Genomic DNA, 56,338 nt, shown 5'->3' on the forward strand with positions numbered 1-56,338 from the left:
CGCGGCGCTCGGCGCGCTCCTGGTGTTCGTGTTCTTCTCCCTGGTCACCGACCGGTTCCTGAGCCCGCTCGGCGTCGCGACCTGGCTGGACGACGCGTCCACGCTGGGCATCATGGCGGTGGCCGTGGCGCTGCTGATGATCGGCGGCGAGTTCGACCTGTCGGCGGGCGTGATGACCGCCTCCACGGCACTGGTCACCGCGCTGCTCGCGGTGCACGCCGGGTGGAACGTGTGGTTCGCGCTGCTGGCCTCGCTGGTATTCGCCCTGGTCGTCGGCGCGTTCAACGGCTGGGTGGTGATGCGCACCGGCCTGCCCAGCTTCATCGTGACGCTGGGGACCTTCCTGGCCCTGCAAGGTCTGAACCTCGGCGTGACGCGGCTGGTCACCGATACGGTGCAGGTCTCGGGGGTGCGCGGCGCGGATGGCTACCAGTCGGCGGGCTGGGTGTTCGCCTCGACGCTCGACATCGGCGAAGCGCACATCCAGGCGTCGGTGGTCTGGTGGATCGTGCTGACCGCGCTCGCCGCGGTCATCCTGGTCCGCACCAGGTTCGGCAACTGGATCTTCGCCGTCGGCGGCGCGCTGCCGAGCGCCCGCGCGGTCGGCGTCCCCGCCGACCGCACCAAGATCCTGCTGTTCATGGGCACCGCGTTCGCGGCCTGGGTGGTGGGCTCGTGCAACATCCTGCGGTTCGCCAGCGTGCAGGCAAACCAGGGCGTGGGGCTCGAACTGCACTACATCATCGCCGCCGTGGTGGGCGGGTGCCTGCTCACCGGGGGCTTCGGCTCGGCGATCGGCGCCGCGATCGGCGCGCTGATCTTCGGCATGGCGCGCCAGGGCATCGTGTTCGCCCGCTGGGACAGCGACTGGTTCATGCTGTTCCTCGGCGTGCTGCTGCTGGCGGCGGTCCTGGTCAACAACAGATTCCAGAAACGAGCCGAAAGGGTACGCCGATGACTCCCCTCATCGAGGCCGTGGCGCTCGGCAAGAGTTACGGTGGCGTCGTCGCCCTGCGTGAGGTGTCCACGGTGGTGAACGCGGGCGAGGTGACCTGCGTGCTCGGCGACAACGGCGCGGGCAAGTCGACGCTGATCAAGATCCTCGCGGGGGTGCACCGGCACGATCGCGGCGAACTGCGCGTCGAGGGCGAACCTGTCCGGTTCGCCTCCCCGCGCGAGGCGTTGGATCGCGGGATCGCCACGGTCTACCAGGATCTCGCGGTGGTGCCGCTGATGAGCGTGTGGCGCAACTTCGTGCTCGGCTCGGAGCCGACTTTCGGATACGGCCCGTTCCGGCTGCTGGACCGCAAGAAAGGCTGCGAGATCGCGCGAACCGCGCTGGCCGACATGGGCATCGAGATCCGCGATCTGGAACAGCCGGTCGGCACGTTGTCCGGCGGGCAGCGGCAGTGCGTCGCGATCGCGCGGGCGGTGCATTACGGCGCGAAGGTGTTGATCCTCGACGAGCCGACCGCCGCGCTGGGCGTCAAACAGGCCGGGGTAGTGCTGAGGTACGTCGTGCAGGCGCGCGAACGCGGGCTCGGCGTCGTGCTGATCACGCACAACCCGCACCACGCCTATCCGGTCGGCGACCGATTCCTGCTGCTGAAGCGGGGCGCGATGCTCGGTTCCTACGAGAAGTCGGAGATCGATCTGCCCGAGCTGACCCGTCAGATGGCGGGCGGGGCGGAACTGGAGGCGTTGCAGCACGAACTGCGGCGCGTGGTGACGCCGTGAAGACTCCGGGAAGCGAGCTGGAGGCGTTGACCATCGGCCGCGTCGGGGTGGACCTGTATCCCGAACAGAGCGGGGTCGCCCTGGCTCAGGTGCGTAGTTTCGCCAAGTTCCTGGGCGGCACCGCGACCAACGTCGCCGTGGCCGCCGCCCGGCTCGGTCGTCGCTCGGCGGTGCTGACCAAGGTGGGTCCCGACGGCTTCGGCGATTTCGTGCGCACGGCGCTGGAAGACTTCGGTGTGTCGTCCCGTTACGTCACGACCGCGCCGGAGCTGCGGACGCCCGTCGTCTTCTGCGAGCTCGCCCCGCCGTCCGATCCGCCGCTGCTGTTCTATCGGGCGCCGATCGCGCCGGATCTCACCCTCACCACGGACGAAGTGCCGTGGGACCTGGTGGATTCCGTGCCACTGTTGTGGGTCACCGGCACCGGCGTCAGCGCCGAACCGGGCCGCGGCACGCAGCGCGAGATCCTGCTGCGGCGCGCCCGCCGCGGGCACACGGTGCTCGACTTGGACTACCGGCCGATGTTCTGGCCCGACGTGGAAACCGCGCGGACCGAGATCGGATGGATGGTCGATCACGTGAACGTGGTGGTCGGCAACCGTACCGAGGCCGAGGTGGCGGTGGGCACCGCCGACCCCGACACGGCGGCCGATCGGCTGCTCGCCCGTGGAGTGCGGCTCGCGGTGATCAAGCAGGGTGGCGACGGCGTGCTGGTGGCCACCGCCGAGGAACGCTGGACGGTGCCGCCGTGCCGCGTGGAGGTGGTGTGCGGGCTCGGCGCGGGCGACGGATTCGGCGGCGCACTGATCCACGGCCTGCTCGCGGACTGGGACCCACGCCGCATCGCGACCTACGCCAACGCCGCGGGCGCGCTGGTGGCCTCGCGTCTCGCCTGCGCCGACGCGATGCCGACGGCCGCGGAGATCGAGGAGCTGCTGTGCGGCTGAATGGCCGAGCGCGGAATGAAGGAGCTGCCATGCACGTGACCGACGAACGCTGGCGCGAATTGCTGCACGTGCGCGCCACCGACCCCGCCGCGATCGAACGGGCCTACGCGAAACGGGTGCGCCGCGCCGACCTGCTGGCGGGCAAGCAGACCTTGTTCCTGGTCGCCGCGGACCATCCCGCCCGCGGCGCGCTCGGCGTCGGCGCGGACCGCACGGCCATGGCGGATCGGCGCACGCTGCTGGAACGGCTGCTGATCGCGTTGGCCAACCCGGACGTCGACGGCGTGCTCGGCTCGCCGGACGTGGTCGAGGAACTGCTGCTGCTGGACGCGCTGGACGGCAAGGTCGTGATCGGATCGATGAACCGCGGCGGGCTGGCCGGCGCGGAATGGGAGATCGATGACCGATTCACCGGATACGACGCCGAAGCGCTGGCGCGGTTCCGGCTCGACGGCGGCAAGATGCTGCTGCGCCTGGTCGATTCCGACGCGGGCACCGTGCCGACGCTGCAAGCCTGCGCGCAGGCGGTCTCGGAACTGGCGGCGCACGAGCTGATGGCGATGGTCGAACCCTTGTCGTATCACCGGGACGACAGCGGTGCGCTGGTGATGAGCAAGGACGCGCTGTCGCTGTCGCGGGCGATCACGGTGGCCTCCGGCCTGGGCGTCACCTCGGCCTACACCTGGCTGAAGATTCCCGCGCCGCCGGATATCTCGGTACTGGACGCGACCACCTTGCCGGTGCTCGTGCTGGGCGGCGCGCCTTCCGGTGACTCGGCGGTGGATCGCGCGCTGTGGGGCGGGGCGCTCGGCCACGACGTGGTGCGCGGTCTCGTCGTCGGACGCACTCTGCTGTACCCGCCGGACGGTGACGTCGCCCGTGCGGTGGACACCGCCGCTCGCCTGCTGCGGGAAACCCGGCACGACCGGATCGCCGATGTCCACCGACTGCGTACCGAGGAGGCGCGATGACACTGCATCGGCCGGACGGGACGCTTCGCCGTGACGGCCATCCGATTCACCTCATGCCCGAGGACGCCGGATGGACCTATGCCGGGCTGCGGGTGCTGCGGATCGGCGCGGGTGCCTCGGACGTCGTGCGGACGGGCGAGTGTGAGGCTTTCGTCCTCCCGCTGGCCGGAGCGTGCACGGTGCGCGTCGACGGCGCGAGCTTCACCCTGGCCGGTCGCGAATCGGTCTTCACCCGCGTGACGGACTTCGCGTATGTCCCGCGCGACGCCGAGGTGGAATTGGTGGCCGAGGGCGGCGACCTGGAGGTGGCGTTGCCGATGGCCCGCTGCGGGAGCCGGCTCGAGCCGAGATACGGCCCCGCCGAACAGGTTCCGGTCGAAGTTCGCGGCGCGGGCAGCGCTACGCGCCAGGTCACGAACTTCGGGATACCCGGTGTGTGGGAGCACGCGGACAAGCTCAATGCCTGCGAGCTGATCACCCCGGACGGCAACTGGTCGTCCTACCCGCCGCACAAGCACGACCAGGCGAGCGAATGCGAAGTCGTCAACGAGGAGATCTACTACTTCCGCATCGCCGGACGCGACGGGATCACGCCCTCGCGCGAGGGATTCGGCATGCACCGCACTTACACGGCCGATGGCACGATCGACGAGAACGTGGCGGTCCGTGATGGTGACGTCTTCCTGATCCCGCACGGCTATCACGGGCCGTGCGTCGCGGCCCCCGGCTATCCCATGTATTACCTCAATGTGCTGGCCGGTCCGGCCCCCGAGCGATCGATGGCGTTCTGCGACGACCCCGCCCACAGCTGGGTGCGGGGGCGCTGGGACGCCGAGCCGCTCGATCCCCGCTGCCCGGTCACCTCCCATGAAGGACGGATCGGATGAGATCGACCACGGCGCAGGCGCTGGTGGCCTGGCTGATCGCCCAGCGCTCCGAGACGCTCGACGGCCGCGAGGTGCCGTTGTTCCCCGCCGTCTTCGCGATCTTCGGCCACGGCAACGTGCTCGGCCTCGGCACCGCGCTGCACGAGCGGCGCGACGAATTGCCGGTCTGGCGCGGGCACACCGAAGAGGGGATGGCGCTGGCCGCGGTCGGTTATGCCAAGGCTGCCCACCGGCGTCAGGTCGGTGTCGCCACGTCATCGATCGGTCCCGGCGCGCTGAACATGGTCACTGCGGCGGGCGTTGCGCACGCCGACCGTCTTCCGCTGCTGCTGCTTCCGGGCGACACCTTCACCGGACGTGCGCCCGACCCGGTCCTGCAGCAGGTCGAGCACTTCGGCGACCCGACCGTCACGGTGAACGACGCGTTCCGGGCGGTGAGCCGGTATTTCGACCGCATCACCCGTCCGGAACAGCTGATCGCCACCCTGCCCCAGGCGGTCGGGGTGCTGACGGATCCGGCCGATGCCGGTCCGGTCGTGCTGGCGCTCCCGCAGGACGTCCAGGCCGAGAGCTACGACTTCCCCGACGCGCTTTTCCAGCCGGTGGTGCACCGTCTGCCGCGGCCGCGCCCCGATCGGCGGGCGCTCGCCGACGCCGTCGCCGCACTCCGCGCCGCGCGACGCCCGCTGCTGATCCTCGGCGGCGGTGTCCGCTATTCGGGCGCGGGGCGCACCGTGCTGGAACTCGCCGAGCGGTACGGCCTTCCGGTCGTGGAGACCACCGCGGGCCGCACCCTCGTGCCGCACGACCATCCGCTGTACGCGGGACCGCTGGGCATCACCGGTTCGGCGTCGGCGAACGCGATGGCGGCCGAAGCCGATCTCGTCCTCGCGGTCGGGACCCGGTTGCAGGACTTCACCACCGCGTCCTGGACGGTCTTCGCGCCGGACGTCCGGCTGGTCACGATCAACGTGGCCCGGTTCGACGCGGTCAAGCACGGCGCCCTCGCGGTGGTCGGTGACGCCGACGCCACCGTGTCCGAGCTTGCCGGGCAGCTGGGGCAGTGGCGCATCGATCCGGAGTGGACGGCGCGAGCGGCCGAACTGCGCGGCACCTGGGACACGCACATCGATGAACTGCGCGCACCGACCCCGGGCACGCCGAGCTATGCCCAAGTGGTCGGCGCGGTGAACGACCTGAGCGGGCCGAGCGACTACGTGATGACGGCTTCCGGCGGCCTGCCCGGGGAACTCGTCGGCGGTTGGCGGGCGACCGGCGGCACACCGACCATGGACGTGGAGTACGGCTTCTCCTGCATGGGCTACGAGCTCGCGGGCGCGTGGGGTGCGGCCATGGCGCACACCGACGGTGTGGTGACCACACTGCTCGGGGACGGCTCATATCTGATGCTGAACTCGGAATTGTTCTCGGCGGCGTTCGCCGGCCATCCCTTCGTCGCGGTGGTCTGCGACAACGACGGATACGCCGTGATCGCCCGGCTGCAGGAGGGGCAAGGCGGCGAGCCGTTCAACAACTTCTACGCCGATTGCCGTACCGGGCACGAACGTCCACCACGGGTCGATTTCGCCGCCCATGCCGCCGCCTTGGGGTGCTCGGTGTTCACGGCCTCCGACCTGGAGGCGTTTCGTGACGCCTACGCGCGCGCCCGGGCGGCGGCGAAGGCCGAGCGCCGCCCGGCCGTTCTGGTCGTGCGGACGCAGCCGGCGGCGTGGACGGAGGCGGGCGCGTGGTGGGAGGTCGGTGTACCGGATCATCTGACGGGCCGCGCCGCCTACGACCAGACGAAACCGCGTCAGGTGCGCTATCTCCGCCCGTGAACAGAACTTAACGAACGCTGCGCACGGCGACCCCCGGACGTACGCTGAAGTGGTCGGATTCTGCGTGCGGTACACTGAAACCAGTTGGGGCACAAGGAAAGTGGTAGCAAATAAGTATCGCTGCCGAGCCGCGTCGAAGAAGGAGTCCATGATGCCGGGCGCGGTGGGCCCCTGCGAGCGCAGCGTGCTCATCAGGGGAGGGCGGCGAGCGTTATTTCGGGCGGCGTGCGGGTATCCGCCCGATGGGCCCCGACGTCGCACGGATCGGGACCGTACCGATTGTGGGAGGTGACAGACCCAGCCCGCCCTGAGCGAGCGTCGCGAGTGAACCGAGCGTGCACTCGCGCACGACGGAGCCGAGCCTCGTCGTGAGCGTTAGCTCACAGTTGGTGGTGCGGAACGTGAGGAATTCGTCGGATCATGGCATCGTTGATCTACGAGACCAGGGCATCTCATAACACCTACCTGGCTCGTCTACAGAAAGTATGAAATGGCTCAAGGCATTGTGAAGTGGTTCAACAGCGAGAAGGGCTTCGGCTTTATCGCACAGGACGGCGGGGGGCCCGACGTCTTCGTGCATTACTCGGCTGTGAGCGGCTCGGGTTTCCGGTCCCTCGATGAGGGGCAGCGCGTGGAGTTCGAGATCGGCCAGGGACAGAAGGGTCCGCAGGCCCAGGACGTCCGCGTTCTCTGATCGCGACTTAGCTTCCGAAAGGCCCCGCACCGGGATGGTGCGGGGCCTTTCTCCTATTCGGGGCATCGATGAGCAGAGCGGGTGAGGTCGCACGGGGAGTGCGCCACCGGGGCGCCGCGGGGGCGTCTGGTTGTATATTGCAAGCAGTACATGTCGAGGGGACAGGAGTGCCGGATGCGCGAGGACGGTCGTTCCGGGTGCCCGATCAACGCGACGATCGAGGTGATCGGCGATCGGTGGACGCTGCTCGTGCTGCGCGACGTGATGTTCGGCGACCGGCGCCACTTCCGCGAGCTGCTGGCCGGCTCGGAGGAGGGCATCGCCTCCAACATCCTGTCCGATCGGCTCAAGCGCCTGGTGGCGGCGGGGCTGCTCAGCCGGGAGGACACCAGACCCGGGCAGAAGGCGGAATACCGGCTCACCGAACCCGCGATCCAATTGGTGCCGGTCATGGCGCAGCTCGGCGCGTGGGGTCTGCGGCACCGCCCGACCACCAAGCGTCTGCGCGTGCGGGCCGAATTGCTCGAGGCGGGCGGTCCGCGACTGTGGGCGGAGTTCATGGACGAACTACGCGAGAGCCACCTCGGCATCCCGCGCCCGAACCCGGACCGCCCGTCCGCCACCCAACAGCTCGCCCAGGCCTACGCCGACGTGGTCGCCGAGTCCGACGACGCGGACGAGCGAACGGCCGCGGCGGTTCCCGGGTCGTAGGGATCAGCCCGCCAGCGCCTCGGAGCGGAAGAACTCCGCGGTGATCGCACGGGCACGCGTGAGATCGCGGTGGCCGGACTTCCGGAACGACTCGGCGGCGCAGGCGAATTCGGCGGTGATGAACGTGGTGATCGGCGCGGGCACCGACCCGCTGCCCATCTCGCGGGTCCGTGACTTCAGGTCGGTCAGCTCGCGCACCGCGTCCGGCAACCCGTCGGGCAGATCGCACTGCCGCAGCAGCGTCGGCAGATGCATCGGCGCCACCGCCGCCGCGGGATGCTCGCGCAGCCACCGCAGCGCCATCGCCGGACGCAACGCGTAGAACACCTTCTTCAGCGACCCGCTGCGCTCGAACAAGCCCCACTGCTTGGCGCCCAGGTGCAGATAGTGCCGAGCGACCTTGTCGCGGTCGGCGACCTCGTCGGCCACCGTGCGCAGCCGCTCCCGGAATGCCGGGTCGCCGCGGTAGACGATCGGCGACATCAGCCATTCGATGAGCACGGCGTTGCCCTGCACCAGCAGCCGCAGCGCCTTGGCCAGGTCCCAGCCGTTCACGTCGAGCAAGCCCGCGAGCGGCGTCTCCACCACGTCCCGGGTGCGCCACGGGGACAGGTAGGTCTCCAGCGCCGCGACGTACACGAACCGGCAGTCGTAGTCCGAATCGGGAGACGGGAACCCCCACGCACGGCTGCCGCTTTCGATCGCGAGCCGGATCGACACCCGGTGCTCCCGCTCGACCCGGTCCAGCTCACGATCGATCGACCCGACCACCGCCGGGTCCATCGAAGCCGGTATCGCGCGCAGAGACATGAACGCGATGGTAGGTGCCGAAAAGGGGTGCCGCGAACGCTTTTCGGCGTCACTCACCGACGATGGCCGACTGTTCCGCACGCGGCTGCGAGCACGGCGACGACGGCCAGCGCGCCGCCGAGCCACAGGGCGGCGGCGAGACCCACCCTGTCCACGGCCAGCCCGCCGGTCAGGGACCCGAGTGCGATGGCGGCATTGAAAACCCCGGCGAACAGGGCGGACGCGCCTTCCTTCGCCCCGGGCGACGCGGCGAAGACCCAGTTCTGCGTGCTCACCGAGACGCCGCCGTAGGACAGGCCCCATACGACCATCAGCACGATGGCCTGCGGCAGCGCGACGCCGAGCACGGGCAAGGCGATCGCGGCGGCGGCGAGGATCGAGCCGATCGCGATCAGGGTCGTGCGCGGTGTCCGTGCCGCCGCCGCGCCCGCGCCGAAATTGCCCGCGACACCGGCGATCCCGTACACCAGCAGCAGAGTGCCGATCGTCCCCGCGCCGACGCCGGTCACCTCCTCGAGCACCGGCCGCACATAGGTGTAGGCGGCGAAGTGGCCGGTGACCAGGAACGCGACCACGAGCAGGGCGACGCGCAAGCCCGGCTGCCGCGTCAGCCGCAGCACGTCGCCCAGCGCCGCGGCCTCCGTCGCGGGCAGGCGCGGCAGCGCGGCCGCCATCGCCGTGAGGACCAGCAGCGCCAGGCCCGTGGCGGCGGCGAACACGATCCGCCACCCGGCGAGCGCGCCCAGTACGGTTCCCGCGGGGATGCCGAGCACCGAGGCGACCGCGACGCCGGAGAAGACCAGCGACGTCGCGGCGGTCACCGACCGTGCGGGCACCAGCCGCGCCGCCAGGCTCGCGGCGAGCGCCCACACACCGCCCATGCCCACGCCGACCAGCACCCGCGCCCCCATGAGCACCCCGAAGGTGGGCGCCCATGCGGTGCCGAGGTTGCCCAGTGCGAGCACCGCCATCAACCCGCACAGCACCACCCTGCGCTCGATCCGGCCCAGCGCCGCGGTGAGCAAGGGCGCCGACACCGCGGCCACCAGGCCCGTCACCGTCAACGCGAGACCGGCGCTGCCTTCGCTCACCCGCAGCGCCGCGCCTATCGGAGTGAGCAGGCCGACCGGCAGCATCTCGGAGGTGACCACCGTGAACGTGCCCGCGGTCACGGCGGCGACGCCGAGCCAGCCGCGAATCGCCGAAACCGGCGGCGGCGCAACGAGTTCGGGAACCTTTGTCATGTCCTCCAGCCAACGGCTCGCGGCAGGGGGAAACAACGGCGAAGCTCTCATAGTTCTATGAGCTGGACTCATCGACCGTGGAAGGGAGCCTGATGGGCGGGCTGGAGATCCGTGAGCTGGAGGCGTTTCTCGCGCTCGCCGAGGAACTGCACTTCGGGCGGGCCGGTGAGCGGCTGTACGTGTCGCAGAGCAGGGTGAGCCAGCTATTGCGCGCGCTGGAGCGGCGCGTCGGCGGCCGGCTCGTGGAACGCACGAGCCGCACCGTCCGGTTGACTCCGCTCGGTACGGATTTCCTCGCCGAACTGCGGCCCGCCTATGCCGCGTTGCGCGCGACGGTCGACGATGCCCGCGCCGCCGCCCGAGGCGTGGACGGAATCTTGCGCATCGGTTTCCAGGGCGCGGGCGACGATCACCTGATGGCGGCTGTGGAGCTGTTTCAGCGGCGTCACCCGGAATGCTCGGCGGAACTGGTCGAGATTCCGCTGGCCGATCCGTTCGGTGCGCTACGTCGCGCCGAGGTCGACGCCGCGGTCGTGCTGCTGCCGATGGGTGAGCGTGATCTGGTGCTCGGGTCGGTGTTCGCGGGGCAGCCCCAGACGCTCGCGGTGGCCAGCACCCACCCGCTCGCGGGGCGTGCCGCGCTGTCGGTGGAGGAACTCGCGGAGGTCCCGTTGGTCGGCGTGCGCGCTCCGGCTCCGGAGTACTGGCGCAGGGCGCAGGCGCTGGATGTGACGCCCGAGGGCCGCACGGTGCGACCCGGCCCTGAGGTCGGCACGCTGGAGGAGGGCCTCGCCGCGGTGGCGGCCGGCCGCGGCGCGATGCTGCTGTGCCATCCGACCGCGGAATCACACCGCAGGCGGCCGGTGGTGTTCGTGCCGGTGACGGGGATAGCCGAGTCCCGGCTCGGGCTGGTGTGGCACCGCTACCGCGAGACTCCGCGGGTACGCGCGTTCGCCCGCGCGGTGGCCGTCACGAAGGGGGCCGGGGATGTGCGGTTGGTCACCACCGAGGCATCCTGAGCACCCGCTGCCCTCGCCCGCTTCGGTCGCCGAATATCGGTGCGGACCGGGCGTCACAATTCTCCATGGGCCGCCGGACGGGTAATCACGAGTTATTCGTATGCCCTATTGTTCAAATTGGGGCCAGTTTTTCGGCAGCGCCTATTTCCTGGGATGTGACTCTCGGCGACTTTCTTTCGGGTCGTCTCTCTGTGCTCGTCGGCTCGAGAAATCAGTGCAGCACGGGGGACGCCCCTGACCTGGACGTTTGACTAGATTCGCAGCTCAAACATGGGATCGAAGGTGTCGTGCGCCACAATGATGTGCTGAATGTGGCCTGCATCTCCATATTATCGGATTCCGTAACCGCCACCCTATGGCCGCCGATGTGCCTCGTGTCAGCCAGTTCGACTGGATTATGTTTCGAGGAAGAGGTATTTCCATGATCCCCGTTATCATCGACACCGGTAGCGCTGCCCTGAACGGTCTTTTCAATACGCTCGGCGCCGCTCTGCACGGCTTGGTCGACACCTTGTGGACGGGTTCCTTCGGCGGCCGCTGACCGACGTACGGTCGAGAAGATCGACCGGGTCCCGCGCCGACCGAGGGCGTGACCGAGCGGGCCCCCGCACCGAAAGGTGCGGGGGCCCGCCGCTGTGCGAGGCCGTCGTCACGGGAGCGGCGGCGGGATCAGCCGAGCGCCCCGACGGCGGGGATCCGGGCGAGTTCCGCCGCGACCCGGGCGGGATGGGTCAACTGCGGGTAATGGCCGGTGCCCTCGATCGACATCGTGTCCCGAGCGGTCCTGACGGTGAGTGGATCACCGGAACCGGTGATGATCCGCACCGGCACCTCGATCCGTTCGAGCAGTGCGCGCAACTCCGCACGCCGAGCGGGAGCGCTCGCGCGGCGCAGCGCGGCGACGGTGCGGGCGGCGACGCCCGGCCTGCGCAGGTTCGCCGCGGCGCTCGCGATCGCGGCGCTGTCGGGTACGCCGAGCTGTTTCGCCAAGTCGGCCGACGACATTCGGCGCATCGCCGCCGCCGTCAACGGTGAGCGCAGCAGCAAGCCGGACCGCGGCTGCAAGAACGCGGGCGCCACCAGCGCCACGCCGGAGATCCGCTCGGGATGCTCCGCCGCGTACCGCAGCACCGGACCGCAGCCGAGTGAGTGACCGACCAGCACGGGGCGGGTGTGGACGGAGGCGAGCAGCCTTGGGAGCACCGCATCGGGATCGCCGGGCGCCGAGCGCCCGAGGCCGGGCAGGTCGACGACCAGGCTCGGCTCGTCCAACTCCGCGCGCACCGCGTTCCACGACTCGCCGTCCAGCGGAAGGCCGTGCACCAGAACGTGAGCCGGGCGCTCGCGCTCGCCGCTCACCCAGACGCCGTCGGTGAAACCGGCGGTCGGATCGTCGGCCGCCGCGCCGAACCGGCTGGCCACGAGATGGTCCGCCCACGCCAGCAGGGTCGCCTCGGCCGGCGGCATGGTGAGCCCGGCGCGGCGGGCCACCTCCTGCGCCGCCGAGGTGTCGTAGCGGTCGTCGGCGATGAAGGTCAGCGACTCCGGATCGGCGCCGGTCAGTGCGCGCGGAAGTTTCGAGATGACCCCGACCGGAATGGAGAAGCGCGGCGCGCGGACACCCAGGTGCCCGGCCAGCAGCCGAATCAACTTCGGTAGCACCGGAGTTCGGTCGTCGAGAACCGTGTACGACCGGCCCGCGGTATCGGGCAGGGCGGGCAGGCTGATCAGGAAATCGGTGAAGTAGTCCAGGTCGACGATCGGCACGAAGGTCTCCGCGCCACCGGGAACCGCGGCGAGCCTGCCGTTCCAGAGTTGCTCGACCACGTCGGCGAGTCCCACGTATTGGCCGGGGCCGATCACGCTGCTCGGGTTCGCGATGGTCAGCGCGACGCCCAGTTCGGCGGCCCGTCGGCGCAGCAGCGGATCGGACTCGAACTTCGACGCGCCGTAGGCGCCCTTCTCGTAATGCTGTTCCTCGGATTCCTCCACGGTGATCCGGTATCCGGTGATGTGCACGACGCGGCGCAGGCCGGGCAGGGCGGCGGCCCACTCCAGTACGCGAACCGCGCCGGTGACGTTGACCGCGTACGCGTCCTCGCGCGCGAGCCCGAAGGCGAAGCGCGCCGCGCAGTTGTACACGTCGCGGATGCCGGACGGATCGAACCCGGCGGGCAGGCCGAGGTCCGGTGCGGTGACATCACACGCCACGATCTCCAGCCCGCTCGCGTCCACCTCGCGTCTGCGCAGCCAACTGGTGAGCCGCTCCTCGGTGCCCGGCCGCAGGGCGGCGGTGACGGAATGTCCCTGCGCGAGTAAACGGGCGACCGCGTTGCGACCGAGAAACCCGGCGGCTCCGAACACGATGCTGTCGGACATGACAAACTCCTTACTAGACCGGTCTACATATTTTAAGGACATGGGAAAACGCGGACCGGCGGGATCGCCGGCCCTCAGATCAGGGCGCGCAGGGTGCGTTCGACTCGTTCCAGGGGTTCGCGGCTGCGCTGGGCGCGGGCCAGCAGCAGCGCGCCTTCGACCATCGCGAGTACCGAGGCGGCCAGGTCGTCGGCGTTCTCGTGGCCGTCCGCGCGCAGTCGCAGTCGCAACGCTCGCTCCCACGTGGCATAGGCGGCGGCGCACTCGGCTTGAATCGGGTCGTTGGCGGCCGCTACGTCCAGGGCCACCGTGGCGACCGGGCAGCCCTGTTGCCAGCCGGACGCTTCCAGTCGATCGCCGAACGCGCGCAGCAACATGCTCGCGGCCGCGGCGGTGTCGCCGGGCTCGATCGTGTCGATCAGCGCCGCGATCTCCTTGCCCGCCTGGGTGATCGCCGCCGCGACCAATTCGTCCTTGCCGCCGGGGAAGTGGAAGTACAGCGAGCCGCGCGGCGCACCGCTGGTCGCCAGGATCTGGTTGAGCCCGGCGCCGTAGTAGCCGTGCCGCTCCATCAGCGTGCGCGTCGCGTCGACGAGTTTGCCGCGAGTCTCGGTGCCTTTGACGCCCATGCTGCAAATGTAGACCGGTCTTCATATTTTTGCCAATGCCAGGACTGAGGACGGCCGCCTACCAGGTGGTAGCCGAGACGGAATCCGCGCGCACTAAGCTTGTCGGCGGTAATTGCCGACCCCATTCCCCAGGAGTACTCCACGTGAGCCAAGCAGGCCGTCCTGTAGTTCTGATCGCCGACAAGCTCGCCCAGTCGACCGTCGACGCGCTCGGTGACGGTGTCGAGGTCCGGTGGGTCGACGGACCCGACCGCCCGGCGCTGCTGGCCGCGGTACCCGAGGCCGACGCGCTGCTGGTGCGGTCGGCGACCACGGTCGACGCCGAGGTCCTGGAAGCCGGGAAGAACCTCAAGATCGTCGCGCGCGCGGGTGTCGGCCTGGACAACGTCGACGTGCCCGCCGCCACCGAGCGCGGTGTCATGGTCGTGAACGCGCCCACCTCGAACATCCACACCGCCGCCGAGCACGCGGTCACCCTGCTGCTGTCGGCCGCCCGTCAGGTTCCCGCCGCGGACGCCACCCTGCGCGAGCGCACCTGGCAGCGCAGCAAGTTCAACGGCGTGGAGATCTTCGGCAAGACCGTCGGCGTCGTCGGCCTCGGCCGCATCGGCCAGCTGTTCGCCGCGCGCCTGGCCGCCTTCGAGACCAAGATCGTCGCCTACGACCCCTACGTGTCGCCCGCCCGCGCCGCGCAGCTGGGCATCGAGCTGCTCACCCTCGACGAGCTGCTCGAGCGCGCCGACCTGATCTCGATCCACCTCCCGAAGACCCCGGAGACCAAGGGGCTCATCGGCAAGGAGGCCATCGCCAAGACCAAGCCGGGCGTGATCATCGTCAACGCCGCCCGCGGCGGTCTGGTCGACGAGGCCGCCCTGGCCGACGCCATCAAGTCCGGCCATGTGCGCGCCGCCGGTCTGGACGTGTTCGAGACCGAGCCGTGCACCGACAGCCCGCTGTTCGACCTGCCGCAGGTCGTGGTGACCCCGCACCTGGGCGCTTCCACCTCCGAGGCGCAGGATCGCGCGGGCACCGACGTCGCGAAGTCGGTCCTGCTGGCCCTGGCCGGTGAGTTCGTGCCCGGCGCGGTGAACGTCACCGGCGGCACGGTCGGCGAAGAGGTCGCCCCCTGGCTGGACATCGTCCGCAAGCAGGGCGCGTTGCTCGGCGCGCTGTCCAACGAGCTGCCGGTCAGCGTGGAGATCCAGGTGCGCGGCGAGCTGGCCGCGCAGGAGGTCGGGGTGCTGGAGCTGTCCGCGCTGCGCGGCATCTTCTCCGCGCTGGTGGAGGACCAGGTCACCTTCGTCAACGCGCCCGCGCTGGCGAAGGACCGCGGCATCACCGCCCAGGTCACCACGGCGTCGGAGAGCCCCAGCCACCGCAGCGTGGTCGACCTGCGCGCCGTGTTCGGCGACGGCAGCACCCTGAACGTCGCGGGCACGCTGACCGAGCCGCAGCTGGTGGAGAAGATCGTCAACATCAACGGCCGCAACTACGACATGCGCGCCGAGGGCCTCAACCTGGCCATCCTGAACTACGAGGACCGGCCGGGCGCGCTGGGCAGGATCGGCACCAAGCTCGGCGAGGCCGAGGTCGACATCCTGGCCGCGCAGCTGACCCAGGACGTCGACAAGGAAGGCGCCACCGTCGTGCTGCGCGTGGCCCGCGAAGTGCCCGCGGACGTGCAGGACGCGATCGCCGAGTCGGTCGGCGCGGCCAAGGTCGTCCAGGTCGACCTGACCTGATCGGACCGGCGCCGCCGCCCCGGCACACGCGGAATCGGCGCCGCGCACGAAGCACTCGTGCGCGGCGCCGGTCACTCTGCCGGCGCGCGGACCCGCCGCGTCATCGCGCCCGGTGCTCGGCGATCCGGCCGCGCCGAGTACCGTGACGATGCTGCGGTCACCCCGGCCGGACTGTCGTGCGCGCCCCGGCGGTCATCTCCGGGCCGCACGTCGTGTCGGCCGTTACCGGCAACATCGAACGGAGCATTTGTCATGAAGCTTGCTGTCATCCCGGGCGACGGGATCGGGCCCGAGGTCATCGCCGAGGCGCTCAAGGTGCTCGACGTGGTCGTGCCCGGTGTCGAGAAGACCGAGTACGACCTCGGCGCGCGCCGCTACCACGCGACCGGCGAGATCCTGCCGGATTCGGTGCTGCCCGAGCTGAAGCAGCACGACGCGATCCTGCTCGGCGCGATCGGCGACCCGTCGGTGCCCAGCGGCGTGCTCGAACGCGGCCTGTTGCTGCGCACCCGGTTCGCGCTGGACCACCACGTGAACCTGCGGCCGTCCAAGTTGTTCCCCGGCGTGACCAGCCCGCTGGCGGGCAATCCCGACATCGACTTCGTCGTGGTGCGTGAGGGTACCGAGGGCCCCTACACCGGCACCGGCGGCGCGATTCGCGTCGACACCCCGCACGAGGTGGCCACCGAGGTCAGCACCAACACCCGCTTCGGCATCGAGCGCGTCGTGCGCTACGCCTTCGCCAAGGCGCAGGCGCGGCGCAAGCACCTGACGCTGGTGCACAAGAACAACGTGCTCACCTTCGCCGGCTCGCTCTGGCAGCGCACCGTGGACGAGGTCGCGGCCGAGTTCCCCGAGATCACCACGGCTTACCAGCACATCGATGCCGCGACCATCCACATGGTCAACGATCCGGGCCGGTTCGACGTGATCGTCACCGACAACCTCTTCGGCGACATCATCACCGACCTCGCCGCCGCCGTGAGCGGCGGCATCGGGCTGGCCGCCAGCGGCAACATCGACGCCTCCGGGACGAACCCCAGCATGTTCGAGCCGGTCCACGGCAGCGCCCCCGACATCGCCGGTCAGTCCAAGGCCGATCCCACCGCGGCGATCCTCTCGGTCTCCCTCCTGCTCAACCACCTCGGCGACACCGAGGCGGCCACGCGCATCGAGTCGGCCGTCGCGAAGGACCTCGAGTCCCGCTCGGGCGCCGCGTCGACCGTGGAGATCGGCGACCGGATCGCCGCCACCCTCTGATCCTCGCCCCCGACGGTCCCGTTCCCACCTGGGCGACGGGACCTTCGCGCATCCTCACGAAAGGTCCTCGGCCACTCCGCGCTTCGTGTCCGAGATGGGACGGCGCGCGCCGCCTCGGAGACCGGATCCACGCCGTGCGGGCGTGCGCTGCCGCAGTTGTTGTGCGTGGGCACGTATCAGCGGCGGGTCGGTGTACCCGCTGCTCGCCGGGTGCGGACGTGGCGAACATCCGGGTGCGGTTGGGTGATGATGCGTCCGGCTCACTGGTCGCGTCCGAGCCGATGAGCGCCGGGAACGGTGCACGGAAGTAGCGGCACCGGCTCGCGCGAAGACATCCCCGCCTGCCGTGCGGGGCGCACGAACAAGGCAGAGATGTGGCCTCGGCCAGGCTCATAAGAAGTCACTACAACCCCTGAGGCCGACAGATGTCGTCGATGCCCCGAGGCGGTCAGCGGGCGAACCCGGCGGGAAGTGCTCGCCCACATCCCCTCTCAGCCGGGGTCGCGGGGGACCAAGGGGACGGCCGCTACGGCGGTGGCCGCGGCCAGCAGGAAGGCGGCGGGAAAGCCGCTCGCGGTGATCAGGGCGCCGAACACCGGCGGGACGGCGGCCATGGCCAGATTCTGCCCGGTGTTCTGGATGCCGAGGCCACGGCCGCTCCAGTAGGGGCCCGCGATCTCGGCGACCGCGGTGAAGGCCAAACCATTGTCGGAGACGGTGATCACCGACGCGGCGATCAGCAGCGGGATGGCGGCCCACCACCAGTGGGTCCATGCGGCCAGCGCCAGCGCGGCCATCGAGAGTACGGCGGCGATCGCGACCGTCCGCAGCGGGCCCATCCGGCTGCCCGCGCGATCCGACCAGGCGCCCGCGCCGATGCGGCCCAGTGCGCCGAGGACCTGGGTGACGGTCACCAGCGCGCCCGCGGCGGCCAGCGACCAGCCGATGTCGCGGTGCAGCCACAGCAGCGCGAAGGTCCACACGGTGCCCTGCGGGACGACGAGCAGCACCGAGACGAGATGGATGCGCCACAGCGTGGCGTCATCGCGATAAGGATTGGCGCGCAACGCCGGATCGGCGGCGGAGGCAGGGGGGCGTGGCGGGTCGACGATGCCGGCCAGACAGCCCACGGCCGCCACACCCGCCATGAGGGCGGGCACGAGAACCGCCGCGGGCACGCCGTAGGTGGAGGCGACGGCCGGAATCGCCAACGCGCCGACGCCCACCCCCAACGGCTGGGCGGTCTGCCGGATGCCCATCGCCAACCCGCGCCGGTGCGGCGGGAACCAGCCGACGATCACGCGGCCGCTGGCGCCGTTGGTGCTCGCCGCCCCGACGCCGCCGAGGAACAGCAGCGCGCCCAACGCCAGGTCGTCGGTCGTAGCCGCCGCGGCGCATCCGGCCGCCAGCATCAGCAGGGGGCCGCCGATCAGCACCTTGCGCTCGCCGATCCGGTCGACCAGATAGCCCCACGCGATCAGGGTGCACACCAGGCCGACGGTGGGCATGGCGACCAGCAGGCCCGCGGTGGCCAGCGGCATACCGCGGTCGGTCAACGCGGGCAGCAGGAACGGGACGCCGTGGATGAAGACCGCGCTGGAGGCCTGGGCGAAGACGCCGAGGCCGAGCATGGACCAGCGCCGAGCCTCATCGATCTGCGTGACGGTCGCCATCGGCTTCACCCCGAAATCTCAATATTTGGGATACAATTCCCACCTTGTGAACTTTTCTGCTCACCGTACACCGGAACGGCGGTTCGGCTCGACGGTCGTGGCTGTCGAACTGCTCACAGCGCGCTCCGCCGCCGGATCCGCGCGGATTCCGTACCACCCGGTCGGGCGCGTTCGGCCAGGTGGCGACGGGTCGATAGACTCCGGGGCATGCGTCTAGGTCGAGTTGCCAGTCCCGATGGAGTCGCCTTCGTCAGCATCGAAGGCGACGGAAGCGACAGTGTGGCCAAGGAGATCGCGGAACACCCGTTCGGCACACCGACGTTCACCGGGCGGAGCTGGCCGCTGGCCGACGTGCGGTTGCTCGCGCCGATCCTGGCCAGCAAGGTGGTCTGCATCGGCAAGAACTACGCCGCCCATGCCGCCGAGATGGGCGGGCCCGCGCCCGACGACCCGGTGATCTTCCTCAAGCCGAACACCGCGATCGTGGGGCCGAACGCCCCGATCATCCTGCCGCCCAGTTCGTCTCAGGTCGATTACGAAGGGGAGCTGGCCGTCGTCATCGGCCGCCCCTGCAAGGACGTGCCCGCCGCCCGCGCGCTGGACGTGGTGCTCGGCTACACCGCCGCCAACGACGTGACCGCCCGCGACCAGCAGCGCCACGACGGCCAATGGACCAGGGGCAAGGGCTACGACACGTTCTGCCCGCTCGGTCCGTGGATCGAAACGTCCTTGGATCCTTCGGATCTGGAGATCGTCACCGAACTCGACGGTGAAGTGCGCCAGCGTAGCCGTACTTCGCTTCTGCTGCACGACATTCCGAAGCTCATCGAGTGGGTCACCACCGTGATGACGCTGCTGCCCGGTGACGTCATCCTCACCGGCACCCCTGAGGGCGTCGGCCCGGTGCGCGAGGGGCAGCAGGTGTCGGTGACCGTCGAGGGCATCGGCACCCTCACCAATCCCGTTGCCGCCAAACGCTGATCGAAAGAGAGCCATGACTGAAGTACGGGTCCGATTCTGCCCGTCACCGACCGGAACACCACACGTGGGCCTGATCCGGACGGCGCTGTTCAACTGGGCCTATGCCCGCCATCACGGTGGCACATTCGTCTTTCGTATCGAAGACACCGATGCCGCACGCGATTCCGAGGAGTCCTACCGCGCGATTATCGACGCGTTGCGCTGGCTCGGCCTCACCTGGGATGAGGGACCGGAGGTCGGCGGGCCCTATGAACCATATCGTCAGTCGCTGCGAAAAGATCTGCACCTGGACGTGGTTCGGCGTTTGCTGGAGGCCGGTGAGGCGTATGAATCGTTCTCCACGCCGGAGGAAGTCGAGGCCCGTCATCGCGCCGCGGGACGCGATCCGAAGCTCGGTTACGACAACTACGATCGCGACCTGACGCCCGAGTGGATCGAGGCATACCGGGCCGAGGGCCGCCCGGCAGTCGTCCGGCTGCGGATGCCCGACGAGGACCTGTCCTGGACCGATCTGGTGCGCGGCGAGACCACCTTCAAGGCAGGCAGCATCCCGGACTTCGCGCTCACCCGTGGCACCGGAGAGCCGCTGTATACGCTGGTCAACCCGGTCGACGACGCACTGATGCGGATCACCCACGTGCTGCGCGGCGAGGACCTGCTCTCCTCGACCCCCCGGCAGCTGGCGCTGTACGCCGCGCTGCGCCGCATCGGGGTCACCGATTTCACTCCGGAGTTCGGTCACCTGCCGTTCGTCATGGGTCAGGGCAACAAGAAGTTGTCCAAGCGTGATCCCGAGTCGAATCTGTTCGCCCACCGCGACCGCGGATTCATCCCTGAGGGTTTGCTGAATTATCTCGCGCTACTCGGCTGGGGCCTGTCCGAGGACCGCGACGTGTTCTCCATGGCGGAGATGGTCGAGGCCTTCGACATTTCGAAAGTAAATTCGAATCCGGCCCGTTTCGACCAGAAGAAGGCGGACGCGCTCAACGCTGAGCACATCCGATTGCTGGCCCCGGGTGATTTCGCCCACCGGCTGCGGGAGTATCTCACCGAGCACAACCGTATCGGCGCGGAAATCGATGAGAAGGTGTTCGCCGCGGCGGCGGAACTCGTGCAGACCAGGATTGTCGTGATGTCCGACGCTTGGGACCTGTTGCGTTTCTTGTTCGCACCCGCGGAGGAGTTCGCGATCGACCCCGCGGCGGGGGCGAAGAATCTCGGCCCCGCCGCGACCGAGGTATTGCAGTCGGCTATTACCGCGTTGGAGCCGCTGACCGAGTGGACCACCGAGGCGATCGAAGCGGCGCTGAAAAAGGCGCTGATCGATGATCTCGGGCTCAAACCGCGCAAAGCCTTCGCGCCGGTGCGGGTCGCGGTCACCGGATCGCATATCAGCCCGCCGCTGTACGAATCGCTGGAACTGCTCGGCCGCGGCGTCACCCTGGACCGGCTGCGCTCGGCCGGGACCTGGCAAGGGGCGGGGCAACCGGCGTCCCAACCGTAAAAATATGGCTTTGACCAGGCGATTTGTAGTTAACCCGTAGCCGTTTGGTACTCTTCTTCTCGGCCCGGAACACGGTCGCGAGTCACCCAGACGCGAGACTGAACTACCTGGTCATTGGGGTATGGTGTAATTGGCAACACAGCTGATTCTGGTTCAGCCATTCTAGGTTCGAGTCCTGGTACCCCAGCGGAGAGTGTTGGACGACTTCGGTTCGCGGCCGAAATCAATCAGCACCTGGCGATTTGGTCGCCGGGCCTCGGCCGGTTAAGCTAGCCGAGCCTCCTGATCGAAAGATCAACCACGGCGCTCCTCGCGAAAGCGAGAAGCAGTCCTGGCCCCGTCGTCTAGCGGCCTAGGACGCCGCCCTCTCAAGGCGGTAGCGCGGGTTCGAATCCCGTCGGGGCTACACGAGTGAAAGGCTCATGCTCATCGAGCATGGGCCTTTCTCGTTTCGCCATGCTCTATGGGGCGCACCCCACACCCCGCCCGGAGGCTTCGCTCCCGGAACCCGGGCGAGGGTTGGCCCCGCCGGGGCGGTTCGGTGTCGGCGTTGCGGACGGTCTTGTCCCGGCCGGTGAGGGTCTGGCGAAGCTGCTGATCTACGCGGGCTTGTGGAACCCGGTAGGCATCGACGGGCCGCCGTCGGCGAGATCACGGCTGGTCCCAGTGACGAAGGTCATGGTCCCCGCTCGTCGGCTACAGCGTGGCAGCAGCGAAGGATCCCCAAGGGGTGGATCGGACATCTCGAGTCCGCGTGGTGCGGATCGGTGGCTCCTCACCCGCCACGTCGCCGAGAGCCCGGCGCGCGGGCGTCCGCACGGCGCGGGCAGGTGATCCGGGACTGCGCATCTCGCCTGGTCCCGGCGCAAAAGAAAGGCCCTCCAGCGATCTTGCCGGAGGGCCTTGGCGTTCTGCGCGGACTAGCCGCTCTTGCGCCGGAATTCCCGCTTGTGGCCGACGGCGGAGTGCGCCGCGGACGCTTTCGACCGTCCGTCGAGGTGGTCGGCCGCGCGGGCGTTCTGCTGGTTCTTGCGCTCCAGTGCTTCCCGGAACTTGCGCTTCACCTCGTCGGCGCCGTTGGACTTACCCGAATCCGCCATCGCTGCTCCTCGTCGTCGCGGCCGCGCAGCGCGTCCTCGCGGGCGCCGGTGCCCGGCCGGTTGCTGTCGAACACCCCGACGCTAGTCCGTGCGAGGCGGTTGTGTCAGTTCGATTTCGGCGCGCCGCGCCGCCTGATCGCGCTGGAGGTCAGTCCAGTGCCTGCGCGGTGCTGCCCGCGAGCGGCATGGCGGGCAGGCCGAGTTTGCGGTGATCCCAGCTGCGCGTGCGCTCGGCCACGACACGGACGGCGACCCGCTTGTGCAGCATGGCCTCCACCATCGGCCGTATCTCCTCGCTGTAGGGGCCGTTGTAGCGTTCCCACACGCTCACCCCGACGGCGAAGAGTTTCTCGGCGTCCTCGACGATCTCGGCGCGGCCCTCGATGGCCACGCCTCTGAGCTGGTCGTAGGTCTGGCCCGCCTCGATCATGCAGGTGACTCGGGGATCGCGGCGCAGGTTCACCGCCTTCTGCGATTTGGCCTTGGTCTCGAACCAGATCTCGCCGTCGATGAGGGCGTACCACATCGCGGTCAGGTGCGGCGTGCCCTTCGGGCCGAGCGTCGCCAGCGTCGCGATCCGGCTGCGCTGCAAGAACTCGGTGATCTCGGTGTCGGACATCACGATCTGTGCCCGTTGTTTCACTCCCATGGGCCAACTCTAGAGAGTTCGGACTGCAACGCGTTACAGGCGCTTGTGCAGTGCCTCGGCCGCCGCGACCAGATCCGCCGCCCAGCGAGCGCCCGGCCTGCGGCCCATCCGATCGATCGGCCCGGACACCGAGACGGCCGCGACCACGGTGCCCCCCGCGTCGCGCACCGGCGCGGAAACGCTGGCCACGCCGGCCGCGCGCTCGGCCGCGCTCTGCGCCCACCCGCGCTTGCGCACCTCGGCCAGCGCGCGCTCGCCGAACACCGCGTCGGCCAGGATGGTGCGCTGCAGTTCCGGGTCGGCCCACGCCAGCAGCACTTTGGCCGCCGAGCCCGCGGTGAGCGGCAGCCGCGCCCCGATCGGCACGGTGTCGCGCAGTCCGACGGGGGGTTCCAGGGCCGCGACGCAGACGCGGGCGTTGCCGTCGCGGCAGTAGAGCTGCACGCTTTCGCCGGTGATCTCGCGCAGGCGGGGGAGAATGGCCGACGCCGCCTCCAGTAGCGGGTCATTGGCGCTGGTCGCGAGTTCGGCGAGGGCCGGGCCGGGCCGCCACGTGCCGTTGCTGTCGCGAGCGAGCAGGCGATGCACTTCCAAGCCGACGGCGAGGCGGTGCGCGGTGGCGCGGGGCAGGCCGGTGCGCGCGCACAGCTCGTTGAGACCCGAGGGATGCTCGGCTACGGCGTACAGGACCGCCACTGCTTTGTCGAGAACGCCGATGCCGCTATGCTGTCTCATAGAACGATATTAGCGTCTCGGATGCTGAGAAATCCACCGTCGCGGATTCTCGCTGTCAGCGTTCCGACCAGGCGCAGCTATCACAACCTGTGCAACCGTCGCCGCGTCGGAGTCCAGATCGCGGAACGGCTGCTTCGTCCGAAAGGTGATCGACAATGGCCGAACCGCGCACGCTGGCCGAGAAGGTATGGGACCAGCATGTCGTCGCTCGCGGGGAGGGCGAGGGTGCCTCGCGCGAACCGGACCTCATCTATATCGACCTGCATCTGGTCCACGAGGTGACCAGTCCGCAGGCCTTCGACGGGCTCCGTGCCGCGGGCAGGCCGGTGCGCAGGCCGGATCTCACGATCGCGACCGAGGACCACAACGTTCCGACGATCGATATCGACAAGCCGATCGCCGACCCGGTTTCGCGCACCCAGGTGGAGACGCTGCGGCGCAACTGCGCGGAATTCGGTGTGCGGCTGCACCCGATGGGCGACCTGGACCAGGGCATCGTGCACGTCGTCGGGCCGCAGCTGGGCCTGACCCAGCCCGGAATGACCGTGGTGTGCGGCGACAGCCACACTTCGACGCACGGCGCGTTCGGCGCGCTGGCGATGGGCATCGGCACCTCCGAGGTCGAACATGTGCTTGCCACCCAGACGCTCTCGCTGCGCCCGTTCAAGACGATGGCGATCACCGTGGACGGCGTCCTGTCCGCGGGCGTGACGAGCAAGGATCTGATCCTGGCGGTCATCGCGAAGATCGGCACCGGCGGTGGCCAGGGCTACGTCCTGGAGTACCGGGGCGAGGCCATTCGAGCCATGTCGATGGAGGCTCGAATGACGATCTGCAACATGTCCATCGAGGCGGGCGCGCGGGCGGGCATGATCGCGCCCGACGAGACGACCTATGAATTCCTCAAAGGACGGCCGCACGCCCCGCAGGGGGCCGACTGGGACGCGGCGGTGGCCGCCTGGGAGGCGCTGAAGACCGACGAGGGCGCCGTTTTCGACGCCGAGGTCCACATCGACGCCGCCGCGCTGACCCCGTTCGTCACCTGGGGCACCAATCCGGGCCAGGGCGCCCCGCTGGGCGAGGCGGTGCCCGACCCGGCCGCCATCGCCGACGAGGTGGCTCGTGAGTCCGCGGAGAAAGCTCTGCGTTACATGGACTTGGAGCCGGGTACTCCGCTTCGGGAAGTACCGATCGACACCGTATTCGTCGGTTCGTGCACCAACGGACGCATTGAGGATTTGCGTGCGGTGGCCGGGATTTTGAAGGGACGTCATGTCGCCGACGGCGTGCGAATGCTGGTTGTACCGGGGTCGATGCGGGTTCGCGCCCAGGCGGAAAAAGAAGGACTGGGTGAGATTTTCACCGCGGCGGGCGCCGAATGGCGGCAGGCGGGCTGCTCAATGTGCCTGGGAATGAATCCGGACCAGCTCGACCCCGGCCAGCGTTGCGCGTCCACCTCGAACCGCAACTTCGAGGGCAGGCAGGGCAAAGGCGGCCGTACGCACCTGGTTTCTCCCCTCGTAGCGGCCGCGACGGCGGTCCGCGGAACACTGTCCTCGCCTGCGGATCTGGCCTGACGGCCCCCGATTCCCGCAATCAAACCCAGGAGATTCGTAATGGAAGCCTTCACCGTGCACAAGGGCATCGGGGTGCCGCTGCGCCGCTCCAATGTCGATACCGATCAGATCATCCCGGCGGTCTACCTCAAGCGGGTGACCCGGACCGGATTCGAGGACGGGTTGTTCGCCGCATGGCGGGCCGATCCCGACTTCATTCTCAACGTAGCGCCTTACAACAGCGGTAGTGTGCTGGTGGCGGGTCCGGATTTCGGTACCGGATCGTCCCGTGAGCACGCTGTTTGGGCGCTGTCGGACTACGGCTTTCGGGTGGTCATCTCATCCCGGTTCGCCGACATCTTCCGCGGCAATGCGGGCAAGGGCGGTGTGCTGGCCGCTCAGATGTCACAGAACGATGTCGAAATGCTCTGGAAGTTGCTCGAGGAACAGCCCGGCTTGGAATTGGTTGTGGATCTCGAGGCGCGCACAGTGACGGCTGGAACCGTCGTGTTGCCGTTCGATATTGATGACTACACCAGGTGGCGTCTGCTGGAGGGATTGGATGACATCGGCCTGACTCTCCGCCGGGAGGACGCGATCTCCCGGTTCGAAAAGGCAAGGCCAACATGGAAACCCACCACCCTTCCAGCACATATTTCGCAGACGTAATCACCCTTGGCGGTTAGCTGAGCGACTGTAGTGGCGGTAGCTGGACGTGTGCTAAACCACATGAATTTTGGCGTGGCACATAGACTCTTGCCCAAAGTGGGTTTACCGTGGTACCTAGTCGGTCCGACGACGGGCCATTAGTCTGCGGAGGATTCAATGAACAAGGCGGAACTGATCGACGTTCTGACCGAAAAGTTGGGTACGGACAGGCGCACGGCCACCGCGGCAGTCGAGCATGTGGTCGACACCATCGTGCGCGCGGTGCACAAGGGTCAGAGCGTCACAATCACCGGATTCGGTGTGTTCGAACAGCGTAAGCGGGCGGCTCGCGTCGCACGGAACCCGCGTACCGGCGAAACCGTGAAGGTCAAGCCCACTTCGGTGCCCGCGTTCCGCCCCGGCGCTCAGTTCAAGGCGGTGATAGCGGGTAAGCAGAAACTGGCCGCGACCGGGCCCGCCGTCAAGCGCGGGGTGAATGCGCCGGTGGCCGCGAAGAAGGCGGCGGCGAAGAAGACGGCGGCCAAGAAGACCGCCGCCAAGAAGTCGACGCCGACCAAGGCGCCCGCCAAGAGCACGGCCCGTAAGGCCGCCGCCAAGGCCCCGGCGAAGACCACCGCTCGCAAGACGACCGCCACCAAGACCGCTGCGAAGAAGGCGCCCGCGAAGAAGACCGCGGTCGCGAAGAAGGCTCCGGCCAAGAAGACGGCCACCAAGGCCACGGCGGCCAAGTCCACCGCCGCCAAGAAGACCGCCGCCAAGAAGGCACCTGCGAAGAAGACCGCGGCCAAGAAGGCCCCGGCTCGCCGAGCTCGCTGATCTCGAGCCACCGCCGGATCGGCGCCGAATGCGCGGCCCCACGACTGGGCCCATTCGCCTCAACGTCGAGACGGCCCCGGGAGACACCCGGGGCCGTTTTCGCCTGCCCTCTCACCGTGGCCGCATGGCCGCGCTCGCCGTGGCCGATCGGCGCATGCGGCCGCCCGCCGACGCGCGGGGTGACAGCCCGGCTGCCTGCGTATCAGGACGGCACGACGTAGGCTGACAGCGATCGATCCAGATGGTCGGCGGCCACCAGGCGCGGGCCGGCGAACGACAGCACCCACACACTGCCCTTGCGATTGCGCGCCGACGGCAGCGCGAGGCCGTCGCGTTCGGCCAGCCCACTCAGCAGATCCGGGATCACTTTGCCCTGACTGCAGACGACGCGAACGGCACTGTCCGACACCAGGGCTCGAAGACGTTCCCCGGCCTCGCCGGGCTGTTCGGCGTACCCGGACTCGGAAAACAAAGGCTCGGTGTGGATTTCGACGCCGAGCTTCTCGGCCAGCGGCGCCACGGTCTGCACGCAGCGCAGCGGATCCGCCGAGTAGACCTCGGATGCGCCGAACGCCAACAGATTCGACACCAGCGCCCGCGCCTGCCCCTCGCCCTCGCGGTCGAGCGGGCGCAGTTCGTCGGGTCCGTGGTAGCGGTCCCTGCGACCGGCTTTGCCGTGCCGCACGAGCAGGAGAGTCTTCGTGCGCGCGGGCAGTCGGGTGAAGGCGCGCACCACCTGACGATCCATCGGATACGACAGCTGGTCCATCACCCGGTCCAGGGGATGCCAACTGAGCAGGTCGACCTCGGAGTTGGCGGTGAACTCCCCGCCCACCACTTCGGCGGCCCAGTAGTCGACCCGCTTCAGCTTGCGATGGCCCGGAATCGGGTAGGTCACGTGACCGAGATAGCGGCCGAGCCTGGACTCCAGACCGGTCTCCTCACGGACTTCGCGGACCGCGGCGAGTATCGGTGTCTCACCCGGGTCGAGCTTGCCCTTCGGCAGTGACCAATCCTCGTACTTGGGCCGGTGGACGAGCGCGATCTCGATCACGCCCCCCGCCGTGGTACGCCACAGCACTGCGCCCGCGGCGTGGATATTGGCAGTGATGCGGGGATCCCAGAACGGGCCCCCCTCCTGTTCGAACCCCGTCCTGGCGTTCACTGCTGCTCGGGCCTCCGCAGCCGCATCAAATGCTCCTGGTGGTCTCTGATCTTGTCCCCGTCCCCGGACGCACCCGGCGCTGCCCGCCAGGTGCCGTCGGGCTGCAAAACCCAGCAGCGCGTGGTCGGCGACAGCGCCGACTCGAATACCCCGCCGAGTTGCTCGGTCAACCGCGGATCCTTCACCTGTGCCATCACCTCCACCCGGCGATCCAGGTTGCGGTGCATCATGTCGGCGCTGCCGATCCAGTACTGGTCCTGCGCCTGGAAGTGCAGGACGCGGGAGTGCTCGAGGAATCGGCCGAGGATGGAGCGGACCTCGATGTTCTCGCTCATGCCCGGCACACCGGGGCGCAGCCCGCAGATGCCGCGCACCACGATCTGCACCGGCACGCCCGCCTGCGAGGCCCGGTACAGCGCGTCGATGATCTCCTCGTCGACGATCGCGTTGGCCTTCAGCCGGATTCGGGCGTCCTTCCCCTCGGCCGCCAGCTCGGTCTCGCGCTGGATGCGCTCGATGATGCCGGAGCGCACGCCGTGCGGGGCGACGAGCAGATTGCGGTAATTCTCTTTCCGCGAGTAACCGGTGAGCGAATTGAACAGGTCGGTCAGATCGGCGCCGATTTCCGGTGCGGCGGTGAGCAATCCGACGTCCTCGTAGAGGCGTGCGGTCTTCGGGTTGTAGTTGCCGGTCCCGATGTGGCAGTAGCGGCGGATGGTCGCGCCCTCGCGCCGCACCACCAGGCAGGTCTTGCAGTGGGTCTTCAGGCCGATGAGTCCGTACACCACGTGCACGCCGGCCTGCTCCAGCGCGCGAGCCCATTTGATGTTGGCCTGCTCGTCGAAGCGTGCCTTGATCTCGACCAGGGCGACCACCTGCTTGCCCGCCTCGGCGGCGTCGATGAGCGCGTTGACGATCGGGGAGTCGCCGGAGGTGCGGTAGAGCGTCTGCTTGATGGCGAGCACCTGCGGGTCGGCGGCGGCCTGTTCGATGAACCGCTGCACGCTGGTGGAGAACGAGTCGTACGGGTGGTGCACGAGCACGTCGCCCTCGCGCAGCGCGGCGAAGACGTTGCGCGGCGTCTCCCGCTCGCCGAACGCGGGCGGTGTCGCGGGAACGTACGGGGTGTCCTTCAGATTCGGCCGGTCCACGCCGTACACCTGCCAGAGGCAGGACAGGTCGAGCAGGCCGGGCACCTGGATCACGTCGCCGGGGTCGACGTCCAGCTCACGCAGGAGCAGATCGAGCATGTGCTCGGTCATGTCGTCGGACACCTCTAGTCGCACCGGTGAACCGAACCGGCGCCGGGCCAGCTCGCGTTCCAGCGCCTGCAGCAGATCCTCGTCGCGGTCCTCGTCGACCTCGAAGTCGGCGTTGCGGGTGATCCGGAACGAGTGGTGCTCGACCACCTCCATGCCAGGGAAGAGCAGATCGAGGTGCGCGGCGATGAGCGCTTCCATCGGAAGGAAAGCGGCGATCGGAGCGGCGGAGCCGGATTCGGTGCGGCGTACGCGGACGAACCGGTCGACGTTGTCGGGCACCTTGACGCGGGCGAAGTGCTCGCCGCCGGTGGAGTGGTCCTTCACCGTCACCGCGAGGTTGAGACTCAGTCCGCTGATGTAGGGGAAGGGGTGTGCCGGGTCCACCGCGAGCGGGGTGAGCACCGGGAACACCTGATCCTGGAAATAACCGGACAGGCGGCCGCGTTCGTCCTCGTCCAGGTCGCTCCAGTCGATGATCGCGATGCCCTCGGCGGTCAGCGCGGGCAGCACGCTGTCGAGGAAGACGCGGGCATGCCGCATCGCGATCTCCTGCGTACGCACGGCGATCAGTTCCAGCTGCTCGCCGGGCGAGCGGCCGTCGGCCGAACGCACCAGCAGACCGGTCTCGGCGCGGCGTTTCAGTCCCGCCACCCGCACCATGTAGAACTCGTCGAGATTCGACGCGAAGATCGCCAGGAACTTCGCACGCTCCAGCAACGGAAGCGACGCGTCCTCGGCGAGGGCGAGCACGCGGGCGTTGAAGTCGAGCCAGCTCAATTCACGATTGAGGTAGCGATCGCGTGGCAACCGTGGCGCCGACGAGTCGGCGGACAAGGGTGTCGCCGCCGGGGGTGGCGTGGGAAGCAACGGCTGCTGCTTGACGGTTTCCGTATCGCTCACGCCAACGATCATCCCTTACCGGACACCCGGTGTGCATCCTCCGATCGGGATTGATGTGTGTCTCACTGCACTATGGCGACCGGCTAGCACACGTGTGGAACGGGTTCGTGAACACCGCCCGGCCAGCCGATGTCGTGCAGGACAGCACGGGTCGCGTTTCCGGCTCCCAGCGCCACCGCGCGGTCCAGATCGTCGGCGGTGTCGACGTCCAGACGCAGCCCGGGCCAGTCTCCGCTGAGATCGACCGCGCCCGCATCGATGTGACTGCGCGCCGACCCGGGACCGAAACGGGGGTCGAGCGCGGCGACCGGGTCGCGGACCACGAGCGCGGCGGTGCCGCTGCCCTCATAGTCGACCACGATCGAGCGCAGCCCGCGCGGAGCGGCGGCGAGCATGTCCGACAGCTCTTCCGGCCGTAGCGCGGGCAGATCGGCTTGGAGAGCGAGCAGATCGATCGGCCCGTGCACACCGCGCAACGCGTCGGCGGTGGCGGCCAGGGCGGCGTTCAGCCCGTCGGCCTGTGACTGGCGCGGTTCCGGATGGACGTGCGCGCCCAGCGTGCGGGCCAGGTCCGCGACCGCGGGGTCGGGCGTGACCACGGTGATGGAGACAACCGCGCCGACCGCCGCCGTGGCGGTCACGGTATCGGCGAGCATGGCCAGCACGAGCCGGGCCCGGTGCTCCGGGCGCAGCCGGTCGGCCAGTCGGCTCTTGGCCCGATCGAGGCTCTTGACCGCGATCACGGCATGCACGGCGTGCGGGCGCATGCGAGCAATCCTTCCATGGCATATTGGGCTGATGACGAGGGCGGCAGTGCTGGGCGCGGGATCGTGGGGCACCGCGTTCGCGAAGGTGTTGGCGGACGCGGGAACCGAGGTCACGATCTGGGCCCGTCGGCCCGAGGTCGCCGCGACGCTGGCCTCCGAACATCGCAATCCCGATTACCTGTCGGATATTCCGCTGCCGCCGATCGCGGCGACCCATGACCCGGCGGTGGCGCTGGAACGAGCCGACATCGTGGTACTGGCGGTGCCGTCGCAGTCCCTGCGCGCGAACCTCGCGGAGTGGAAGGGATTGATCCCGGCCGATGCCACGCTGCTGAGCCTGGCCAAAGGGATCGAGACCGGCACGCTGCTGCGGATGAGTCAGGTGATCGGGGAGGTCACGGGGGCCGACGAGAGCCGGATCGCGGTGCTGTCCGGGCCGAACCTGGCGCGCGAGATCGCGGTGGGCCAGCCCGCCGCCACCGTGATCGCCTGCTCGGACGGCGCCCGCGCGGTCGCGGTGCAGCACGCTTGCGCGACCGGATACTTCCGCCCCTATACCAACACCGATGTGATCGGTTGCGAGATCGGCGGCGCGTGCAAGAACGTCATCGCGCTCGCCTGCGGCATCGCGTCCGGAATGGGCCTGGGCGACAATTCGATCGCCAGCCTGATCACTCGTGGACTCGCCGAGATCATCCGGCTCGGGGTGGCCCTGGGCGCGGAGCCGGTGACGCTGGCCGGTCTGGCCGGAGTCGGGGACCTGGTCGCCACCTGCACCTCTCCGCTGTCGCGCAACCGGTCCTTCGGGCACGTGCTCGGTGCGGGCGGGTCCATGGAAGCCGCCCAGTCGGCCACTCATGGCCAGGTGGCCGAGGGTGTGAAGTCCTGCACATCGGTGCGTGCGCTGGCCGAGCGGCACGGCGTCGAGATGCCGTTGACGACCTCGGTGCACCAGGTCTGCCACGAAGGGCTCTCCGTGCGCGAAGCCGTCGGCAACCTGCTCGGGCGGCGGATGAAGCCGGAGTGATCCGGCTCCGGCCCGGCGCGTGCGCGGGCCGGAGTGTCCGAGACGGTCAGCCGTGGGAGTGCGGACCGAAACGGGTACGGTTCGGAGCATGACGAACCGGATCAGGGTGGCTGTGGTGTTCGGCGGGCGCAGTAACGAGCACGCCGTGTCCTGCGTATCGGCCGGCAGCGTGCTGCGCCACCTGGATCAGGAGAAGTACGAGGTGGTGCCGATCGGCATCACCGCCGAGGGCAGCTGGGTGCTGGGCGGTTCGGACGTGGCCGCGCTCGGTATTCACGATCGAGCCCTGCCGTCGGTGGACGCCACCGGCACGGCTCTGACCCTGGCCGCGGACCCGAGCCGCTCGGGTGCCCTGATCGCCCTCGACGACCCGAGCGCCGCTCTCGGTTCGGTGGACGTGGTGTTCCCGATCCTGCACGGACCGTTCGGTGAGGACGGCACGCTGCAGGGGATGCTCGAGCTCGCCGGAATTCCCTATGTCGGGCCCGGGGTGCTGGCCAGCGCGGCGGGCATGGACAAGGAATTCACCAAGAAGCTGCTCGCGGCGGAAGGGCTGCCGATCGGCATGCAGGTGGTGCTGCGCCCCGGCACCGCCACGCTCGCCGAGGCGGATCGGGCGCGTCTGGGGCTGCCGGTGTTCGTCAAGCCGGCCCGGGGCGGATCGTCGATCGGCATCACCAGAGTGACCGACTGGAACGAGCTGGACGCGGCCATCGCGGCGGCGCGCGCACACGACCCGAAGGTGATCGTGGAAGCGGGCATCGTCGGACGCGAAGTGGAGTGCGGGGTGCTGGAATTCCCGGACGGCCGGGTCGAGGCGAGCGTGGTGGCGGAGATCCGGATGCCGGAGACCGGCACCACCGCCGCGAGCCCCGAGTTCTACGACTTCGATACCAAATACCTCGATGACGTCTGTGAATTCGACGTCCCCGCGAAGCTGGACGACGAGGTCTCCGACCGGATCCGGGAACTGGCCGTGCGCGCCTTCGGCGCTCTCGACTGCCAGGGCTTGGCCCGGGTCGATTTCTTCGTCACCGAGCAGGGACCGGTGATCAACGAGATCAACACCATGCCCGGCTTCACGGCGATCTCCATGTACCCGCGCATGTGGGAGGCCACCGGCATCGATTACGCCGCGCTGGTCTCCACTCTGATCGAAACCGCGCTCGCCCGGGGCACCGGCCTGCGTTGACGCCGCCCGGTCGGCCAGGACGGGTTGCCCCCTGACTTCTTCGCCGGGATCGCCCTACGCCCTCCGCGTCAGTTGGGCAGCGGTCCCGGGTCGATCGGCTGGGACGGGAGGTGCGCGGTGATGGTGTCGGAGACTTCTTGCAGCGGCGTGGGACCCGAGCCGTCGGGGACGGTGAGGGCCACGTAGGTCGCCCGGTCGACCGCGAACCAGGTGCTCACCTCGGCGGTCCGGTCGCGGACCTCGAACCACTGCACGCCGTTCACGACCTGCAACGGCGAGGCGCGGTTGAACTCCAGTGGGCGATCCAATCCGCAGCGCAGGACGATCGCGTCGCCGCCTTCGGCACGCTGCCATGCGCGGGTGGCGGGCGGAGCGGGCTCGACCAGCGTCGATTTGGTGAACTCGCCCAGGTCCGCGGGCAGCGCGGGGAGTAGGGCGGCGCAGGCCGGGCCGTCGGCCGCCGGGGCGGGGACCGGACCGAGCACCAGCGGTTCCCGTTCGACGGGAGCGCGGCGCGCGAGCACGGCGGCTACGAGCACCGCGACGACGAGCACGACGGGAAGCGCCACGGCGGTCGCGATGAGCGCGGGCGAGTACTGATGTGCGGGGGCCGACGCGGGCGGGTTGTCCGGCTCGTCGGCTGCGGCGGCCGGGGTCTCGGCGTCGTCGTTGTCGGCTGCGGCGCCTGGGTTCTCAGCGTCGCTGTCTTCGACATCTCTGTCCGATGCCCCGGCGTCGGTGGGAGCGACGCCGGTGGGAGCGGTGTCGGCGCTACCGGCCGGATGGTCGGTGCTCTCGGACTTCCGGGATTCGGCCGCGGCTTCCGGGTGTTCGTCCCGGTGCTCCGCCGATTCGCGGTCCGGCGAATCCGCCGCCATGCTCACCGATCCTTTCTCGTTCGCGCGCCGGTGCCCCGGCCGGTGGCCGCGCAGCGGCGGCAACGGTGGACCGGCCCGGTGGTACTCGAGTGCCTCCGAAAGGGTACCGTCGGGCGCATTCCAGCAAGCAGCGCGCCGGAAGGGATCGGTCATCAGCGCCAGTAGCGGTCCGAGGACAGTGCGTGAACTAGGGGAGTTCGCGCTGATCGACCGCATCAACGCGGGCCGGACCCAAGCGCCGGGCGTGCTGCTCGGTCCCGGCGACGACGCGGCGCTGGTCGCGGCGCCGGACGGCCGGTTCGTGGTGACCACCGACATGCTCGTGCAGGACCGGCACTTCCGCCTGGACTGGTCCAGCCCCGAGGATGTCGGCCGCAAGGCGATCGCGCAGAACGCCGCCGACGTGGTCGCCATGGGTGCGACGCCGACCGCCTTCGTCGTCGCCCTCGGCTGCCCGGCCGACACTCCGCTGGAAGTGATCGACGGACTCGCGGACGGCATGTGGGCCGAGGCCGCCAGGGCCGGTGCGTCCATCGCCGGGGGCGACCTGGTGCGCAGTCGCGAGCTGGTCATCTCCGTCACCGCGTTCGGCGACCCATGCGGCGCGCCGATCACCAGATCCGGTGCGCGCGCGGGCGACGTCGTCGGGGTGGCGGGACGCCTCGGCTGGTCGGCAGCGGGATTGGACGCCTTCACGGCCGGGGTGACCGGCCCGGAGGTCGCGGAAGCGCTCGCCGCGCATCGCGTTCCGCAGCCGCCGTACGCGATGGTCCTGGACGCGCTGCGCCGCGGGGCCGGCGAAGGTTCGGATCCCGCGCCCGTTCTCGGGCTGCACGCGCTGACCGACGTGTCCGACGGCCTGCTCGCGGACCTCGGGCACATCGCCGCGGCGTCGGGCGTCGGCATCGATCTGGACTCGGCCGCGCTGCGCGACCCGGCGCTGGAACGAATCGCCGCCCGGCTGGATGCCGATGCGGCGCAATGGATCCTGACCGGCGGCGAGGACCATGCCTTCGCGGGCGCATGGGCGCCGGGCCACCCGCTTCCCCCTGGATGGGTCACGATCGGGCGGGTTGTGGCCGGTCGCGGGCTCACGGTGGACGGCGTGGCACAGACCGGCGACGGCGGCTGGGAATCGTTCACCGGGGCGGACTCGTCAGCCGACCGCGAACCACGCTAAGTTGTGCGGTCATGGGCGCGAAACCACTGTCGGAAATCATGGATCCGGGATGGGCGAAGGCACTCGAGCCGGTGGCGGATCGGATTTCCGTCATGGGCGAATTCCTTCGTGCCGAGAACGCCGCGGGCCGTGGCTACCTACCGTCCGGTGACAACGTCCTGCGAGCCTTTCAGCGTCCGTTCGACGCGGTGCGCGTGCTCGTCGTCGGCCAGGATCCCTACCCGACGCCCGGCCACCCGATGGGTCTGAGTTTCTCGGTGGCGCCGGACGTTTCGCCGATCCCGCGCAGCCTGGCCAATATCTTCGCCGAATACAGCAAAGATCTCGGTCACCCCACGCCGTCTTGCGGCGACCTGAGCCCGTGGTCGGATCAGGGTGTGCTGATGCTGAACCGGGTGCTCACCGTGTCGCCGGGCAAGCCGGCCTCGCACCGCGGCAAGGGCTGGGAGGCGGTCACCGATCAGGCGATTCGCGCCTTGGTCGCCAGGGACGAGCCGTTGGTGGCGATCCTGTGGGGCCGCGACGCCGCGACGCTGAAGCCGCTGCTGGCCGAATCCGAGATTCCTTATATCGAGTCCGCGCATCCGTCGCCACTGTCGGCGTCGCGTGGGTTCTTCGGTTCCCGCCCCTTCTCGCGAGTGAACGAACTACTCGACGAACTGGGGGCCGAACCGGTTGACTGGCGCCTGCCCTGAGTCGGGCGTCTGTGTGTGATCGACCCGAGAGAAAACGAGTGAGGAGTTCTTCCATGCACAACACCACCCTCCGCGGCGCTACCGCGACCTTGGCTTTCTGCGCCGCGCTCACCAGCGGCGCCGCCGTCGCCGGTGCGGCCCCCCTGCGGCTGGAGCCCGCCACGGAGACCACGACGGCTCCGGTCGCCGAGGAATACACCTCCAGCGGCTCCTCCACCATCTCCGCGTCGGTGAACGCGAAGATCGCGTGCCTGTTCTTCGTGGGCAATCTCGGCTGCTGAACCCTCGATTCGGCGGGTTCACGCCGGCGCGGACCGGCGTTGTGCGATCCTACAGATCGTGAGTAATGCGAACTATCTTCTCGAACCGTCCCGGCTCCGGCTGCGCGGTTCGGGCGGAATCGAGCTGGCCGCCGATCAGTTCGGTCCGGTCGACGGCCCGCTCGTCGTCTTCCTGCACGGTGGCGGGCAGACCCGGCACTCGTGGAAGCAGACCGGCGCGCGGCTCGGCGCGTCGGGAATGCGGGTGGTCACCGTCGACGCCCGCGGCCACGGCGACAGCGCGTGGGCGCCGGATCGCGACTACCGGCGCGAGACCATGGTCGATGACCTTCTGCTGGTGCTGGAACAACTGGGCGCGCCCGCGGTGGTCGTCGGGGCCAGCATGGGCGGGATCACCGGACTGCTCGCTACGGCGCGTCCCGGCGGGACGGCGATCAGCGCTCTGGTGCTCGTCGACATCGTGACCCGGCCCGAGCCGGAAGGGGTCGCCCGCGTGATCGACTTCCTCGGCAAGCATCGCGATGGCTTCGACACCCTCGAGCAGGCGGCCGACGCGGTCGCCGAGTATCTGCCGCATCGCCCGCGGCCGAAGAACACCGACGGCCTGCTGCGCAACCTGCGCGAGCGTGACGGTCGCTGGTACTGGCACTGGGATCCGGACATGCTGAGCGACCGGGTGGAGGACCCGTCGGCGATGATCGAACCGATGGAGGACGCGGCGCGGGCGCTGCGCATCCCGGTGCTGCTGGTGCGCGGCATGCGCTCGGACGTGGTGAGCGCCGAGGGCGCCGAGGCGTTTCAGCGGCTGGTGCCGCACGCCCAGCTGGTGGAGATCGGCGGCGCCGCGCACACCGCCGCCGGTGACGACAACGACTCGTTCACCGACGCCGTGGCGAAATTCGTGCTCTCGACCCGGGAGTGAGGCCCGGTCAGGCGAGCCCGGCGTAGTCGGGTTTGCGCTTCGCGACGAACGCGTCGACCCCCTCGCGTCCTGCGGCCGAGCCCGCGGCCGCGGCGATGCCGTCGCGTTCACTGTCGAGCTGATCGCTCAGCAGCGCGGTATCCGACTGCCGCAGCAGTGCTTTGATGCTCGCATGGGTGGAACGCGGTCCGTTGGCCAGGGTACGGGCGAGCCGCTGGGCCTCCTCGACGATCTCGTCGTCGGGGACCAGCCTGCTCAGCACGCCCAGCCGCACCGCCTCGTCGGCGTTCAGGACGGCGTCGGTGAGCAGGATTTCCCGTGCCCGCGCCCGCCCGACGATGCGCGGCAGCGTCCAGGACATGCCGCCATCCGGGCTCAGGCCGATGCCGGGATAGGCCGGGCGCAGTTTGGTGCCCGCTCCGCCGAGGGCGATATCGGCCAGGCAGACCAGGCTCATACCAGCCCCCGCCGCCCAACCCTGGACCGCTGCCACCACCGGGACCTCGACAGCGTCCAGCGCGCGGACGAACTCGTGCAGGTCGGTGGCCAGACCGTGAATGTGCGCGGAGCGATCCTGCGCCGCGGCGAAGCCGCGCACGTCACCGCCCGCGCAGAAGTTCGCGCCGGTGCCCCGCAACAGCACCGCGCCCACGTCGGAGCCGAGTGACCGCAGCGCGGCGGTGCCCGCGTTGATGCCCGCGAAGTCCATGGACGTGCCGTTGGCGGACGTAGCGATGGTGATCTGAAGGACGCCGTCGACGGTCGTCACGTACCCGGCTTGCTCGGTGGAGGTCATGATCTGCACCTTAACGGGCGCATCCGGACGCAGTCCGTCAGCGGCCGGAGGGGAGGTAGAGGGCAGCCGCGTGTGGCCGGGAGCGGAGGCGGGAGGCAGCCGCGCATGGCCGGAGCGGAGGCAGGAGGCAGCCGCGCATGGCCGGAGCGAAGGCGAAGGTACGCCTAAGGGGCGCCGCCAGGCGCGAAGTCCGCGTGCATCGTCGGCGTGCGCACCATGCGCACCTCCACCGCGGCGGTGAACGACTCGAGTTTGCGTGTGCCGTCGAGCACGAAGCCGTGCCTGCGGTAGAACGCCTGGGCGCGCGCATTCCGCTCGAACACCCACAGCGAGCACGGAGCGGCCGGGTCGAGTGCGGCGCGAATCAGGTCGTCGGCTACGCCACTGCCGTGCCAGCGGGAGCGCACGTAGAGGGCGTGCAGTTCCAGCGGGGTCACCGCGTCCGCGTCATCGGGCGGGCCCGCGCTGGCGAATCCGATCACGACGTCCTCGACGATCGCGACGTGGGTGCGGCCGGGGTAGCGCACCCGATCGCGTTCCCACAGCTCGGCCCGCCGCTCGATGTCGAAGGCGTCGAGCACATGGTCGGGCACCAGCCCCCGGTACGCCTCGCGCCAGCAGGAGATGTGGCATTCGGCGAGGCTGTAGGTGTGCTCGGCGGCCAGCGGCTGGACAAGCCAGGGAGGCTCCCTCATCGCGGGAACGCTCGCCGATCGCCCGCAGTCATGACGACGCCCCGGACCACCCGAAGTGGGTGCCGGGGCGCTCGGTCAGCCAGGGGCGGATCAGCCGCGGACGACCTTGCCCGCCTTCAGGCAGGAGGTGCACACGTTCATCCGGCGGGTGTTGCCCGGCGCGACCTGCGCGCGAACGGTCTGGATGTTCGGGTTCCAACGACGGTTGGTGCGCCGGTGCGAGTGCGAGACCGACTTCCCGAAGCCGGGGCCCTTGGCGCAGACGTCGCAGACGGCAGCCATAGTCGCGAACTCCTTCATGTCAATGGTGGGACCGCCGCTTTCGCGAGCGCGTCCTCGTGCAATGTCGAGTGTGCCCTGTCGGCTGGGGAGCCGACCAGCGCAGACCGGCGACGGCCGCGCGAGGCAACCCTGCAAGGGTAGCTGTGCCGGTACCGATCCACCAAACCGGTCCCCGCGGACGAGTGCCGGAGCGGTAGCTGGGCACCTCCAGTTTAATGGCGCGGTCTTGCCGGTTGCCTGTCGGCACCGCCAGCTAACCTGGCGGACGGTGTGGTGCGGAGGAAGGGAGTGCGGTGACGGTGTCCGGAGCGCGAGATGTGCTGGACGGCACGGCATTGCTGTGCTGGGGCCGCACCTGTCTCGCCGGCCTGGAACACCGGCGCGAGGAGATCAACGCGCTCAATGTCTTTCCCGTCCCGGACGCCGACACCGGCACCAATCTGCTGGCCACCATGCGGGCCGCGGTCGAGGCGGCGGAAGCGGCCGCGGCGTCGCGGGCGAACACCGAGGCGAGCGGTGACGGGAGCGCGGCTCGTGCCGTCGCCGTCGCGATGGCGCACGGCGCGACGGTCGGTGCCCGCGGCAATTCCGGGATCATCCTGTCCCAGGTGCTGCGCGGCGTCGCGGAGGCGGTGGACGGGGGTCCGTTCACGGCGGACAGTCTGCGCGTGGCGCTGACCAGGGCTTCCGAGCTGGTGCGCGAAGCGCTGAGCGTGCCGATCGAAGGAACCATCCTCACCGTGCTGGACTGCGCCGCCGCGGCGGCCGCGGGGTGCCCGGATCAGACCTTGGCAGGCGTGGCGCTGGCCGCGGCCGACGGTGCGGCCAAGGCGCTCGGCGACACTCCCTTTCAATTGGGGGTGCTGCGTGAGGCCGGTGTCGTCGACGCGGGAGCCCGCGGGCTGGTCGTGCTGCTGGACAGTTTGGTCACGATGACCAGGGGTGAAGCGCCCGAGCGGCCGGAGTACCCCCGGCCGGCGGCGGCGGCGCGATCCGCGTCCGCCGACGACGCCGAACCGCAGTACGAGGTGATGTACCTGCTGGCCGATTCCGACGAGTCGAGAGTGGCCGCGCTGCGAGCCCGTCTGGGTGAACTCGGCGACTCGGTGGTGGTCGTCGGTGACGGCGGCGGGTCCTGGTCGGCGCATGTGCACTGCGCCGACGCCGGTGCGGCCGTGGAGGCGGGCATCGCCGCGGGCACGCTGAGCCGGATCCGTGTCGAGAACGTCACCTTCGGGTCGCACCGAGACGTATGGTCCGCGTCCGGAAACCGCGCCGAGGTCGCGGTCACCGGAAACCAGCCGAACCCCGCCGACGACCGTGCCTCCGACGTGCGGACCTGGCCCGTCCGAACCGGAGACACCGCGAGATCCGCCCCGGCCGCCGATTCCACCCAGGTGGTGGCCGGTGCGCTCGGCTCGGCCGCGGTCAAGCCCCCCGGCGCTCCGGCCGACCGCGGAATCCTGGCGGTGGTCGCCGGCGCGGGCGCGGCGTCGCTGTTCGAGGACGCGGGCGCCGTGGTGCTGGCGGGCGACGAGCCGGTCACCGCGACGACGCTGCTGGCCGCCATCCGGCGGATGCCGAACCGTGAAGTGCTGGTGCTGCCCAACGGCGCGCTGCCCGCGCACGAACTGGTCGCCGTGGGCGTCGCGGCGCGCGACGCCCACCGCGATGTGCTGCTGCTGCCGAGTGCGTCGATGGTGCAGGGCCTGGCCGCGCTGGCCGTGCACGACCGCGGACGGATCGCGGTCGACGACGCCTTCGCCATGTCGGAGGCAGCCGCCACGACGCGCTGGGGATCGCTGCGCGCGGCGACCGAGCGCGCGCTCACCATGGTCGGCACCTGCGAACCGGGCGACGGGCTCGGGCTGGCCGGCCACGACGTCGTCGTGATCGAGCCCGATGTGCGGACGGCGGGCCGGACGCTGTTGGACCGGTTGCTCGCCTTCGGAGGAGAGCTGGTCACCCTGCTGATGGGAGCGGCCGCGCCGGAGGGTCTCGGCGACGAACTCGCCGCCCACATCGCGCGGCACTTCCCCGGTGTCGAGGTGATCGTGTATCCCGGTGGGCAGCAGGGCGATTCGGTGCAGATCGGAGTGGAGTAGGGCATGGCGACACTGAGCGATCGGCTCGACCACATACTCGGGGCGAAGGCGGCGGCCTCGCTGGCGGACGCGTTCGACATGCACACCGTCGAGGACCTGCTGCGGCACTACCCGCTGCGCTACGCCACGCAGGGGCAGCCGCTCACCGAGGAGGCGCCCGAGGACGGTTCGCACATCACGGTCATCGGACGGATCACCAAGGCCGATCTGCGGCCGATGCGCAACCGCCGCGGGTCGCTGCTGAAGGTGGTGCTCGACACCGGCTCCGGGCGCGGCGTCGACGTCACCTTCTTCAATGGCGACAAGGTGAAATACGTCGTGCGCGAAGGTCTGCGCGCGATGATGTCGGGCACGGTGAACTACTGGCGCCCCGGCCAGTGGAACCTCAGCCACCCCGGTTACCTGATCCTGCCGGAGACCGAGGACGACGACTCGGTCGGCGCGTTGACGAAGGTTCGCGGCGGCGGAGACCTGCGCGGCCTGGCGCAGAGCGCCAAAGGCGCCGGGGGAGTGGACACCTCGTTCATGGAACGCGAGTTCATCCCGGTCTACCCGGCGACCGCCAAGGTGCAGAGCTGGGACGTGCTCGCCTGCGTGCGTCAGGTGCTCGACCAGCTCGATCCGCTCGATGATCCGCTGCCGGGTGACGTGCGCGCCGAACGGGCGCTGCCGAACCTGTCCGACGCGCTGCGCTTGATCCACCTGCCCGAGCGCAAGTCCGATATCGATCAGGCCAGAGACCGGCTGCGTTTCGACGAGGCGCTGGCCTTGCAACTGGTGCTGGCCGAGCGCAGGCACGAGGTGTCCGGTCGCCGCGCACGCGCCTGCGTGGCACGCACCGACGGCATCGCCGCCGCGTTCGACCAGCGCCTGCCCTTCGACCTCACCGCGGGGCAGCGGCAGGTCGTCGCCGAGATCTCCGCCGACCTGGCTCGCGAGCAGCCGATGCACCGGTTGCTGCAAGGTGAGGTGGGCTCGGGCAAGACGATCGTCGCCCTGCACGCCATGCTGCAAGTGGTCGACGCGGGCCTGCAGTGCGCGCTGCTCGCCCCGACGGAGGTACTGGCCGCGCAGCACTACCGGTCGCTGCGCGGCATGCTCGGCGAGCTGGGCTCCGCGGGCGAGCTGGGCGCGGCCGACAACGCCACCCGCGTGGCGCTGGTGACCGGCTCGATGTCGGCCGCGGCGAAGAAGGCCGCGCTGCTGGAGGCGGTGACCGGCGAGGCGGGCATCGTGATCGGCACACACGCGCTGATCCAGGACAACGTCGAGTTCTTCGACCTCGGCATGGTGGTGGTCGACGAACAGCATCGCTTCGGCGTCGAGCAGCGGGACGCGTTGCGCGCCAAGGCGAAAGCGGGCGCCAGCCCACATCTGCTGGTGATGACCGCGACGCCGATCCCGCGCACCATCGCCATGACCACGCTCGGTGACCTGGAGACCTCCACGCTGACCGAACTGCCGCGCGGCCGCTCGCCGATCGTCTCCAAGGTGGTGCCGCGCAGGCAGCATCCGAACTGGGTGGATCGCGCCTGGGAGCGGATCGTGGAGGAGGTCGCCGCCGGACGCCAGGCGTACGTGGTGTGTTCGCGCATCGGCGACGACGAGGAGGCGACGGGCAAGTCCCGCAACGGGCGCTCGAAATCCGGTGACGGCGAGAAGGAAGGCCCGACCACCCAGGCAGTGCTCGACGTGTTCGAGATGCTGCGCGGCGGGCCGCTGTCGGGCGTGCGGGTGGGCCTGCTGCACGGCAGACTGCCCGCCGATGAGAAAGACCAGGTGATGCGGGCGTTCAACGACGGATCGGTGGACGTGCTGGTGTGCACAACGGTGGTCGAGGTCGGGGTGGACGTGCCCAACGCGACGGTGATGGTGATCGTCGACGCGGACCGGTTCGGCGTCAGTCAGCTGCACCAGCTGCGCGGCCGGATCGGCCGGGGAAAGCACCCGGGACTGTGCCTGCTGGTCACCGACGCCGCGCCGGGCGGGTCGGCGATGGCGCGGCTGGACGCGGTCGCGGCCACCACCGACGGCTTCGAACTCGCGGTGCTCGACCTGCGCACCCGCCGTGAGGGCGACGTGCTCGGCGCCGCCCAGTCCGGCACGGCCCGCTCGCTGCGCCTGCTGTCGCTGCTGGACGACCTCGAGGTCATCACCGCCGCCCAGGAATTCGCCCGGAACGTGGTGGCGTCCGATCCCGGATTGCGCAGGCATCCCGGTCTGGCCGGGATGATGCACGCGGCGGTGGACTCCGAGCGGCTGGAGTATCTGGCCAAGTCTTGACGCCTTGTCAGCGTCCGAGCCGCGGGTAGGGCAGGTCGGTGCTGGTGTATTCGCTGACGGCCAAGGGGCTGCCGATGTGCGGGAAGGCCCGCTGCGGGCACCCCGGACGCTCGCACACCTTGCAGCCCGCGCCGATCGGGACCGCGGTGGCCGGGTCGTCCACCTGTAATCCGGCCGAATACACCAGGCGGTCGGCGTATTCGATGTCGCAGCCGAGACCGATCGCGAAGTTCTTCGCCGTGGTGCCGAACCCGTGTGGTGCGATCGCCGCGGTGCGGGCCACCCACAGATAGCGGCGGCCGTCGGGCATCTCGGCGACCTGGGTGAGTATGCGGCCGGGGTGCGCGAAGGCCTCGTGCACCACCCACAGCGGGCAACTGCCGCCCACTCGGGAGAAATGGAACGCGGTGGCGGACTGACGTTTGGAGATGTTGCCCGCGCGATCGGTGCGCACGAAGAAGAACGGGACGCCGCGCTGTCCTTGCCGCTGCAAGGTGCTGAGCCGATGGCAGATGGTTTCGAATCCGACCTCGAAACGCAGGGCGAGCAGGTCGATGTCGTAGTGCAGTTCCTCGGCCGAGCGCAGGAATCGCCCGTACGGCAGCACCAGCGCGCCGGCGAAGTAGTTGGCCAGCCCGATCCGCGCCAGCGTGCGGGATTCGCCGCTGAGCGAGGGGGTTTCGGCCAGGACGCCGTCCAGCTCCGCCCCGTACAGCAGGAAGCCGAGCGTGGTGGCGATCTGGAAGGCGCGCTGGCCCGGCCGCAGCCGACGGGCGAGGGTGAGCGTGCGGGTCTCCGGGTCGTAGTGCCGTTTGGGGACGTTGGGGTCGGCGCCGTCGCCGCGCACCAGGACGGTCACGCCCGCACGTTCCTCGGCGATCCGCGCGAGCTGGCGATCGAGTGAGCCGATGCTGAGCCCGGAGTTCTCGAACAGTTGCTCGGCGGCGATGTCCAGCTGCGGAATGTGATTGTGGTGGTCGTAGAAGAAGTCGCGCACGTCCTCGTAGGGCATCGGCACCCCGGGCGCGCCCGCGGGCGCGGAGACCCGTGCGGAGAGCAGGTCGAGCTGATCGGTGGCGGCGCGTAGTCGGCGATGCATCGCGACGACGATCCTGGCGACCTCCGGCTGACGGGTCGCCAGCTCCTCGACTTCGGTCAGCGGCGCGGTGTGCCCGCCCGCGGCGTCCACCAGCACTTCGTGCAGGTCGGACACCAGGCGCGCGTCCGAGTCGGCGGCGAAGAACTGGACGTCGAGGTCGAAGGTGGAATTCAGTTTCAGCAGTACGGGAATGGTGAGGGGGCGTTGGTCGCGCTCGAGCTGGTTGAGATAGCTCGGCGACAGATCCAGCGATTTCGCCAGAGCCGCCTGAGTCATCCTCCGCTCTTCGCGCAATCGCCGAAGCCGGGCGCCCGCATACATCTTGCGCACGTGCACGATGGTAGCTGCGCTTATTCGCAATCATCGCAAAAACACGCGTTGTTACCCACGAAAATATACTTTTGCGAGGTATTAAGTGTCCTGCCCGATCTGCGTAGCGTGCGAAGAGAGATTCATCGCCGCGTCGTGGAGGATGCATGAAGACACACATCGTACGAGCCCGTTCCGCCGCCGAGGAGTTCCCACGCTCCGAGCATCTCGCCACCAAGATCGCCGAAGTGGCCGCCGACCAGGTCGAAGTCACCGCCGAAGTCGGCGCGATGATCATCGACCGGATCATCGACAACGCCGCGGTAGCCGCCGCTTCGCTGACGCGCCACCCCGTGACCGCAGCGCGCGCCCAGGCCACCGCACAGCCCTACCGGCCGCGGACCGGCCGGCGCGGGGCCACGGTCTTCGGTCTGCCGGTCGGGCAGCGGGTTTCGCCCGAGTGGGGCGCTTGGGCCAATGGAGTCGCGGTGCGGGAACTGGACTTCCATGACACGTTCCTCGCCGCGGAGTATTCGCATCCGGGTGACAACATCCCGCCGATCCTCGCGGTCGCCCAGCATCTCGGTCGTGGTGGCGCCGAGCTGATCCGCGGGCTGGCCACCGGCTACGAGATCCAGATCGACCTGGCGCGCGGGATCTGCCTGCACGAACACAAGATCGATCACGTCGCCCATCTCGGCCCCTCCGCCGCGGCCGGGATCGGCACGCTGCTCGGCCTCGACACCGAGACCATCTACCAGGCACTCGGCCAGGCGCTGCACACCACCACGGCGACGCGACAGTCCCGCAAAGGAGAGATCTCCAGCTGGAAGGCCTACGCACCCGCCTTCGCGGGAAAGATGGCGGTCGAGGCAGTGGATCGCGCTCTGCGCGGCGAGGGTGCGCCCGCGCCGATCTGGGAGGGCGCCGACGGCGTGATCGCCCGGTTGCTCGGCGGGCCGGACGCCGAATATCGCGTGCCGCTGCCAGCCCCCGGCGAGGCCAAGCGCGCCATCCTGGACAGCTACACCAAGGAGCACTCGGCCGAATACCAGAGTCAGGCGCCGATCGATCTCGCGCGCCGGATGCGGAAGCGGATCGGCGATCTGGAGCAGATCGCCTCCATCGTGCTGCACACCAGCCACCACACGCACGTGGTGATCGGCACCGGCTCCGGCGACCCGCAGAAGTTCGATCCACACGCAGGCCGCGAAACACTCGATCATTCGCTGCCCTACATCTTCGCGGTGGCACTGCAGGACGGGACCTGGCACCACGAGCGGTCGTACGCGCCCGAGCGGGCGCGGCGGCCGGACACCGTCGCGCTGTGGCGCAAGATCAGCACGGCCGAGGACCCGGAGTGGACCCGGCGCTACCACGCCACCGACCCCGGGGAAAAGGCGTTCGGCGCGCGCGCCGTGGTCACGCTGGCGAGCGGGGAGACGATCGTCGACGAATTGGCCGTCGCCGACGCCCATCCGCTGGGCGCGCGTCCGTTCGGCCGGGCTCAGTACATCGCCAAGTTCCGCACCCTGACCGAGGGGGTGCTCGACGAGGCCGAGCAGGAGCGCTTCCTCGACGCGGCCCAGCGAACGCCGGAACTGGCCGCCGGTGAGCTGGACCAACTGAATTTCACCGTGTCCGACGAGGTGCTCACCCGCGCGCCGCGAATTGCCGAAGGGATCTTCTGATGCGAGCGTCAGTCCTGGACCAGGATCACCGCCTGCGCGGCGATGACGTTCTCGCCGTCGAAGGTGAGCGCGGGCGATCCGTGCAGCCGATAGCCCTGCGCGAGCAGGTCGCTGACGCGGGCGCAGAATCGCGCGTCGTCGACGCCGGTGATCAGTCGGTAGCGCAGCGGTTCCGTTTCGGTCATGCGATGAGCGTAGGGCGGTGGGGGCGGTGACCGGCCTGTTGTCGTCGGCGACGACCGCGCAGCAGAAGCGCTCGGCGTTGCGTGCCGGCCTGACCTCGGGCCGGATCCAGCGGTTTCCCGGCGCGTTCGATCCGCTGGTGGCCCGGCTGATCCAGGAGATCGGGTTCGAAGGCGTGTACGTCTCGGGCGCGGCGCTGTCGGCCGAGCTGGCCTTGCCCGACATCGGCCTGACCACGCTCAGCGAGGTGGCCGCGCGGGCGCAGCAGATCGCGCGGGTCACCGACCTTCCGGTGCTCGCCGACGCGGATACCGGCTTCGGGGAGCCGATGAACGCCGCGCGCACCGTCACCCTCTTGGAGGACGCCGGACTGGCGGGGTGCCACATCGAGGATCAGGTGAACCCGAAGCGCTGTGGTCACCTCGACGGCAAGGCCGTCGTGCCGGTCGAGGACATGGTGCGGCGCCTGCGCGCCGCCGTCTCGGCCCGGCGCGACCCGGACTTCGTCGTCTGCGCCCGCACCGACGCGCGCGGCACGGACGGACTGGCCGCCGCGATCGACCGGGCCAAGGCCTACGCGGAGGCGGGCGCGGACCTGATCTTCACCGAAGCGCTGGCCGACGCGGCGGAGTTCGCGCAATTCCGGGCCGCGGTCCACGTCCCGCTGCTGGCCAACATGACCGAGTTCGGCAAGTCCGAGTTGCTGTCCGCGCGGGAGCTGGAAGAACTCGGGTACAACGCGGTCATCTATCCCGTGACGACGCTGCGGCTGGCCATGTACGCCGTGGAGCAGGGGCTGCGCGAGATCGACCGCACCGGGACGCAGGCCGCGCTGCTCGGGACCATGCAGCACCGGTCCCGGCTCTACGAACTGCTGCGCTACGAGCAGTACAACGCGTTCGACGCGGGCGTATTCACCTTCACCGTGAGCGAGGGAGCGACATGACCGAGATCAAGAAGGGCCTGGCCGGAGTGGTGGTCGACACCACCGCCATCTCGAAGGTGGTGCCGGAGACCAACTCCCTGACCTATCGCGGCTACGCGGTGCCGGATCTGGCGCGGCACTGCGGATTCGAGGAGGTCGCCTACCTGCTCTGGTACGGCGAACTGCCCGACGCCGCACAGCTCGAGCTGCTGTGTCAGCGCGAGCGCGCCCAGCGGCGGATCGACCGGTCGGTCCTCTCGCTGATCGAGAAGATGCCCGACTCCTGTCATCCGATGGACGTGGTGCGGACGGTGGTGAGTTATCTGGGGGCCGAGGACCCGGAGGAGGACCTGTCCGGTGCCACCGCGCAGCGGGCGCTGCCCGCCAAGGCGCTGCGCCTGACCGCTGTGCTGCCGACCGTCATCGCCGCCGACATGCGGCGGCGGCGTGGGCTGGATCCCGTCGCGCCGCATTCGCACCTGGGCTTCGCGGCGAACTTCCTGAACATGTGCTTCGGCGCGGTGCCCGATCCGCGGATCGTCCGGGCGTTCGAGACGTCGCTGATCCTCTACGCGGAGCACGGTTTCAACGCCTCCACCTTCGCCGCACGGGTGGTCACCTCCACGCGATCGGACATCTACAGCGCGGTCACGGCCGCGATCGGGGCGCTGAAAGGGCCACTGCACGGCGGCGCCAACGAGGCCGTCATGCGCGCGCTGCTGGAGATCGGCGAACCGGAAAAGGCCGGCGAATGGCTGCGCGCCAAGCTCGCCGACAAGCAGAAGGTGATGGGCTTCGGGCATCGGGTCTACAAGAACGGCGATTCCCGGGTGCCGACCATGCGCGCGGAACTGGCGCGGGTGGCGGCGGTGACCGGCGGCGAGCGCTGGCTGCGCGTGTCCGCCGCCCTGGAACACGCGATGGCGGAGGCCACCGGTATCGAGCCGAATCTGGATTTCCCCGCCGGGCCCGCCTACTACCTGATGGGTTTCGACATCGCGATGTTCACGCCGATCTTCGTGATGAGCCGGATCGCCGGGTGGACCGCGCACATCATCGAGCAGGTGGCCTCGAACGCGTTGATCCGGCCGCTGTCGGAGTACACCGGGGTACCGCAGCGGGAGCTGATCGTCAGCCGCTGACCGGGGGCCTGCCGCGGGCGGAGCCGGGCAGGCCGTGATCCACTCTTCCCAACCGAGCGATTGCTTGGTTCAATCGTTGGGTCCGGCGCTCCGCCCATCAGGAAAGTGAGCCAGCGAATGCCCGATCCCGACGAGCTCGTGCGTGCGATGTGCCGAAGCTGGTCCGACCCCGACCCGGATCGGATCAGCGCGTACTTCGCCGAGGACGCCGTCTATCACAACATCCCGATGGAACCCATCGTCGGCCGCACCGCGATCCGTGACTTCATCGCGGGCTTCCTGACCACCTTCGAGGCTATCGACTTCGACATCCACCATCAGATCGCATCCGGCAACGTGGTCATGAACGAACGCACCGACACGCTGCGCTCCGCGGGCCGCGAGACCCCGCTTCCCGTCATGGGCTTCTTCGAAGTCACCGACGGCGCCATCACCACGTGGCGCGACTATTTCGACATGGCCGCCATCAACCGGGCCTTCGGCCTGTAGCGCGGACGCGACTTCCGGAATCGCAGGGAACCGAATCCGGAATGGATGCGTCGAAGTAGGCAAGAGGGGAAAGACATAAGTCGACGGTTGAGGAGGGGTGGCCGGTGGAGCGTTGTTCTGGTTGTCATACGGCGTGGCGGCGGGGGATGCGGGCGCGGGCACGGGAGCTGCCGGTGACGCGGCGGGAAGAGCCCTGTGATCGGTACACGTTGCGGCGGCGGCAGCCGCCCCGGCCGGAGCCGGAATCCGACTGAGGCCGTGGCGGATTCGGTGCCCCCCTCGCCAGGCGAAGGGGGCACCGGTCATCGGTCAGGCGGGCCGGGTCACCGCACGGCCGCCGCCGCGGCGACCATGTTGCGCAGCGAGGCCTCCACCTCGACGCGTCCCCTGGTCTTCAGCCCGCAGTCCGGATTCACCCAGAGCCGTTCGGCCGGAACGGCTTTCAGCGCCGCGCGCAGCGACGCGGTGATCTCCTCGACACCGGGAACCCGAGGCGAGTGGATGTCGTAGACGCCCGGCCCGACGCCGAGGTCGAAACCCGCCGCGTTCAGATCGTCGAGCACCTCCATCCGGGAGCGTGCCGCCTCGATCGAGGTGACGTCGGCGTCGAGCCCGGCGATCGCATCGATCACCTCACCGAACTCCGAGTAGCACAGGTGCGTGTGGATCTGCGTCGCATCCGACACCCCGGAGGTCGCGAGCCGGAACGACCGCACCGACCACTCCAGGTACTCGGACTGATCGGCCGTGCGCAACGGAAGCAGTTCCCGCAGGGCGGGCTCGTCGACCTGGATGATCCGGATGCCCGCCGACTCCAAGTCGACGGTCTCGTCCCGGATCGCCAGCGCCACCTGGCGAGCGGACTCGCCCAACGGCTGGTCGTCGCGCACGAACGACCACGCCAGAATGGTCACCGGGCCGGTCAGCATGCCTTTCACCGGCTTGTCGGTGAGCGACTGCGCGTAGCCGATCCACTCCACGGTCATCGGCTCCCGCCGCGCCACGTCGCCGAACAGGATCGGCGGCCGCACGCAGCGCGTGCCGTAGGACTGCACCCAGCCGTGCTCGGTCGCCGCGAACCCGTCGAGCTGCTCGGCGAAGTACTGCACCATGTCGTTGCGCTCCGGCTCGCCGTGCACCAGCACGTCCAGGCCCAGTTCCTCCTGGAGCGCGATGACGTCCGCGATCTCGGCGCGCATCCGGCGCACGTACTCCGCCTGATCGATCTCGCCCTTGCGCAGCGCCGCTCGCGCCAGCCGGATGCTCGCGGTCTGTGGATAGGAACCGATCGTCGTGGTCGGCAGCGCGGGCAACCGCAACCGGTCCCGTTGCAGTTCCCGGCGCTGCTCGGCGGGGGCGCGGCGAACGGCGTCCGGCTCGAGCTCGGCCAGCCTGGCCCGCACCCGCGCGTCGTTCAGCCGCGGGTCCGACCGCCGCGACGCCAGTGCCGCGCGCGCCGCGGCCAAGTCCGCCTCGATGGCCTCCGTGCCCTCGCTCAGCCCGGTCGCGAGCAGGCGGACCTCGGCCGCCTTCTCCGCGCCGAACGCCAGCCAGGACCGCAGCCGCTCGTCCAATCGCGTCTCCGCGGCCAGGGTGTAGGGCACGTGCAGCAGCGAGCAGGAGCTCGAAACCGCCACGTGCGCAGCGGATCCCAGCAACGTGCCGAGGGTGGTCAGGGCACGGTCGAGATCGGTGCGCCACACATTGCGACCGTCCACCACTCCCGCGACGACCAGCTTGCCCGCCAGCGCGGGCAAGGCCGCCACCGCGGCGACATCGGCCCCCGAGGTGAAGTCGAGGGCGACTCCCTCCACGCCGGTGCTCGCCAGGGCGGCGAGTGCGGCACCCGGCTGGCCGAAGTAGGTCGCGACGAGGATCGCCGGACGATCGGCGGCGTCGGCGAGCTCGTCGTAGGTGACCTGCGCGAGGCCGATCTCCTCCGCCGTGAGGTCGGTGACCAGCACGGGCTCGTCGATCTGCACCCACTCCGCCCCGGCGGCGGCCAGCCTGCGCAGCAGCTCCCGATACAGCGGCAGCAACTCGATCAGCCGGGCGAGCGGCGAGCCGCCGCCGGACTTCGCCAGCTTCAGGAAGGTGATCGGGCCGATCACCACCGGCCGCGCGGGCACACCCAGTTCGAGCGCTTCCCGCAATTCCTCCAGCAGCTTCTCCGGGTGCAGGGAGAAGGCGGTGTCCGGGCCGATTTCCGGGACCAGGTAGTGGTAGTTGGTGTCGAACCACTTGGTCATCTCCAAGGGCTCGACCGTGTCGGTGCCGCGCGCGGCGGCGAAATACCGTTCCAGCGGGTCCGCGATCCCGGCGACCCGAGGCGGCAGCGCGCCGAGCAGGACGGCGGTGTCGAGCATCTGGTCGTAGTAGGAAAACGTGCCGACCGGGATCGAGTCCAGACCCGCGGCCCGCGATTCGGTGAGCTGGGCGTGCCGCAGGTCGCGCGCCACGGCGTGCAACTGGCCGGCGTCGATCTTGCCTGCCCAGTAGGATTCGGTGGCCCGCTTGAGCTCGCGCCTGGGCCCCACTCGTGGTAGCCCGAGAACCGTTGCGGTGAACGGCTTTTGCTGTGCAACAGTCACGATGTTTCTCCATTGCTGAGGATGACGAGCCATCGCCGTACGGGCAGCGGAGAACCTTGTGACATGCCGGGATATTCCCGGCCGAGGAGCCCGACACGTCAGCTGGTGATCCGCACGCCCAATCCACGAGGCGGTGGCCGCCGGGTACGGCGTACCCGGCACGGCTGGCAGGTCTTCGGACTCGCGGGCACCGGCCCCGGGGGACCGGCATGAGCCGGGGTGGTCCCCATGGCCGACCTACTGGCCGTCGCTTCCCAAGTCGCGGAGCCTTCCGGCTCGGTTGACCCAGTGCCTGGTGACGGCGGTCGTTCCTGCATACCGCTGCGGGACAGTCCCGGATTCTCACCGGGTTCCCTCTCGCCCGCCGTGACGTCTCCGCACGGGCGGGCTCGGCTCCGTCGCACGACGTCGGGGCTCCATCTCGTCGTGCCGCGGTGAACCAGCTGCCCGTTCAGCATAGGACGCGCGGTGGCGCCAGGGCGACCGGCCCGGCTTCCGGACAGCACACCGGTTGCTGCCGCGTCGCCCATGTATCGGCGCGGTGAACGCAACTTCGCAACGGTGCTAGTCGGCGTTGTGAAGAGGTTTGCGAAGGGGGATTCCGTGTCGGTGCGGTTCACACGGCCGGGTACCTTAGGTCAATGTTCTCGAAAGTCTTGGTTGCCAACCGTGGCGAGATCGCCATCCGAGCCTTCCGCGCGGCGTACGAACTCGGCATCGGGACGGTCGCCGTGTTTCCCTACGAGGACCGCAATTCGGTTCATCGGTTGAAGGCGGCGGAGTCGTATCAGATCGGCGAAGCCGGCCATCCGGTGCGGGCCTACCTGTCGATCGAGGCGATCATCGAGGCGGCCAAGTCGGCGGGAGCGGACGCGATCTACCCGGGGTACGGGTTCTTGTCGGAGAACCCGGATCTGGCGGCGGCGTGCGCCCGCGAGGGCATCACCTTCATCGGCCCGTCGGCCGAAGTGCTCGAACTGGCGGGTAACAAGGCGCGCGCCATCGAGGCGGCCAAGGCGGCCGGGCTGCCGGTGCTGCGGTCGAGCGCGCCGTCGGCGGACGTGGACGAGCTGCTGGCCGCGTCGCAGCAGCTGGAATACCCGATCTTCGTCAAGGCGGTCGCGGGCGGCGGCGGGCGCGGTATGCGCCGGGTCGCGGCGCCCGAGCAGCTGCGCGAGTCGATCGAGGCGGCGTCGCGGGAGGCGGAGTCGGCGTTCGGTGACCCGACGGTGTTCCTGGAGCAGGCGGTGGTGAACCCACGCCACATCGAGGTGCAGATCCTGGCCGATCAGCACGGCAATGTGATGCACCTGTTCGAGCGGGACTGCTCGGTGCAGCGTCGGCATCAGAAGGTGATCGAGCTGGCGCCCGCGCCGAATCTGGATCCCGACCTGCGGGAACGGATCTGCGCCGACGCGGTCGCGTTCGCCAGGCAGATCGGTTACTCGTGCGCGGGCACCGTGGAATTCCTGCTGGACGAGCGCGGCAACCACGTGTTCATCGAGATGAACCCGCGCATCCAGGTGGAACACACGGTGACCGAGGAGATCACCGACGTCGACCTGGTGCAGTCGCAGCTGCGGATCGCCGCGGGGGAGACCCTCGAGCAGTTGGGCCTGAGCCAGGACGCGGTGACCATCCGGGGTGCGGCCCTGCAGTGCCGGATCACCACCGAGGACCCGGCCAACGGATTCCGCCCCGACACCGGGCGCATCACCGCCTACCGCACGCCGGGCGGCGCGGGCATCCGCCTGGACGGCGGCGCGAACCTGGGTGCGGAGATCGGCGCCTATTTCGACTCGATGCTGGTCAAGCTCACCTGCCGCGGTCGCGACTTCGGTGCGGCGGTGGCGCGGGCGAGCCGGGCGCTGGCGGAGTTCCGCATCCGCGGCGTGGCCACGAACATCCCGTTCCTGCTCGCCGTGCTGGACGACCCCGACTTCAAGGCAGGCCGGGTGACCACCTCGTTCATCGATGAGCGCCCGCAGCTGCTGACCCTGCGCCGGTCCGCCGACCGCGGCACCAAGATCCTCGACTACCTGGCGGACGTCACGGTGAACAAGCCGCACGGTGATCGGCCGACCACGGTGTACCCGCACGACAAGCTGCCGGCCATCGATCTGAGCGTGCCGCCGCCGGACGGCTCCCGCCAGCGGCTGCTGCGGCTGGGACCGGAAGGTTTCGCGCGGGCTCTGCGTGAGCAGAAGGCGGTCGGCGTCACCGACACCACGTTCCGTGACGCCCACCAGTCACTGCTGGCCACCCGGGTGCGCACCAACGGCCTGCTCGGGGTGGCGGGGCATGTCGCGCGGTTGACGCCGGAGCTGCTGTCGATCGAAGCGTGGGGCGGAGCGACCTACGACGTGGGGTTGCGGTTCCTGTACGAGGACCCGTGGGAGCGGTTGGCGGCGTTGCGGGAAGTTGTCCCGAACATCTGTTTGCAGATGCTGCTGCGCGGCCGCAACACCGTCGGCTACACCCCGTATCCGGAGGCGGTGACCCGCGCGTTCGTCTCCGAGGCGACCGCCACCGGCATCGACATCTTCCGGATCTTCGACGCGCTCAACAACGTCGATCAGATGCGCCCGGCCATCGACGCGGTCCGCGAGACCGGCACCGCGATCGCCGAAGTCGCGATCAGCTACACCGGCGATCTGTCCAACCCGGACGAGTCGCTCTACACCCTGGACTACTACCTGAAGCTGGCCGAGCAGATCGTCGACGCGGGCGCGCACGTGCTGGCGATCAAGGACATGGCCGGACTGTTGCGCGCCCCGGCCGCGACCACGCTGGTCACCGCGTTGCGCAGCAATTTCGATCTGCCGGTGCACGTGCACACGCACGACACCCCGGGCGGGCAGCTGGCCACCTACCTGGCCGCGTGGCAGGCCGGTGCGGACGCGGTCGACGGCGCGAGCGCCGCGATGGCCGGTACCACCAGCCAGCCCGCGCTCTCGGCGATCGTCGCGGCCGCGGCGCACAGCGAGTACGACACCGGGTTGAACCTGCAGAACGTGTGCGACCTGGAGCCGTACTGGGAAGCGCTGCGGAAGGTGTACGCGCCGTTCGAGTCCGGGCTGCCCGCGCCGACCGGTCGCGTCTACACCCACGAGATTCCCGGCGGGCAGTTGTCGAACCTGCGCCAGCAGGCGATCGCGCTCGGGTTGGGCGACCGGTTCGAAGAGGTCGAGGCGAAGTACGCCGCCGCCGACCGGCTGCTGGGCCGCCTGGTGAAGGTCACGCCGTCCTCGAAGGTCGTCGGTGATCTGGCGTTGGCGCTGGTCGGTACCGGCGTCGACGTCGAGGACTTCGCCGCCGACCCGGGCCGCTACGACATCCCGGACTCGGTGATCGGGTTCCTGCGCGGTGAACTGGGCACCCCCGCCGGTGGCTGGCCCGAACCGTTCCGCAGCAAGGCACTGGCCGGACGCGGTGCGGCCAAACCCGAGACACCGTTGACACCCGCGGACGAGAAGGGGCTGGCCGGTAGCTCCGAGGAGCGCCGGGCGACGCTGAACCGGCTGCTGTTCCCCGGCCCGACCGCCGAATTCCTCGCCCACCGCGAGAAGTACGGCGACACCTCCGGCTTGTCGGCCAACCAGTTCTTCTACGGCCTGCGCCGCGGCGAGGAACACCGAGTTCAGCTGGAGAAGGGCGTCACCCTGCTCATCGGCTTGGAGGCGATCTCCGAACCCGACGAGCGCGGCATGCGCACGGTGATGTGCATCCTCAACGGCCAGTTGCGGCCGGTCTCGGTCCGCGACCGGTCCATCGCCAGCGAGATTCCGGCCGCCGAGAAAGCCGACAAGGCCAACCCCGGCCACATCGCCGCGCCGTTCGCCGGTGTCGTCACTCTCGCGGTGTCCGAAGGTGATTCGGTCGCGGCGGGCGACACCATCGGCACCATCGAAGCCATGAAGATGGAAGCCGCGATCACCGCGCCCCGCGCGGGCACCGTCGGTCGCGTCGCCATCGGCGCCGTGCAGCAGGTCGAAGGCGGCGACCTGCTCATCGAGCTGGCGGTGCGGGAGTCGTCCGCGGGATGACGCGGATCGTCGCCGGAACGGCGGGCGGGCGGCGCCTTCGGGTGCCGCCCTCGGGCACCCGGCCGACGTCCGACCGGGTACGGGAGGCGCTGTTCAGCGCGTTGGACGCTCGGCTGGACTTCACGGGCGCTCGCGTCTTGGACCTCTACGCGGGTTCCGGCGCGCTCGGGCTGGAGGCGCTCTCGCGTGGCGCCGAGCACGCCCTGCTCGTCGAGTCCGACCGCAAGGCGGCGGCGGTGGTGCGCGGCAATATCGCCGACCTCGGGCTGCCCGGCGCGGAATTACGGATCGCGACGGTGGCCGGCGTGCTGCGGCTGGGCGGGGCGGGTCGCTTCGACGTGGTCTTCTCCGACCCGCCCTACGCGGTGGACAACGCCGCCGTGCTGGCCGACCTGCGCGCGCTGACCGAGCACGGGTGGCTGCGTCCCGGTGCGGTGATCGTGCTGGAGCGCTCGGCGCGCTCACCCGAGATCGCTTGGCCCGCAGGTTACGTCCCCGCCAAGGCGCGCCGGTACGGCGAAACACGCATCGATCTCGCGGAGTTCGAGCCGGACGGATAGGCGCGGGTCGGCCCCTGGTGCCGGGCCGCCGGTGCCCTGCTAGCGTCGGCTCATGGCAGGAGCACTGTGCCCCGGATCGTTCGACCCGGTGACCTACGGTCACCTCGACGTCTTCACCCGGGCGGCGGCCCAGTTCGACGAGGTCGTCATCACCGTCATGATCAATCCGAAGAAGCAGGGCATGTTCACCGTCGAGGAGCGCATCGAGATGCTGCGCGAGTCGACCGCCCACCTGGGCAATGTCCGGGTGGACTCGTGGCAGGGCCTCACCGTGGACTTCGCGCGGGAGCAGGGCATCACCGCGATCGTGAAGGGCCTGCGC

At 69.6% G+C, this 56,338-nt stretch carries 50 protein-coding genes, 2 tRNA genes and 1 riboswitch (2 of these 53 running past the window's edge); of the genes, 34 read left to right on the forward strand and 18 right to left on the reverse strand.

Annotated features, from left to right (window positions below):
• From LTT66_RS22775 to LTT66_RS22810, 8 genes are all read left to right on the forward strand, one after another.
• Nucleotides 1-958, forward strand: partial view of an ABC transporter permease gene (locus LTT66_RS22775; RefSeq protein WP_233060555.1) — the 3' portion only. 89 nt of this gene lie to the left of the window's left edge; 958 of the gene's 1,047 nt are visible here — the last part of the coding sequence; the start codon falls outside the window, past its left edge; the stop codon is at nucleotides 956-958.
• A complete protein-coding gene (locus LTT66_RS22780) occupies nucleotides 955-1,737 on the forward strand; it encodes an ATP-binding cassette domain-containing protein (RefSeq protein WP_233060557.1) in 783 nt (260 codons plus the stop codon). The genes LTT66_RS22775 and LTT66_RS22780 overlap by 4 nt, the downstream gene beginning before the upstream one ends.
• Nucleotides 1,734-2,684: a 5-dehydro-2-deoxygluconokinase gene (gene iolC / locus LTT66_RS22785; RefSeq protein WP_233060559.1), complete on the forward strand. Its 951-nt coding sequence runs from the start codon at nucleotides 1,734-1,736 to the stop codon at nucleotides 2,682-2,684. The genes LTT66_RS22780 and iolC overlap by 4 nt, the downstream gene beginning before the upstream one ends.
• A 29-nt stretch (nucleotides 2,685-2,713) precedes the next feature.
• A complete protein-coding gene (locus LTT66_RS22790) occupies nucleotides 2,714-3,655 on the forward strand; it encodes a Cgl0159 family (beta/alpha)8-fold protein (protein WP_233060560.1) in 942 nt (313 codons plus the stop codon).
• Nucleotides 3,652-4,542: a 5-deoxy-glucuronate isomerase gene (gene iolB / locus LTT66_RS22795; RefSeq protein ID WP_233060561.1), complete on the forward strand. Its 891-nt coding sequence runs from the start codon at nucleotides 3,652-3,654 to the stop codon at nucleotides 4,540-4,542. Before LTT66_RS22790 ends, iolB begins: the two co-directional genes overlap by 4 nt.
• On the forward strand, nucleotides 4,539-6,380 hold the full coding sequence (gene iolD / locus LTT66_RS22800) for a 3D-(3,5/4)-trihydroxycyclohexane-1,2-dione acylhydrolase (decyclizing) (protein ID WP_233060563.1): 1,842 nt from the start codon (nucleotides 4,539-4,541) through the stop codon (nucleotides 6,378-6,380). Before iolB ends, iolD begins: the two co-directional genes overlap by 4 nt.
• Nucleotides 6,381-6,870: 490 nt before the next feature.
• A complete protein-coding gene (locus tag LTT66_RS22805; RefSeq protein ID WP_014987157.1) occupies nucleotides 6,871-7,074 on the forward strand; it encodes a cold-shock protein in 204 nt (67 codons plus the stop codon).
• A 174-nt stretch (nucleotides 7,075-7,248) separates the two neighbouring features.
• Nucleotides 7,249-7,785, forward strand: a complete 537-nt coding sequence (locus LTT66_RS22810; RefSeq protein WP_233060565.1) for a winged helix-turn-helix transcriptional regulator — start codon at nucleotides 7,249-7,251, stop codon at nucleotides 7,783-7,785.
• Nucleotides 7,786-7,788: 3 nt separating this feature from the next.
• On the opposite strand, the gene LTT66_RS22815 is transcribed toward LTT66_RS22810, so the two are convergent.
• Nucleotides 7,789-8,595 (reverse strand): nucleotidyltransferase domain-containing protein, encoded by an 807-nt coding sequence (locus LTT66_RS22815; protein ID WP_233060567.1) that lies wholly within the window; start codon nucleotides 8,593-8,595, stop codon nucleotides 7,789-7,791.
• Between the two features lie 53 nt (nucleotides 8,596-8,648).
• On the reverse strand, nucleotides 8,649-9,839 hold the full coding sequence (locus LTT66_RS22820) for an MFS transporter (RefSeq protein WP_233060569.1): 1,191 nt from the start codon (nucleotides 9,837-9,839) through the stop codon (nucleotides 8,649-8,651).
• A gap of 77 nt (nucleotides 9,840-9,916) precedes the next feature.
• Between LTT66_RS22820 and LTT66_RS22825 the strand changes: the two genes are divergently transcribed.
• Together LTT66_RS22825 and LTT66_RS22830 are read left to right on the forward strand one after the other, a co-directional pair.
• Complete coding sequence (locus LTT66_RS22825; protein ID WP_233060570.1) at nucleotides 9,917-10,858, forward strand: LysR family transcriptional regulator; 942 nt, start codon at nucleotides 9,917-9,919, stop codon at nucleotides 10,856-10,858.
• A 355-nt stretch (nucleotides 10,859-11,213) separates the two neighbouring features.
• Complete coding sequence (locus LTT66_RS22830; RefSeq protein WP_157229770.1) at nucleotides 11,214-11,399, forward strand: hypothetical protein; 186 nt, start codon at nucleotides 11,214-11,216, stop codon at nucleotides 11,397-11,399.
• A 128-nt stretch (nucleotides 11,400-11,527) separates the two neighbouring features.
• Here LTT66_RS22830 and LTT66_RS22835 read toward each other — a convergent pair whose 3' ends face one another.
• A complete protein-coding gene (locus tag LTT66_RS22835) occupies nucleotides 11,528-13,237 on the reverse strand; it encodes an alpha/beta fold hydrolase (protein ID WP_233060571.1) in 1,710 nt (569 codons plus the stop codon).
• A 74-nt stretch (nucleotides 13,238-13,311) separates the two neighbouring features.
• A complete protein-coding gene (locus LTT66_RS22840; protein ID WP_233060573.1) occupies nucleotides 13,312-13,866 on the reverse strand; it encodes a TetR/AcrR family transcriptional regulator in 555 nt (184 codons plus the stop codon).
• Nucleotides 13,867-14,009: 143 nt separating this feature from the next.
• On the opposite strand from LTT66_RS22840, the gene serA reads away from it, so the two are divergent.
• Both serA and LTT66_RS22850 read left to right on the forward strand, forming a co-directional pair.
• Nucleotides 14,010-15,608, forward strand: a complete 1,599-nt coding sequence (gene serA / locus LTT66_RS22845) for a phosphoglycerate dehydrogenase (protein ID WP_233060575.1) — start codon at nucleotides 14,010-14,012, stop codon at nucleotides 15,606-15,608.
• A gap of 252 nt (nucleotides 15,609-15,860) precedes the next feature.
• Nucleotides 15,861-16,868 carry a 3-isopropylmalate dehydrogenase gene (locus LTT66_RS22850; protein ID WP_233060576.1) on the forward strand — a complete coding sequence of 336 codons (1,008 nt, stop codon included), beginning with the start codon at nucleotides 15,861-15,863 and terminating at the stop codon, nucleotides 16,866-16,868.
• A gap of 491 nt (nucleotides 16,869-17,359) precedes the next feature.
• Here the strand turns inward: LTT66_RS22850 and LTT66_RS22855 are convergent, their stop codons facing one another.
• Complete coding sequence (locus LTT66_RS22855) at nucleotides 17,360-18,541, reverse strand: MFS transporter (RefSeq protein ID WP_233060578.1); 1,182 nt, start codon at nucleotides 18,539-18,541, stop codon at nucleotides 17,360-17,362.
• A 207-nt stretch (nucleotides 18,542-18,748) separates the two neighbouring features.
• Between LTT66_RS22855 and LTT66_RS22860 the strand changes: the two genes are divergently transcribed.
• The 4 genes from LTT66_RS22860 to LTT66_RS22875 all read left to right on the forward strand — a co-directional run bounded on the left by LTT66_RS22860 (nucleotide 18,749) and on the right by LTT66_RS22875 (nucleotide 21,432).
• Nucleotides 18,749-19,522 carry a fumarylacetoacetate hydrolase family protein gene (locus LTT66_RS22860; RefSeq protein WP_195064575.1) on the forward strand — a complete coding sequence of 258 codons (774 nt, stop codon included), beginning with the start codon at nucleotides 18,749-18,751 and terminating at the stop codon, nucleotides 19,520-19,522.
• Between the two features lie 13 nt (nucleotides 19,523-19,535).
• On the forward strand, nucleotides 19,536-21,026 hold the full coding sequence (gltX, locus tag LTT66_RS22865; protein WP_233060579.1) for a glutamate--tRNA ligase: 1,491 nt from the start codon (nucleotides 19,536-19,538) through the stop codon (nucleotides 21,024-21,026).
• 115 nt (nucleotides 21,027-21,141) lie between these two features.
• Nucleotides 21,142-21,213: transfer RNA gene (locus tag LTT66_RS22870), tRNA-Gln, on the forward strand.
• 146 nt (nucleotides 21,214-21,359) lie between these two features.
• Nucleotides 21,360-21,432, forward strand: a tRNA-Glu gene (locus LTT66_RS22875).
• A gap of 514 nt (nucleotides 21,433-21,946) precedes the next feature.
• On the opposite strand, the gene LTT66_RS22880 is transcribed toward LTT66_RS22875, so the two are convergent.
• The 3 genes from LTT66_RS22880 to LTT66_RS22890 form a co-directional block, all read right to left on the reverse strand.
• Nucleotides 21,947-22,126: a DUF5302 domain-containing protein gene (locus LTT66_RS22880; protein WP_043695533.1), complete on the reverse strand. Its 180-nt coding sequence runs from the start codon at nucleotides 22,124-22,126 to the stop codon at nucleotides 21,947-21,949.
• Nucleotides 22,127-22,274: 148 nt separating this feature from the next.
• Nucleotides 22,275-22,775, reverse strand: coding sequence for a PPOX class F420-dependent oxidoreductase (locus LTT66_RS22885; protein ID WP_233060580.1), 501 nt, complete (start codon nucleotides 22,773-22,775; stop codon nucleotides 22,275-22,277).
• A gap of 33 nt (nucleotides 22,776-22,808) precedes the next feature.
• Entirely contained in the window at nucleotides 22,809-23,510 is a 702-nt protein-coding gene (locus tag LTT66_RS22890; RefSeq protein ID WP_039799600.1) for an IclR family transcriptional regulator, read from the reverse strand.
• Between the two features lie 155 nt (nucleotides 23,511-23,665).
• Here LTT66_RS22890 and leuC point away from each other — a divergent pair, with 155 nt between their 5' ends.
• The 3 genes from leuC (at nucleotide 23,666) to LTT66_RS22905 (ending at nucleotide 26,551) form a co-directional block, all read left to right on the forward strand.
• Nucleotides 23,666-25,087 carry a 3-isopropylmalate dehydratase large subunit gene (gene leuC / locus LTT66_RS22895; RefSeq protein WP_233060581.1) on the forward strand — a complete coding sequence of 474 codons (1,422 nt, stop codon included), beginning with the start codon at nucleotides 23,666-23,668 and terminating at the stop codon, nucleotides 25,085-25,087.
• Between the two features lie 39 nt (nucleotides 25,088-25,126).
• Nucleotides 25,127-25,735 carry a 3-isopropylmalate dehydratase small subunit gene (gene leuD / locus LTT66_RS22900; protein WP_233060582.1) on the forward strand — a complete coding sequence of 203 codons (609 nt, stop codon included), beginning with the start codon at nucleotides 25,127-25,129 and terminating at the stop codon, nucleotides 25,733-25,735.
• A gap of 156 nt (nucleotides 25,736-25,891) precedes the next feature.
• A complete protein-coding gene (locus tag LTT66_RS22905; protein WP_043695518.1) occupies nucleotides 25,892-26,551 on the forward strand; it encodes an HU family DNA-binding protein in 660 nt (219 codons plus the stop codon).
• Nucleotides 26,552-26,753: 202 nt separating this feature from the next.
• Here the strand turns inward: LTT66_RS22905 and LTT66_RS22910 are convergent, their stop codons facing one another.
• The 3 genes from LTT66_RS22910 to cofC all read right to left on the reverse strand — a co-directional run bounded on the left by LTT66_RS22910 (nucleotide 26,754) and on the right by cofC (nucleotide 30,645).
• Nucleotides 26,754-27,716 carry an NUDIX hydrolase gene (locus LTT66_RS22910; RefSeq protein WP_233060583.1) on the reverse strand — a complete coding sequence of 321 codons (963 nt, stop codon included), beginning with the start codon at nucleotides 27,714-27,716 and terminating at the stop codon, nucleotides 26,754-26,756.
• Complete coding sequence (locus LTT66_RS22915) at nucleotides 27,713-29,890, reverse strand: RNA degradosome polyphosphate kinase (protein WP_233060584.1); 2,178 nt, start codon at nucleotides 29,888-29,890, stop codon at nucleotides 27,713-27,715. Before LTT66_RS22915 ends, LTT66_RS22910 begins: the two co-directional genes overlap by 4 nt.
• A gap of 71 nt (nucleotides 29,891-29,961) precedes the next feature.
• Nucleotides 29,962-30,645 carry a 2-phospho-L-lactate guanylyltransferase gene (gene cofC / locus LTT66_RS22920; protein WP_233060585.1) on the reverse strand — a complete coding sequence of 228 codons (684 nt, stop codon included), beginning with the start codon at nucleotides 30,643-30,645 and terminating at the stop codon, nucleotides 29,962-29,964.
• 31 nt (nucleotides 30,646-30,676) lie between these two features.
• On the opposite strand from cofC, the gene LTT66_RS22925 reads away from it, so the two are divergent.
• Together LTT66_RS22925 and LTT66_RS22930 are read left to right on the forward strand one after the other, a co-directional pair.
• Entirely contained in the window at nucleotides 30,677-31,672 is a 996-nt protein-coding gene (locus LTT66_RS22925; protein WP_233060587.1) for an NAD(P)H-dependent glycerol-3-phosphate dehydrogenase, read from the forward strand.
• A gap of 88 nt (nucleotides 31,673-31,760) precedes the next feature.
• Nucleotides 31,761-32,864 (forward strand): D-alanine--D-alanine ligase family protein, encoded by a 1,104-nt coding sequence (locus tag LTT66_RS22930; protein WP_043695504.1) that lies wholly within the window; start codon nucleotides 31,761-31,763, stop codon nucleotides 32,862-32,864.
• Nucleotides 32,865-32,932: 68 nt separating this feature from the next.
• On the opposite strand, the gene LTT66_RS37470 is transcribed toward LTT66_RS22930, so the two are convergent.
• A complete protein-coding gene (locus LTT66_RS37470) occupies nucleotides 32,933-33,445 on the reverse strand; it encodes a DUF3515 domain-containing protein (RefSeq protein ID WP_408638864.1) in 513 nt (170 codons plus the stop codon).
• A 475-nt stretch (nucleotides 33,446-33,920) separates the two neighbouring features.
• Here LTT66_RS37470 and LTT66_RS22940 point away from each other — a divergent pair, with 475 nt between their 5' ends.
• Genes LTT66_RS22940 through LTT66_RS22955 form a run of 4 tightly spaced genes read left to right on the forward strand, consistent with a single transcriptional unit; the run spans nucleotide 33,921 to nucleotide 36,820 of the window.
• Complete coding sequence (locus tag LTT66_RS22940) at nucleotides 33,921-34,922, forward strand: thiamine-phosphate kinase (protein ID WP_233060591.1); 1,002 nt, start codon at nucleotides 33,921-33,923, stop codon at nucleotides 34,920-34,922.
• 11 nt (nucleotides 34,923-34,933) lie between these two features.
• Nucleotides 34,934-35,617, forward strand: coding sequence for a uracil-DNA glycosylase (locus LTT66_RS22945; RefSeq protein ID WP_195064565.1), 684 nt, complete (start codon nucleotides 34,934-34,936; stop codon nucleotides 35,615-35,617).
• Between the two features lie 53 nt (nucleotides 35,618-35,670).
• Nucleotides 35,671-35,898, forward strand: coding sequence for a hypothetical protein (locus LTT66_RS22950; protein ID WP_043695495.1), 228 nt, complete (start codon nucleotides 35,671-35,673; stop codon nucleotides 35,896-35,898).
• A gap of 58 nt (nucleotides 35,899-35,956) precedes the next feature.
• A complete protein-coding gene (locus LTT66_RS22955; RefSeq protein WP_233060592.1) occupies nucleotides 35,957-36,820 on the forward strand; it encodes an alpha/beta fold hydrolase in 864 nt (287 codons plus the stop codon).
• 7 nt (nucleotides 36,821-36,827) lie between these two features.
• Here LTT66_RS22955 and LTT66_RS22960 read toward each other — a convergent pair whose 3' ends face one another.
• The 3 genes from LTT66_RS22960 to rpmB form a co-directional block, all read right to left on the reverse strand.
• On the reverse strand, nucleotides 36,828-37,616 hold the full coding sequence (locus LTT66_RS22960) for an enoyl-CoA hydratase/isomerase family protein (protein ID WP_233060593.1): 789 nt from the start codon (nucleotides 37,614-37,616) through the stop codon (nucleotides 36,828-36,830).
• 164 nt (nucleotides 37,617-37,780) lie between these two features.
• Nucleotides 37,781-38,311, reverse strand: coding sequence for a GNAT family N-acetyltransferase (locus LTT66_RS22965; RefSeq protein ID WP_233060594.1), 531 nt, complete (start codon nucleotides 38,309-38,311; stop codon nucleotides 37,781-37,783).
• A gap of 90 nt (nucleotides 38,312-38,401) precedes the next feature.
• On the reverse strand, nucleotides 38,402-38,593 hold the full coding sequence (rpmB, locus tag LTT66_RS22970) for a 50S ribosomal protein L28 (RefSeq protein ID WP_011210730.1): 192 nt from the start codon (nucleotides 38,591-38,593) through the stop codon (nucleotides 38,402-38,404).
• Nucleotides 38,594-38,892: 299 nt separating this feature from the next.
• Between rpmB and LTT66_RS22975 the strand changes: the two genes are divergently transcribed.
• Nucleotides 38,893-40,698, forward strand: a complete 1,806-nt coding sequence (locus LTT66_RS22975; RefSeq protein ID WP_408638865.1) for a DAK2 domain-containing protein — start codon at nucleotides 38,893-38,895, stop codon at nucleotides 40,696-40,698.
• A 3-nt stretch (nucleotides 40,699-40,701) separates the two neighbouring features.
• Nucleotides 40,702-42,981 (forward strand): ATP-dependent DNA helicase RecG, encoded by a 2,280-nt coding sequence (gene recG / locus LTT66_RS22980; RefSeq protein WP_233060596.1) that lies wholly within the window; start codon nucleotides 40,702-40,704, stop codon nucleotides 42,979-42,981.
• A 7-nt stretch (nucleotides 42,982-42,988) separates the two neighbouring features.
• Here recG and LTT66_RS22985 read toward each other — a convergent pair whose 3' ends face one another.
• Nucleotides 42,989-44,410 (reverse strand): short-chain fatty acyl-CoA regulator family protein, encoded by a 1,422-nt coding sequence (locus LTT66_RS22985; protein ID WP_233060597.1) that lies wholly within the window; start codon nucleotides 44,408-44,410, stop codon nucleotides 42,989-42,991.
• Nucleotides 44,411-44,556: 146 nt separating this feature from the next.
• Here LTT66_RS22985 and LTT66_RS22990 point away from each other — a divergent pair, with 146 nt between their 5' ends.
• Nucleotides 44,557-46,080, forward strand: a complete 1,524-nt coding sequence (locus tag LTT66_RS22990) for an MmgE/PrpD family protein (protein WP_233060598.1) — start codon at nucleotides 44,557-44,559, stop codon at nucleotides 46,078-46,080.
• 8 nt (nucleotides 46,081-46,088) lie between these two features.
• Here the strand turns inward: LTT66_RS22990 and LTT66_RS22995 are convergent, their stop codons facing one another.
• Nucleotides 46,089-46,265 (reverse strand): DUF1737 domain-containing protein, encoded by a 177-nt coding sequence (locus tag LTT66_RS22995; RefSeq protein ID WP_233060599.1) that lies wholly within the window; start codon nucleotides 46,263-46,265, stop codon nucleotides 46,089-46,091.
• A 26-nt stretch (nucleotides 46,266-46,291) separates the two neighbouring features.
• Here LTT66_RS22995 and prpB point away from each other — a divergent pair, with 26 nt between their 5' ends.
• The 3 genes from prpB (at nucleotide 46,292) to LTT66_RS23010 (ending at nucleotide 48,819) form a co-directional block, all read left to right on the forward strand.
• On the forward strand, nucleotides 46,292-47,209 hold the full coding sequence (gene prpB, locus LTT66_RS23000; RefSeq protein ID WP_233060600.1) for a methylisocitrate lyase: 918 nt from the start codon (nucleotides 46,292-46,294) through the stop codon (nucleotides 47,207-47,209).
• Nucleotides 47,206-48,330, forward strand: coding sequence for a bifunctional 2-methylcitrate synthase/citrate synthase (locus tag LTT66_RS23005; protein WP_233060602.1), 1,125 nt, complete (start codon nucleotides 47,206-47,208; stop codon nucleotides 48,328-48,330). Before prpB ends, LTT66_RS23005 begins: the two co-directional genes overlap by 4 nt.
• Before the next feature lie 117 nt (nucleotides 48,331-48,447).
• Nucleotides 48,448-48,819 carry a nuclear transport factor 2 family protein gene (locus LTT66_RS23010; protein WP_181718699.1) on the forward strand — a complete coding sequence of 124 codons (372 nt, stop codon included), beginning with the start codon at nucleotides 48,448-48,450 and terminating at the stop codon, nucleotides 48,817-48,819.
• A gap of 323 nt (nucleotides 48,820-49,142) precedes the next feature.
• On the opposite strand, the gene metE is transcribed toward LTT66_RS23010, so the two are convergent.
• On the reverse strand, nucleotides 49,143-51,443 hold the full coding sequence (metE, locus tag LTT66_RS23015; protein WP_233060604.1) for a 5-methyltetrahydropteroyltriglutamate--homocysteine S-methyltransferase: 2,301 nt from the start codon (nucleotides 51,441-51,443) through the stop codon (nucleotides 49,143-49,145).
• 116 nt (nucleotides 51,444-51,559) lie between these two features.
• A riboswitch (cobalamin riboswitch) is annotated at nucleotides 51,560-51,790 on the reverse strand.
• A gap of 261 nt (nucleotides 51,791-52,051) precedes the next feature.
• Between metE and LTT66_RS23020 the strand changes: the two genes are divergently transcribed.
• The 3 genes in view from LTT66_RS23020 to coaD are tightly spaced (at most 52 nt apart) and all read left to right on the forward strand, a layout consistent with a single transcriptional unit that may run on beyond the window.
• Nucleotides 52,052-55,456: a pyruvate carboxylase gene (locus tag LTT66_RS23020; protein WP_233060605.1), complete on the forward strand. Its 3,405-nt coding sequence runs from the start codon at nucleotides 52,052-52,054 to the stop codon at nucleotides 55,454-55,456.
• On the forward strand, nucleotides 55,453-56,016 hold the full coding sequence (gene rsmD / locus LTT66_RS23025) for a 16S rRNA (guanine(966)-N(2))-methyltransferase RsmD (protein WP_233060607.1): 564 nt from the start codon (nucleotides 55,453-55,455) through the stop codon (nucleotides 56,014-56,016). Before LTT66_RS23020 ends, rsmD begins: the two co-directional genes overlap by 4 nt.
• Nucleotides 56,017-56,068: 52 nt before the next feature.
• Nucleotides 56,069-56,338 carry the 5' portion of a pantetheine-phosphate adenylyltransferase gene (gene coaD, locus LTT66_RS23030; protein WP_043695432.1) on the forward strand. 216 nt of this gene lie beyond the right edge of the window, so 270 of the gene's 486 nt are visible here — the first part of the coding sequence; the start codon lies at nucleotides 56,069-56,071; the stop codon falls past the right edge of the window.

The organism is Nocardia gipuzkoensis (genome assembly GCF_021183645.1).
GTDB lineage: Bacteria > Actinomycetota > Actinomycetes > Mycobacteriales > Mycobacteriaceae > Nocardia > Nocardia abscessus.

Bases quoted from the DNA above. Each gene is read 5' to 3' on its own strand.
- LTT66_RS22850 (WP_233060576.1), top strand. From the start codon at position 15,861: ATGAAGCTTGCTGTCATCCCGGGCGACGGGATCGGGCCCGAGGTCATC.
- leuC (WP_233060581.1), top strand. From the start codon at position 23,666: ATGGCCGAACCGCGCACGCTGGCCGAGAAGGTATGGGACCAGCATGTC.
- LTT66_RS22860 (WP_195064575.1), top strand. From the start codon at position 18,749: ATGCGTCTAGGTCGAGTTGCCAGTCCCGATGGAGTCGCCTTCGTCAGC.
- LTT66_RS22815 (WP_233060567.1), bottom strand. From the start codon at position 8,595: ATGTCTCTGCGCGCGATACCGGCTTCGATGGACCCGGCGGTGGTCGGG.
- LTT66_RS22885 (WP_233060580.1), bottom strand. From the start codon at position 22,775: ATGGGAGTGAAACAACGGGCACAGATCGTGATGTCCGACACCGAGATC.
- recG (WP_233060596.1), top strand. From the start codon at position 40,702: ATGGCGACACTGAGCGATCGGCTCGACCACATACTCGGGGCGAAGGCG.
- gltX (WP_233060579.1), top strand. From the start codon at position 19,536: ATGACTGAAGTACGGGTCCGATTCTGCCCGTCACCGACCGGAACACCA.
- rsmD (WP_233060607.1), top strand. From the start codon at position 55,453: ATGACGCGGATCGTCGCCGGAACGGCGGGCGGGCGGCGCCTTCGGGTG.
- LTT66_RS22965 (WP_233060594.1), bottom strand. From the start codon at position 38,311: ATGAGGGAGCCTCCCTGGCTTGTCCAGCCGCTGGCCGCCGAGCACACC.
- LTT66_RS22805 (WP_014987157.1), top strand. From the start codon at position 6,871: ATGGCTCAAGGCATTGTGAAGTGGTTCAACAGCGAGAAGGGCTTCGGC.
- LTT66_RS22990 (WP_233060598.1), top strand. From the start codon at position 44,557: ATGAAGACACACATCGTACGAGCCCGTTCCGCCGCCGAGGAGTTCCCA.
- LTT66_RS23005 (WP_233060602.1), top strand. From the start codon at position 47,206: ATGACCGAGATCAAGAAGGGCCTGGCCGGAGTGGTGGTCGACACCACC.
- LTT66_RS22890 (WP_039799600.1), bottom strand. From the start codon at position 23,510: ATGAGACAGCATAGCGGCATCGGCGTTCTCGACAAAGCAGTGGCGGTC.
- rpmB (WP_011210730.1), bottom strand. From the start codon at position 38,593: ATGGCTGCCGTCTGCGACGTCTGCGCCAAGGGCCCCGGCTTCGGGAAG.
- iolB (WP_233060561.1), top strand. From the start codon at position 3,652: ATGACACTGCATCGGCCGGACGGGACGCTTCGCCGTGACGGCCATCCG.
- LTT66_RS22790 (WP_233060560.1), top strand. From the start codon at position 2,714: ATGCACGTGACCGACGAACGCTGGCGCGAATTGCTGCACGTGCGCGCC.
- iolD (WP_233060563.1), top strand. From the start codon at position 4,539: ATGAGATCGACCACGGCGCAGGCGCTGGTGGCCTGGCTGATCGCCCAG.
- LTT66_RS22840 (WP_233060573.1), bottom strand. From the start codon at position 13,866: ATGGGCGTCAAAGGCACCGAGACTCGCGGCAAACTCGTCGACGCGACG.
- LTT66_RS22960 (WP_233060593.1), bottom strand. From the start codon at position 37,616: ATGACCTCCACCGAGCAAGCCGGGTACGTGACGACCGTCGACGGCGTC.
- LTT66_RS22925 (WP_233060587.1), top strand. From the start codon at position 30,677: ATGACGAGGGCGGCAGTGCTGGGCGCGGGATCGTGGGGCACCGCGTTC.
- LTT66_RS22945 (WP_195064565.1), top strand. From the start codon at position 34,934: ATGGGCGCGAAACCACTGTCGGAAATCATGGATCCGGGATGGGCGAAG.
- LTT66_RS22820 (WP_233060569.1), bottom strand. From the start codon at position 9,839: ATGACAAAGGTTCCCGAACTCGTTGCGCCGCCGCCGGTTTCGGCGATT.
- LTT66_RS22835 (WP_233060571.1), bottom strand. From the start codon at position 13,237: ATGTCCGACAGCATCGTGTTCGGAGCCGCCGGGTTTCTCGGTCGCAAC.
- LTT66_RS22810 (WP_233060565.1), top strand. From the start codon at position 7,249: ATGCGCGAGGACGGTCGTTCCGGGTGCCCGATCAACGCGACGATCGAG.
- LTT66_RS22855 (WP_233060578.1), bottom strand. From the start codon at position 18,541: ATGGCGACCGTCACGCAGATCGATGAGGCTCGGCGCTGGTCCATGCTC.
- LTT66_RS22905 (WP_043695518.1), top strand. From the start codon at position 25,892: ATGAACAAGGCGGAACTGATCGACGTTCTGACCGAAAAGTTGGGTACG.
- LTT66_RS22830 (WP_157229770.1), top strand. From the start codon at position 11,214: ATGGCCGCCGATGTGCCTCGTGTCAGCCAGTTCGACTGGATTATGTTT.
- LTT66_RS22915 (WP_233060584.1), bottom strand. From the start codon at position 29,890: ATGATCGTTGGCGTGAGCGATACGGAAACCGTCAAGCAGCAGCCGTTG.
- LTT66_RS23010 (WP_181718699.1), top strand. From the start codon at position 48,448: ATGCCCGATCCCGACGAGCTCGTGCGTGCGATGTGCCGAAGCTGGTCC.
- leuD (WP_233060582.1), top strand. From the start codon at position 25,127: ATGGAAGCCTTCACCGTGCACAAGGGCATCGGGGTGCCGCTGCGCCGC.
- metE (WP_233060604.1), bottom strand. From the start codon at position 51,443: ATGGCTCGTCATCCTCAGCAATGGAGAAACATCGTGACTGTTGCACAG.
- LTT66_RS22995 (WP_233060599.1), bottom strand. From the start codon at position 46,265: ATGACCGAAACGGAACCGCTGCGCTACCGACTGATCACCGGCGTCGAC.
- LTT66_RS22950 (WP_043695495.1), top strand. From the start codon at position 35,671: ATGCACAACACCACCCTCCGCGGCGCTACCGCGACCTTGGCTTTCTGC.
- LTT66_RS22880 (WP_043695533.1), bottom strand. From the start codon at position 22,126: ATGGCGGATTCGGGTAAGTCCAACGGCGCCGACGAGGTGAAGCGCAAG.
- LTT66_RS22780 (WP_233060557.1), top strand. From the start codon at position 955: ATGACTCCCCTCATCGAGGCCGTGGCGCTCGGCAAGAGTTACGGTGGC.
- cofC (WP_233060585.1), bottom strand. From the start codon at position 30,645: ATGCGCCCGCACGCCGTGCATGCCGTGATCGCGGTCAAGAGCCTCGAT.
- LTT66_RS22930 (WP_043695504.1), top strand. From the start codon at position 31,761: ATGACGAACCGGATCAGGGTGGCTGTGGTGTTCGGCGGGCGCAGTAAC.
- LTT66_RS23020 (WP_233060605.1), top strand. From the start codon at position 52,052: ATGTTCTCGAAAGTCTTGGTTGCCAACCGTGGCGAGATCGCCATCCGA.